The following is a 56,767-nucleotide window of genomic DNA, read 5'->3' as shown; positions in this document are numbered from 1 at the left end:
AGGTCGAGCGGTACGCGGTGATCCTCGGAGTGCTGGCGGAGCCCGGCGACGAGCTTCAACGACAGCTGGTGCGCCCGCTCCGGGTCGACGCCGTTCGGACGGTACACGTAGAGCACGTCGGCGTCCGAACCGAACCCGAGCTCGCTCCCGCCGAAGCGTCCCATGGCGATGACGGAGAAGTCGAGCGCGTCGTCCTCGGGCGGCACGACCTCGCGCCGGACGGCGCGCAGGGTGGCCTGGATCGTCACCTCGGTGACGACCGTCAGCGCCTCCGCGAGCTCCTCGATCGTGAGGACGCCCGTCACCGCCGCCATCGCGATCCGCAGCAGTTCGCGGCGGCGGAGCGCCCGCACCGCGCGCATGGCGTCCTCGATGGTCTCGTGCCGGGTCTGGATCGCCCTGGCCTCCTGCTCCAGGGCGGCGCCGGTGCGGGGCCGGAGCTGGTCCGTGTCGTCGAGCCAGGCGACCGACTCGGGGATCCACTCCATGAGCTCCCCGATGTACCGGGAGCCCGACAGCACCCGGGTGAGGCTCTCGGCGGCGCCCGCCGAGTCGCGCAGGATGCGGAGGAACCAGGGCGTGTCGCCGAGCCGTTCGCTGATGCGGCGGAACGAGATGAGTCCGTAGTCCGGGTCGACGCCGTCGCCGAACCAGCGCAGCATCACCGGCATGAGGTGCCGCTGGATGGTGGCCTTGCGGCTGATGCCGGAGGTCAGCGCGCCGATGTGCCGGAGCGCACCGACCGGGTCGCGGAACCCGATGGCGGCGAGGCGGTCGTGCGCCTGTGCGGGCGAGAGCGACCGCTCCGCCTCGGGGAGGGCTGCGACGGCCGAGAGCAGGGGCCGGTAGAACAGACGCACGTGGATCTCACGCACCTCGCGCTTGATCCGTTCCCAGAGCACCCACACGCCGTCGGCCGTGTCGGCGAGCCCGCTCGCGCGGGCGAGGATCCGCTGGTCCTCCGTCGCCGCGGGCATGAGGTGCGTGCGCTTGAGCCCTCGGAGCTGGAGCCGGTGCTCGAGCACGCGCAGCATCCGGTAGTCGCCTTCGAAGGCCGCGGCGTCCGAGCGCCCGATGTAGCCCTCGGCGACGAGCGCGTCGAGGGCTGCCAGCGTGCCGCGCTGCCGGATGCGGTCGTCGCTCAGCCCGTGCACGAGCTGCAGCAGCTGCACCGTGAACTCGACGTCGCGGATGCCGCCGGCACCGAGCTTCAGCTGGTAGGGGCGCTCCTCGACCGGGATGTGCTCGGTGACGCGTTCCCGCATCCGCTGCACACTGTCGACGAAGTTCTCACGCGCCGCGCTCGTCCACACCTTCGGCTGCAGCGCCTCGACGTAGGCCTCGCCGAGCCCGAGATCGCCGGCGACCGGACGGGCCTTCAGCAGCGCCTGGAACTCCCAGCTCTTCGCCCACCGCTCGTAGTACGACAGGTGGGAATCGAGGGTCCGCACGAGCGCACCCTGCTTGCCCTCCGGGCGGAGGTTCGCGTCGACCTCCCAGAGCGCCGGTTCGATGTCGGCGGCGGAGATCGCCTGCATGGTGTGGCTGGCCAGGCGCGTCGCGATGTCGATCACCCGGCTCTCGCCGAGCTCCTCGCGCACGGCGTCGTCGGCCCCGCACACGAAGATCACGTCCACGTCGCTGACGTAGTTCAGCTCGCGCGCACCGGTCTTGCCCATGCCCACGATCGCGAGCCGCGTCGCCGCGACATGCTCGCGCGGGAACAGCGCCCGGCCGCTGCTGATGCGCGTGCGGGCGATCGCGAGGGCCGCCTCCAGGGCCGCGGCGGCAGCATCCGCGAGCGTCGCCGCGACGTCGGCGAGGGCGCCGACCGGGTCGCCGCTCAGCAGGTCGTACACCGCGATCCGCGCCACCCAGCGCCGGTAGCCGACGCGCAGCGCGGTGACCGCCGCCTCGCCGCCGTCCTCGGCGAACCCGTCAGCGGCGCCGACCGCGGCGAGCAGTCCGTCGCGCAGGTCGTCCGCGGTGGGGAGCGACCCGCCGGCAGTGGCGAGGTCGGCGAGCTCCTCCGGATGCCGGAAGTAGAAGTCGCCGAACCCCTCCGCCGATGCGCCGAGCAGCGCCCACGCCGCCGTGCGCGCGCGGTCGTCGGCGAGCACGCCACGCACCGCCTCCGGCGCGCGTCGGGCGACACGCGCGAGGGCGAGGACGGCGCCGTCCGGGTCGGCCGCGCCGCCGGCGCCGACGAGCCAGGAGGCCCGGTCCAGGCCGACGTGCCCCTCGATCTCGTCGAGCAGCGTCTCGGCCTGGGTGGTGTCGCCGAAACCGAGACGGGCGAGGTCCGTCCGCGACGTGAAGCGGTCGGATGCCATCGGGCTCAGAGCATCTCGAGGTTGCTCTGCAGCTCGAACGGCGTCACCTGGGCGCGGTAGCCGGCCCACTCCTTGCGCTTGTTGAGCAGCACGTAGTTGAAGACCTGCTCGCCGAGCGTCTCGGCGACCAGCTCCGACTCCTCCATGGCCTGCAGGGCCTGGTCGAGGCTCGCCGGCAGCGGCGCGTAGCCGAGCGCACGACGCTCCTGGTCGGTGAGCTGCCAGACGTTGTCCTCGGCCTCGGGCGGGAGTTCGTAGCCCTCCTCGATGCCCTTGAGGCCCGCGGCCAGCATGAGCGCGTAGGCGAGGTACGGGTTCGCGGCCGAGTCGAGGGCGCGGTACTCGACGCGCGACGACTGCCCCTTGTTCGGCTTGTACAGCGGCACGCGGACGAGCGCGGACCGGTTGTTGTGGCCCCAGGTGATGAAGCTCGGCGCCTCGTCGCCGCCCCACAGGCGCTTGTACGAGTTGACGAACTGGTTGGTGACCGCCGAGATCTCGTTCGCGTGGCGGAGGAGCCCGGCGATGAACTGCCGGCCGGTCTTGGAGAGCTGGTACTGGGCGCCCTCTTCGTAGAACGCGTTGACGTCGCCCTCGAACAGCGACATGTGCGTGTGCATGCCGGAGCCGGGGTGGTCGCCGAGGGGCTTCGGCATGAACGTGGCGTACACGCCCTGCTCGATCGCGACCTCCTTGACGACCGTGCGGAACGTCATGATGTTGTCGGCCGTGGTGAGCGCGTCGGCGTACCGCAGGTCGATCTCGTTCTGACCGGGGCCGCCCTCGTGGTGGCTGTACTCGACCGAGATGCCGAGGTCCTCCAGCATCCGCACGGAGCGACGACGGAAGTCGTGCGCCGTGCCGCCGGGGACGTTGTCGAAGTAGCCGGCGGAGTCGACCGGCTCGGGGCCGTTCGGGCCGTACGACGAGGACTTCAGCAGGTAGAACTCGATCTCGGGGTGCGTGTAGAAGGTGAACCCGGCGTCGGCCGCCTTCGCCAGCGTGCGCTTGAGCACGTGGCGCGGGTCGGCGACCGCGGGCTGTCCGTCGGGCGTCGTGATGTCGCAGAACATCCGCGCGGTCGGGTCGATCTCGCCGCGCCAGGGCAGCACCTGGAACGTCGTGGGGTCCGGGACCGCGAGCAGGTCGGACTCGTACGAGCGGGTGAGTCCCTCGATCGCGGAGCCGTCGAAGCCGAGCCCCTCGTTGAACGCGCCCTCGACCTCCGCCGGTGCGATCGCGACCGACTTGAGCGTGCCGATGACGTCGGTGAACCAGAGGCGCACGAACTTGATGCCGCGCTCCTCGATCGTGCGCAGAACGAAGTCCCGCTGCTTGTCCATGGTGTCCCCTCTACGGACCGGTCGTCCGGCCTCGTCCCAATGCTAGGCGTCCGCGCGGCGGACGCTCAGTCGTCCTCGCGCGCGTCTTCCTCGGCCCACTGCCGGGAGCGCTCGCGGATGATGTCGGGCGCCTTCGCCGCCTCCTCCGGAGAGTCGAACGGACCCGCGCGGTCGACCGCGGGCGACTCGAAGCCACGCTCGACCTGTCCGGTCTTGAGGTTGTACCAGTACTTCTCGCTGTCGTCGCTCACGGTTCGCTCCTCGTCGATGCCTGGCTCGATCCTACTGATGCACGGGACCGCTGTCGGTAGGGTGGATGCATGGCATCGCAGAGCGCACGGGCGGTCGGGATCGACATCGGCGGCACCGGGATCAAGGGCGGCATCGTCGACCTGGAGAAGGGTGAACTCATCAGCGACCGGATCAAGGTCGCCACCCCCGCCGGAGCGCAGCCCGAGGACGTGCTCGGCGCGGTCCGGGAGGTGCTGCAGCGGCTCGAGGTCACTGACTCCGACTACCCGCTCGGCGTCGCGTTCCCTGCCATCGTGAAGAACGGCCGCACCCTGTCCGCCGCGAACGTGTCGGACAAGTGGATCGACTTCCCCGCCGAGGACTTCTTCGAGGAGGGCCTGGGCCGTGACATCCACTTCGCCAACGACGCCGACGTCGCCGGCGTCGCCGAGCTGCGGTTCGGTGCGGCCAAGGACGTGCGTGGGCTCACGATCCTCACGACCCTCGGCACCGGCATCGGCTCGGCGATGATCTACGAGGGCACCCTCATTCCGAACTCCGAGCTCGGCCACCTGCAGCGCGCGAAGCACGGCAAGGATGCGGAGGCGTACGCCGCCTACTCCGCGATGGAGCGCGACGACCTCAGCTGGTCGAAGTGGGCCGACCGGCTGCAGTGGTACTACAGCCACGTCGAGTTCCTCTTCTCCCCCGACCTGTTCATCGTCGGCGGCGGCGTGTCGAAGCACGCGGACAAGTTCCTCCACCTGCTCGACCTGAAGACCCCGATCGTGCCCGCGGTGCACCGCAACAACGCCGGCATCATCGGTGCCGCCGCGCTCTCGCTGGGCGCCGCACCCGAGCACCTCTCGGCCACGACCGCCAAGGCCTGAGCCTCCGGAGGCGGCGGACGCCGCATCCGTCGGTCCGTGCTCGCGCCGTGCCCGCGCTGCGTTCCCCGCGTCGAGAACAGGTGTTTCGGCGACATCAGGGGCATTGCGGCGCAGTTCCTCCTGCGTTCGCCGAATCACCTGTTCCGGGTGTGGCGCGGCGTTCCACGCGTCGCGGTCAATCCCCGGATTCGCACACCCACTCCGCTAACGTTCCGACAACTGTTGTCGACGACGGAGTTGATATGGCAGAGGAACATCCGTGGAACGCCGCTCGTCTCATCCCCACATCAGGGATCCGAGGCGCTGAGGAACAGGAACGGCGGGCGACCTCGGCACTCCTGGCGGTGATGGCGTCGGTACGCGAGTACGGGCGAGCCCTCACGACCCGACTGGGAGCGCCGGCAGGGACGCTCGAGACGTTCATCGAGGTGCCCTTCGAACTCGGAGACAAGAAGGTCTTCCCGGATGGACTCATCCGGGCGAAACGGGGCAGCAGGATCTGGACGGCGCTCGTCGAGGTGAAGACCGGGACGAACGAGCTGCAGCGCGAACAGCTGGAGAACTACCTCGATGTCGCCCGCGAGCACCGCTTCGATGTCCTCCTCACCATCTCCAACGAGATCCCGCCTGCGCCCGGTGTGCATCCGACGGTGGTCGACAAGCGGAAGACGAAGACCGTGCAGATGCACCACCTGTCCTGGACGGAGGTGCTGGCCGCGGCGGTCATGCAGAAGGAGTTCCGGGGCGTGGCGGATCCTGACCAGGCATGGATCCTCGGCGAACTCATCCGCTACCTCGAGCACCCGAACTCGGGTGCGGTCGAGTTCGCAGACATGGGACCGAGCTGGGTGCCGGTTCGGGATGCCGTGACCAGCGGCACGCTCCGCAAGAACGACAAGGATGCAGCGCAGGTCGCCACGCGATTCGACGCGCTCCTGAGGTTCGCGACGCTCAAGCTCGGACAGCGCCTCGGTGCCGATGTGACCCAGGTCCTCTCGAAGGCCGAACTCGCCACGCCGGCGCTCCGGATCACCGCTGTCACCGACATGCTCGTGAACGAGGGGAAGCTGGCGGGCGCGATCCGCATCCCGCATGCCGTGTCGCCGATGACCGTGACCGTCGATGTGCGCGCCGGGCAGATCGCGTGTTCGTTCTCCACGAACGCACCGGCGGAGGGCCGTCCGACCACGAGGGTGAACTGGCTCCTTCGACAGCTGAAGGACGCACCCGACACGCTCCGCCTGGAAGCCTACGCAGCGCGGCAACGCGGAGCCGGTACCGCCGAGCTCCTCGGCACCGCTCGTGAGAACCCCGCGATCCTCATCGCCGATCCCACCAAGGAGATCAAGTCCTTCACGGTGACGTACCTCGGCAAGATGGGTGTTGCCCGCCAGTCCGGCCGGTCGAGCTTCATAGATTCCGTGATGGACGCGATCTTCACCAGCTACGACCTGATCGGACAGCGTCTGAAGGACTGGTCGGCCGCTCCGCCGCGACTCCGCAAGCCGGACGAGGTCGTCGTCGACGAGCGGATTCCGCAGGATCTCCCGTCTGCGGCGATGTCCTCCCAGGACGACGAGCTCCCCGGCGCGACGTCCCCCGGTGATTGAGGTCGCGCATCCCGTGCGCCGGATCAGGTGATTCGGCGGGATCAGGACGTTTCGCGCCCGCATCCACCTGTCTTCGCCGAATCACCTGTTCCGGGCGTTGGTGGTGGCACCGGCGGCGTTTGCCGCGCGCATCGACGGCGGATGCTGCAGGGACGCGGGGGCGAATGGGCCGGCCTGTACGCCGGGTTCTGTCCGGGAGCCGAAGCTCCGTGGACGGTCATCTCTCTCGGCGACACGTTGCCGTGCCGCTCCAGCGGTCTACCCGGGGACTCGGCGGGCCGCGTCGGCATCCCCTGTCTGACCTTGCTCCGGGCGAGGTTTACCGTGCGGGTCGTGTCACCACGACCCCGGTGGTCTCTTACACCACCCTTTCACCCTTACCCCGGTCGGAACCGGGGCGGTCTGCTCTCTGTGGCACTGTCTCGCGGATCACTCCGGGTGGGTGTTACCCACCGCCCTGCCCTGTGGAGCCCGGACGTTCCTCGGCACGGATGCTGACGCATCCGCGACGCGACCGTCCAGCCGACCCATTCGCGTTCCGAGTCTAGTCCGCCGGTCCCCCGCCGATGACGTCCACGTCGAGGGGGAAGTCGACCGGGAACGACCCGAACAGCAGGCGACCGGCCTCCGCGGCCGCGTCCTGGATCGCGGCGACGACGGCGTCCGCGTGCTCCGCCGGCGCGTGCACCATGACCTCGTCGTGGAGGAAGAACACGAGGTGCGGCCGGGTCGCGAAGACCGGACCGGACCGGTCCGCACGGGCACCGGTGGTCTCGCCCAGCGCGTGCAGCCGCGCGCGGATGCCGGCGAGCCAGCACAGCGCCCACTCCGCCGCCGTCCCCTGCACCACGAAGTTGCGGGTGAACCGCCCGCGGTCACCGGCCGCCCGCCGGGCGAGGTCGCGGACCGCCGGGGACGCCCCCTCGGCGCCGGCGTCCGAGGAGAGCGCGAGCCAGGCGGCGTCGGGCGGCGGGGAGGTGCGCCCGAGCCACGTGCGCACCGTCCCGCCGCGCTCGCCCTCCGCCGCCGCGCCGTCGACGACGCCCATCGCGGCCGGGTAGGCCCGCCGGAGCCTCGGCACGAGCCGCCCGCTGTCGCCCTTCGTGCCGCCGTACATCGCACCGAGCACCGCGTACTTCGCCTCCTCGCGCGTCGCGACCGTGCCGGAGGCGACGATCCCGGCGTAGAGGTCGCGCCCGCGGGCCGCCGCCGCGAGGGCGAGGTCGCGCGACATCCCGGCGAGCACGCGCGGTTCGAGCTGCGCCGCATCCGCGTCGACGATCACCCAGCCGGGGTCGGGCCGCACGGCGGGCCGCAGCAGCTTCGGGATCTGCAGCGCCCCGCCGCCGCTGGACGCCCAGCGCCCCGTGACCACGCCGCCGGGCAGGTACACGGGCCGGAACCGCCCGTCGTGCACCCATTCGTCGAGCCACGCCCAGCCGTTCGCCGTGAGCAGGCGCGACAGCCGTTTGTAGGCCAGGAGCGGCTCGATGACAGGATGCTCGTGCTCCCGCAACTCCCACTTGCCCGTCGACGCCACCGGGATGCCCGCCCGTCGGAGCGCCCGCAGCAGTTTCGGCGGCGAGTCGAGACTCACGGTCCGGTCGCCGAGCGCGTCGCGCACGCGTTCGGCGAGCTCCGCCATCCGTGCCGGGGCGCCGCCGCCGGACATGCGCGGTCCGAGGTGCTCGGCGAGGATGCGGCCGTGCACCGCCGCGTCCCACGGCAGCCCCGCCGCGTGCATCTCCTCCGAGACGAGCGCACCGGCGGATTCGCCCTGCAGGAGCATGCGCAGCCGTGCCCGGTCGGGCGCGGCGTCGAGCACGGCGAGCTGGCGGCGCAGCTCCGCGACGGCCTCGTCGGCGGACGGGACGTGACCGGTCTGCAGCGTGAACAGGCCCTCGTCCTGCGTGGGCGCGGCCTCCCCGTCCCACGCGTCGAGCGGGCCGAGGGCGCCTGCGCCGGCGGGGTCGAGCGCGGCGCGGAGGATGCGGCGGCACAGCCGGAGGTCCCACGCCCGCGCGACCCGGGCGCCGGCGGTCAGCATCCGGCCGTAGGTCTGCGCCGCGTCCGCCCACACCCACCTGGCGCGTGCCCGCGACGCGACGAGCACGGACAGCTCGGATGCGGTCAGCGTGCTGCGAGCGGTCTCGACGCCCGCTGCATCGAGGTCGACGACGACGAACCGGTCGCCGGCGGGCGCGAGCACGGCCCAGTCCGGGCCGCCGGGCTCGCCCTCACCGGACACGGCCGTGTCGCGTCAGAGCCCGGACTCGTTCGTGCGGACCAGGATGGAGCCGCACTCGGGGCAGGTGGCGACCGCGTCGTCCGGGAGCTGACGGAGCGTGTTCAGGTCGGTGCCGGAGAGCATCATGTGGCAACCGGTGCACGTGCGGGCGCGCAGCAATGCGGCACCGGAGCCCCGCAGCGCGGCGCGCTCGTACTCGGCGAGGAGCTCCGCGGGAAGGGAGGCCGCCACGGCGGCCCGGTCGCGCTGCAACTCCTCGATCCGCGCCGCCGCGTCGGCGACGATCGCCTTCGCCTCGGCGGAGAGCCGCGCCCCCTCCTCGTTCGTCTCGGTGACCAGCGCACGCTGCTCGGTGACGGCGGTCTCGGCGACCTCGAGGCGCTCCATGAGCTCGAGCTGCCCGTCCTCCAGGTCGCGCTGGCGACGACGCAGCGACTCGAGCTCGTGCTCGAGGCCCGCCGCATCCTTCGGGCTCGACACGGTCTGCAGCAGCGCGGCGTCGCGGTCCTGCCGCGCACGGACCACCTTGACGTCGGCCTCGATGCGGCCGAGCTCCGCCTGCAGCTCGTCCACGACGTTCTGCCGGTCGGCCAGCTCGCGGCTCAGCACCTGGCGCTGCTCCAGCAGCTCCTTGACCCGCGCGGCCTGCGGCGGGTTGGCGCGGACGTGCTCGGCCTGACGCAGACGGGTGTCGAGGTCTGCGAGATCGAGCAGGCGGAGCTGGTCGGCGGGTGCGGCGTTCACCCCTCCAAACTACGCCAGCACGGCCGCGCCGACTGTTACCTCCTGTGTCGCGCGCGTGGCCCGGCGCCCGCACGGTCCCTATCGTCCTTGGAGACCGCCACCGCCGTTCGAGAGGAACCGGATGTCCGCCGTGCTCACCGACGACGCCGTACAGGCCCCGACCCAGCCCGCCGGCGCGCCGCTGCGCCTGCGCGGACTCGGCCGCGCCTTCGGCGACCACGTGGTGCTGCGCGGCATCGACCTCGACGTGGCACCGGGCGAACTCATCGCGGTGCTCGGGGCCTCGGGCTCGGGCAAGTCCACCCTGCTGCGCATCGTCGGCGGACTGGATGCGGCGACCACCGGCGAGGTGGCGATCGACGGCGCGCCCGTCACCGGCATCGACCCCCGCGTCGCGATCGGCTTCCAGGAGCCCCGGCTGCTGCCCTGGCGTTCGGTCGCGGACAACATCGCGCTCGGGCTTCCCTCGGGGCTCTCGAAGGCGGAACGTTCCGCGCGCATCGCCGAGCTCCTCCGCCTCATCGGTCTCACCGACTTCGCCTCGCACCGCCCGCGGCAGATCTCCGGCGGCATGGCCCAGCGCACCTCGCTCGCCCGGGCGCTCGCCCGCCGCCCCGACGTGCTGCTCCTCGACGAGCCGTTCGGCGCGCTCGACGCGCTCACCCGGCTCCGGATGCAGGACCTGCTCCTGTCCGTCCTCGACGAGGCGCCCACGACCACGCTGCTCGTGACGCACGACGTCGACGAGGCCCTGCAGCTCGCCGACCGCATCATCGTGCTGGGCACCGACGGCGACGCACCCGGCGCCGGGATCCAGCAGCTCCTCACGGTCCCGGGAGACCGGCCCCGCGACCGCGGGTCCGCCGAGCTCGCGCGAATGCGCGCCGACCTCCTGGTCGCGCTCGGCATCGACCGCCACGCGCACTGACCGTCACCTGCACACCTGCACCACACCCTCGCACCGCAACCGAAAGGCACACCCATGTCCCTCCGCCGCCGCACCTTCGGCCTCGCCGCCGGGACCGTCGTCGCCGCGCTCGCCCTCTCCGGCTGCGTCGCCGGCGAGAATGCCGCCGCGCCCGAGGCGTCCGCCGACGCGAAGACCACCACCATCCGCCTCGACTGGGCGACCTACAATCCGCTGAGCCTCATCATCAAGGACCAGGGCTGGCTCGAGGACGCCGGGTACGACGTGGAGTGGACGCAGTCGCTCGGCTCCTCCAAGGCGAACGAGGCCCTCCGCGCCGGCGCGATCGACTTCGGTTCCACCGCCGGGTCCGCGGCGCTCCTCGCCCGCGCGAACGGCGCCCCGCAGCAGATCGTCGACGTCGTCGCGCAGCCCGAGTGGGCGGCGCTCGTCGTGCCCGCGGGCAGCGACATCACCTCCGTCGAGGACCTCCGCGGCAAGACGGTCGCCGCCGCGCTCGGCACCGACCCGTACTTCTTCCTCGTGCAGGCGCTCGAGGAGCAGGGGCTCTCGGTCGACGACGTGACGGTGGAGAACCTCATCCACGCCGACGGCTGGGCGGCGCTGCAGAGCGGTTCGGTGCAGGCCTGGGCGGGTCTCGACCCGATCATGGCGTCCGCCGAGACCCAGGGCGGCGAACTCCTCTACCGCGACCTCGACCTGAACTCGTACAGCGTGCTGAACGCGTCCGAGCAGATCATCGACGAGCACCCCGAGATCGTGCAGGTCGTCGTCGACGCGTACGAGCAGGCCCGCACCTGGGCCCTCGAGCACCCCGATGAGACGGCGGAGATCCTCGCCGAGGCCGCCGCCATCGACCTCTCCGTCGCGCAGATCGTGGTCGCGGAGCGTTCCGGGCTCGACGTCGACCCGGTCCCCGGCAAGACCCTGTCCGACGTGCTGAAGCCCATCGGCGCCATCCAGGTGCAGATCGGCGACGCTGCGAGCCAGCAGTCCATCGACGACGCCCTCAAGACGCTGTTCGCCCCGCAGTTCGCCGAGCAGGCGATCGGCTGACCGGACCCTCCGAACGGAACACCACGATGAGCACGACCGGTACCGCACCCGTCCGTGACGAGCACGCGGGCGCCGCGCCCGCAGCATCCTCCCCGCTCTCGCGCCGCGGGGTGCGGATCGCGCTCGGCGCGGCACTGCCGGTCGTGCTCGTCGCGGTCTGGTTCCTCATCACGATCCCGGGCGTGGCGATCGTCCCGCCGTACAAGTTCCCGAGCCCGGCCGCGGTCTGGGACGCCGGGGTCTTCCTCGCCGAGCGCGGGGAGCTGTGGCAGTTCACCGCGATCTCGCTCCAGCGCGTGCTCATCGGGTTCGTCATCGGAGGCGTCCTGGGCATCGCGCTGGGCGGGCTCGTGGGACTCTCCCGATTCTGGGACCTCGGCCTCTCCCCCACGCTCGGTGTCATCCGTGCCGTCCCGAGCCTCGCCTGGGTGCCGCTGCTCATCGTCTGGTTCAACATCGGCGAGCAGTCGAAGATCATCCTCATCGCCATCGGCGCGTTCTTCCCGGTCTTCACGACCGTCTCGCTCGCGCTCCGCCACGTGGACGCGCACCTGGTCGAGCTCGGGCGGTCCTTCGGCTTCAGCGGCATCCGGCTGTTCTTCACGGTGCAGCTGCCCGCGGTCCTGCCCGCACTGTTCTCCGGCCTCCGCCTCGCCCTGGTGCAGGCCTGGCTGTTCCTCGTCGCCGCCGAGCTCATCGGCGCGTCGATGGGGCTCGGATTCCTCCTCACCCGCGGCCAGTCGACCGGGCGCGTGGATCAGATCGTGCTCGCCATCATCCTGCTCGCCGTGATCGGCAAGCTCACCGACTCCGTGCTCGCCCTGGTGCAGCGCTGGGCGGTGCGTCGCTGGGGCTGACGTGCAAAACTCAGGACATCCGTCACGGTCGGCCGCGCGAGCCGCGTGATCAGGCGGCCGCGACGCGGATGTCCTGAGTTCTGAACGTGCGGCCGCCCGGTCGCGCCCGAGTGCGAGCACCCGGTGGCGCGACCGGAGCACGGCGCCCCGCGGGGCGCGGCCGCGGCGTCAGCCGGCGCGGTGGGCGCGGTCGCCCACCGCGAACCCGATCGCGGTGACGAGCAACCACAGCGCCCCCGGTGCCGCCGCGATGTACTGCAGCGGCGAGAGCGCGACGAACAGGGTGAGGCCGCCGAGCAGGAGACCCGTCACCGAGATCCAGCGGGGCACGGCCCGGCCACGGCCCGCGGCACCCACCGCCAGCGCCGCGATGCCGCCGCCGAGCCAGAGCCACGGGATCGTCGCGATCCAGTGGGAGTAGAACCCGATGTCGGAGGGCAGGTTGATCGCGGTGTCGGCGGTCCCGAAGAGGAACTCGGTGTCGAGGCCGGTGCCGAGCATCTGCGCGACCGTGACGAGCAGCATCCCGGCGAAGGCCACGGTCGGCACGAGGGATGCTGCCGGCAGCGCCTCCCGGAGGCGGCGCTGCAGTCCGGCGCCGAACAGCAGCACCAGCACGGCGGTCGCGACGGTCACCACGTGGAAGGCGATCATGACGTGGCGTTCGGCCATCAGCCCGTCGTTGATCACGTCGGGGGTGATGACACTGCCGGGGACGTACTCCGGCGAGAGCGTCATCGACAGGTAGACGCTGGCGATCGAGCCGACACCGGCCAGGATGCCGCTCAGGGCCCAGAGGCGCGGGCGCTGCGTCCGGGTGTGTGCCGGACTCGTCGTCGGGGATGCGGTGGTCATGGGTTCTCCTCGTGAAGGTGGAAGCGCCGGCCCCTCGCCGGCATCCCCAAACCTGTCCGTCCCGGCGTCCTGCCGGGCAGGGGCGAGCGTCCTCGACCCGGCGACGCATGCCAGCATGGGCGGCATGCATGTGCGCGCGCTGTTCCGCCATCCCGTGAAGGGGCTCACCCCCGAACCGCTCGAGCGGCTGACGGTGCAGGACGACGGCCGTGTGGCGGGCGACCGGGTGCTCGCGTTCCGGTTCGCCTCGGCAGCGGAGCCTGAGCGGCGCGAGGACGGCGCGTACTGGCCGAAGCGCCGCGGTCTCGCCCTCATGGACGTGCCCTCGCTCGCCCGGCTCCGGCTGCGGTTCGATCCGCACACGCTCCGTCTGCGCATCGAGGAGGACCGGACGCTGCTCGTCGAGGACGACCTGTCCGACGAGGGCAGGCGACGGATCGAGGATGCGGTCACCGGGTGGATGCTGGCCGGCCCCGACGCGAAGCACCTCGCGGCTGACGGCGCACTCCCCTTGCGGCTCGTGGGCGACGGGCGCACCTCGCGGTTCCAGGACCGGCCCCGCGGCTACGTCTCGCTGCACGGCGCCGCGTCCGTCGCAGCGGTGGACGCCGCGGCCCCCGCCCCGGTCGACGACCGCCGGTTCCGCTCGAACATCGTCGTCGACGGCACGGCGCCGTGGGAGGAGCTCGACTGGACCGGGCGGGTGCGGGTGGGCGCGATCGAGTTCGAGGTCGTGAAGCGCATCGGCCGGTGCGCGGCGATCATGGCCAACCCGGACACCGGCGTGCGCGACGCCCGCCTCATGCGGCTGCTCACGACCGCGTTCTCGCAGACCGAGCCGACCCTGGGCATCCTGCTCCTGCCGGTCGCCGGCGGCGGTGAGATCCGGGTGGGCGACCCGGTCACGGTCACGGCCGGGGAGCCGGTCGAGCTCCCCGTAGACTGATCCGTACGGGCCTTTAGCTCAGCTGGTAGAGCGCCACGTTTACACCGTGGATGTCGTCGGTTCGATCCCGGCAGGGCCCACCGTCTCCCCCGCGCGTACACTGGCGCCGTGTCCACCGGCACGCCCCGCCGCGCCGCCGCGGTCGTCACCGCGCTGCTCGCGGCGTGCCTGTGCACCGGCTGCGACGAAAGCCCGCCGGCCACGCTCCCGCACGGCCTCGACGCGACCCTCGTGCAGCTGCGTTCCGACGTCGCCGACCGCCGCGCGCAGGTGCGCATCCGCAACGACGGCGACCGGACCGTCACGGTCGGCGAGGTCACCGTGACCGACCCGCGGTTCGAGCCGGCCGCGACCCGCGTCGTCGAACGCACGACCGAGCTGCCGCCCGGCGCGGCCGTCGACATCCGCGTGGCACTGGGCGAAGCCCTCTGCGACGCCCCGGCGACCGGCGCCGCGACCGTGACGCTCGCCCTGCGCACCGAGGGCGGGAGCGAGACCGCGACCGCACCCGTCCCGGAGCTCTTCCCGTTCCTCGAGGCGCTGCACACGGCGGAGTGCCTGCGCGCCCGGGTCGACGCGGTCGCCGACATCGGCATCCAGGGGTTCGAGCCCTCGCCGGCCGGCGAGGCCGCGACGCTCCGCATCCGCGCCGCGGAACGGGATGCCGACGCCGCCGAACTCGTGATCATCGGGGTCCGCGACACGAACCTGCTCACCGTGGACGACGCCCTCCCACCGTCGGTGGTCGAGGGCGAGCAGACGCTCGCCGTGCCGCTCGTCCCGGCCCGGTGCGACCCGCACGCGGTGCAGGAGGACAAGCGCGGCACCGTCTTCCGGGTGGACGTCGAACTCGACGGGACCCCCGGGTCGTTCGACCTCGCCGCATCCCCGGACACCCGCGCCAGGATGCTGAACTGGGTCGCCGACTGGTGCGGATACGGCCCCGGCGCATGAGCGATGTCACGGGTGCGTCCGGTGGTCGCCACAGTCGCTAGGCTGTCCCACGGTGCATTGTGCGTGGCAAACAATGCCTGCACCGATTCGATGGCTGTTTGCTGGCATGACCTGCCAGATGACGAAAGGGCACATGTGACCGTCCACGATCAGGATCCGTATTCGCAAGGGCCCCTCGACAGCGACCCGGACGAGACGTCCGAATGGCAGGAGTCGCTGCAGCAGCTGGTGGATGCGAAGGGCCACGGACGTGGCCGCGAGATCATGCTCAGCCTGCTGAAGACCTCGCGGGAACTGCACCTCGGCGTGCCGATGGTGCCGACCACCGACTACATCAACACGATCGCCCCGGAGAACGAGCCCGAGTTCCCGGGTGACGAGGAGATCGAGCGCCGCTACCGCGCGTGGATCCGCTGGAACGCGGCCATGACGGTGCACCGCGCGCAGCGCCCCGGCATCGGCGTGGGCGGCCACATCTCCACCTACGCCTCGTCGGCCGCCCTGTACGAGGTCGGCTTCAACCACTTCTTCAAGGCCGCGGACCACCCCGCCGGCGGCGACCAGGTCTTCTTCCAGGGCCACGCCTCCCCCGGCATGTACGCCCGATCCTTCCTCGAGGGCCGCCTCACCGAGGCGCAGCTCGACGGCTTCCGCCAGGAGAAGTCCGCCGCGCCGAACGGCCTGCCCTCCTACCCGCACCCGCGCCTCATGCCGGAGTACTGGCAGTTCCCGACGGTGTCGATGGGTCTCGGTCCGATCAACGCGATCTACCAGGCCATGGCGAACAAGTACCTCACGAACCGCGGCATCAAGGACGCGTCCGGATCGCACGTCTGGGCCTTCCTCGGCGACGGCGAGATGGACGAGGTCGAGAGCCGCGGGCAGCTCCAGGTCGCCGCGAACGAGGGCCTGGACAACCTCACCTTCGTCGTGAACTGCAACCTGCAGCGCCTCGACGGCCCGGTCCGCGGCAACGGCAAGATCATCCAGGAGCTCGAGAGCTTCTTCCGCGGTGCCGGCTGGAACGTCATCAAGGTCATCTGGGGCCGTGAGTGGGACGACCTGCTCGCCCGCGACACCGACGGCGCGCTGCTCAACCTCATGAACGTCACCCCCGACGGCGACTTCCAGACCTACAAGGCCGAGAACGGCGCCTACGTGCGCGAGCACTTCTTCGGCCGCGACGAGCGCGCCGCCGCCCTGGTCAAGGACTACAGCGACGAGCAGATCTGGAACCTCAAGCGCGGCGGTCACGACTACCGCAAGGTCTACGCGGCGTTCAAGGCGGCCGTGGAGCACAAGGGCCAGCCGACCGTCATCCTCGCCCACACCATCAAGGGCTACGGGCTCGGCCCGCACTTCGAGGGCCGCAACGCGACCCACCAGATGAAGAAGATGACGCTCGAGGACCTCAAGCACTTCCGCGACGCGATGCACATCCCGATCTCGGACAAGCAGCTCGAGGAGAACCCCTACCTGCCGCCGTACTACAACCCCGGCCCGCAGGACGAGACGGTGCAGTACCTCATGGAGCGTCGCCGCGAGCTCGGCGGGTTCCTGCCCGAGCGCCGGACGCACCACGTGGGTCTCGAGCTGCCGGACGACAAGGCCTACGCGCTGCCGAAGAAGGGTTCGGGCACGCAGGAGGTGGCCACCACCATGGCGTTCGTCCGCCTGCTGAAGGACCTGCTGCGCTCCAAGGACTTCGGACACCGGATCGTGCCGGTCATCCCCGACGAAGCCCGCACGTTCGGCATGGACGCGTACTTCCCGACGGCCAAGATCTACAACCCGAACGGGCAGAACTACACCTCGGTCGACCGCGAGCTGCTGCTGGCGTACAAGGAGAGCCCGCAGGGCCAGCTCGTGCACGTGGGCATCAACGAGGCCGGCGCCCTCGCGGCGTTCACCGCCCTCGGCACGTCCTACGCGACCCACGGCCAGCCGCTCATCCCGGTCTACATCTTCTACTCGATGTTCGGCTTCCAGCGCACCGGCGACGCCCAGTGGGCCGCGGGCGACCAGATGGCGCGCGGCTTCGTGATCGGCGCCACCGCCGGTCGCACCACGCTGACCGGTGAGGGCCTGCAGCACGCCGACGGCCACTCGCTGCTCCTCGCGTCGACCAACCCGGCGACGGTGGCCTACGACCCGGCCTACGGCTACGAGATCGCGCACATCGTGCGCGCGGGCCTCGAGCGCATGTACGGCGGGTCGCACCCCGACCCCGACGTCATGTACTACATCACGGTGTACAACGAGCCGATCGTGCAGCCCGCCGAGCCCGAGGGCGTCGACGTGGACGGCATCCTCCGCGGCATCCACCGCATCGCGACCGGCAGCGGCGAGGGTCCGCGCACCCAGCTGCTGGCGTCCGGCGTCGGTGTGCCGTGGGCGCTCGAGGCGCAGCAGCTGCTGCGCGACGACTGGGGTGTCAGCGCCGACGTGTGGTCGGTCACCTCGTGGTCGGAGCTGCGCCGCGACGGGCTGGATGCGGACGAGCACAACTTCCTGCACACCGAGCAGGAGCCGCGCACGGCCTACATCACCGAGAAGCTGCAGGGCGCCGAGGGTCCGGTCGTCGCGGTCAGCGACTTCATGCACGCGGTGCAGGACCAGATCCGGCCGTGGGTGCCGAACCGGTTCCTCACGCTCGGTGCGGACGGCTTCGGCTTCTCCGACACCCGTGCCGCCGCCCGCCGGTTCTTCAAGATCGACGGCCCCTCCATCGCGGTGCGCGCCCTCCAGGGTCTGGCTGACGAGGGCAAGGTCGACCGGTCGGTGATCGCGCAGGCGATCGAGAAGTACCGCCTGCACGATGTGAACGCCGGCACGACGGGCAACGCGGGCGGAGAGAGCTGACCCGGTGACGACGACGCCGACGCCCGCGGAGAAGGCGGAGACGCTCGCCTGGCTCAGGCGGATCTCCGGCGACCTCGCCACGGCGACGATCAAACGACTCGAGGACACGCTGCCCTGGTATGCGGGAATGCCGCCAGGGCGGCGGTCCTCGGTCGGATTGGTCGCGCAGGCCGGCATCACCGCCTTCATCCAGTGGTACGAGGACCCGTCCTCGACCCCCTGGATCGCGGCGGACATCTTCGCCGCGGCACCGCGCGAGCTGCTCCGCAGCGTCAGCCTGCAGCAGACGCTGCAGCTGATCCGCGTGACCGTCGAGGTCACGGAGGAGCGCGTCGCGGGCCGCGGCGAGGACCTGCGCGAGGCGATCCTGCTCTACTCCCGCGAGGTCGCGTTCTCGTCCGCCGACGTCTACGCTCGCGCGGCCGAGGCGCGCGGACTCTGGGATGCGCGCCTCGAGGCGCTCGTGGTGGACTCGATCCTCACCGGCGAAGCCGACGAGGAGCTCCCGAGCCGCATCGCCGCGCTGGGCTGGCACGGTCACGGCGAGGTCGCGGTGCTCGTCGGCACGACACCGCCGCAGTTCGACGTCGACCATCTGCGCCGCATGGCGCGCAAGCTCGGGGTCGACGTGCTGGTCGGCGTGCAGGGGTCACGACTGGTGCTCGTCATCGGGCGCACCGATCAGGGCGCCGGCGGCGAGGAGAAGACGGAACTGCCCTTCCCCGAGATCGCACGACGCCTCGAGCCGGGCTTCGGCACCGGCCACCTCGTGCTCGGTCCCACCGTCCCGGCGCTCGTGGATGCGGGCCAGAGCGCCCGCGCGGCGCTCGCGGGCTTCGCGGTGGCGCGCGCCTGGCGCAACGCCCCGCGTCCGGTCGAGGCGGACGACCTGCTGCCCGAGCGCGCACTCGCGGGCGACGCCGCCGCACGGCACACGCTCGTCGAACGGATCTACCGACCGCTCCGCGCCCACAGCGCCGACCTCGTGACGACGCTGTGGAGCTACCTGGACAACGGGCGCTCGCTCGAGGCGACCGCCCGGGAGCTGTTCGTGCACCCCAACACGGTGCGCTACCGGCTGAAGCGCGTCTCCGACGTCATCGGGTGGGACGCCACCGGTCCCCGCGAGGCGCTCATCCTGCAGACCGCCCTCATCCTCGGCGCGATCGGCACCGACGCCACCCGCAAGCGCCCCGCAGCGACACGCCGCCCCCGCTGAGTTTGTGCCGAGGTCACAAAGCATCCGCGTGATTCTGTGCCGTCGTCGCCAGACCATGCCGCCGATCGTTGGCAGGATGGAACGGTGATCATCGGCGCATTCCCCGGTCAGGGCTCGCAGACCCCCGGGTTCCTCTCCCCCTGGCTCGACCTCCCCGGCGCACGCGATCTGCTCGCCGCCTACGGCGAGGCGGCCCAGGTCGACCTCATCGCCGCCGGCACTGAGTGGGACGCCGACGCCATCCGTGACACGAAGGTGGCGCAGCCGCTCATCGTCGCGGCGAGTCTGGTGTCGTGGTGGGCGCTCGCGCAGCGCACCGACCGCGCCTTCGACGGCGTCGCCGGCCACTCGGTGGGCGAGATCGCCGCACTCGTCGCCGCCGATGTGCTCACCGCCGAGGACGGGATGCGGCTCGTGGGCGTCCGCGGTCGGGCGATGGCCGACGCCGCGGCCCTCGAGGAGACCGGCATGGCCGCGGTCGTCGGCGGCGTAGAGGCGGACGTCCTCGCGCGACTCGCCGAGCTCGACCTCACCCCCGCGAACCACAACGGCGGCGGGCAGATCGTCGCCGCCGGCGCGACCGGCGCCCTCGCCGAGCTCGCCGCATCCGGCCCCCGCGGTGCCCGGGTGATCCCGCTGCAGGTGGCCGGCGCCTTCCACACCTCGTACATGGCGCCCGCCGTGCAGACCCTCGCGGATGCGGCGGCGGCGCTCGCACCCGCGGACCCGACCGTGCGGCTCTGGACGAACGCGGACGGCACCGTCGTCGACTCCGGCGCCCGTGCCCTCGAACTGCTCGTCGGCCAGGTCGCCTCACCCGTCCGCTGGGACCTCTGCATGGCCTCGTTCGCGGACGGCGGCGTCGCCGGCATCGTCGAGTTCGCGCCGGCCGGCACCCTCGTGGGCCTGGCCAAGCGGGCGCTGCGCGGCGTACCGTCGGTCGCGGTGCAGACGCCCGACGACCTGGATGCGGCCGCCGCGCTGCTGAGCGAGGAGAACGCATGAGCACCCCAACCCTGAAGCAGACCTCCGGCCCGGCGTTCACCCGCATCTACTCGTACGGCGCGGCGCGCGGCGAGAACGCCGTCACGAACGACGAGCTGGTCGCGCCGATCAACTCGAGTGACGAGTGGATCCGGCAGCGGACCGGCATCGTCACGCGGAAGCGCGCCGTGCCGACCACGTCTGCCACCGACCTCGCCACCGAGGCCGCGCGCGAGGCCATCGAGCGCTCCGGGATCCCCGCCGACCAGATCGACCTGGTCATCGCGGCGACCATCAGCAACGTGCGCCAGACCCCGTCCATGTCGGCGGTCGTCGCCGACCGCGTCGGCGCGAACCCCGCCGCCGCCTACGACTCGAACGCCGCATGCGCCGGGTTCGCCTACGGCATCGCACAGGCCGACGCACTCATCCGCACCGGTGCCGCCCACTACGCGGTCGTCGTCGGCGCGGAGAAGCTCTCCGACGTGGTCGACCCGACCGACCGGAGCATCTCGTTCCTCCTCGGCGACGGGGCGGGCGCCGTCGTGATCGGCCCGAGCGAGACCCCCGGCATCGGCCCCACGGTCTGGGGCTCGGACGGCTCGAAGGCCGACACCGTCGGCATGAACGCCACCCTCACCGAGTTCCGCGACGGCGCGGCACCCTGGCCGACCCTGCGGCAGGACGGCCCCTCGGTGTTCCGCTGGGCGGTGTGGGAGATGGCGAAGGTCGCCCGCAAGGCCATCGAGGCCGCGGGCATCGAGCCGTCCGACCTCGCCGCGTTCATCCCCCACCAGGCGAACATGCGCATCATCGACGAGTTCGCGAAGCAGCTGAAGCTCCCCGAGACCGTGGCGATCGCCCGCGACATCGAGACCACGGGCAACACGTCCGCGGCGTCGATCCCGCTGGCGGCGCACCGGCTCCTCGAGGAGCACCCCGAACTCAGCGGCGGCCTCGCCCTGCAGATCGGGTTCGGCGCCGGCCTCGTGTTCGGCGCGCAGGTGGTCGTGCTCCCCTGAGCGCGGCGACCTCCGCCCTAGACTGATTCGCGGTGTCCCGCCGCTCCCCTACCCAACCTGAAGGAGAAACCCATGGCCCTTTCGACTGACGAGGTGCTCGCCGGACTCGCCGAGCTCATCACCGACGAGACCGGCATCTCGGCCGACGAGGTCGCGCTGGAGAAGTCGTTCACCGACGACCTCGACATCGACTCGATCTCCATGATGACGATCGTCGTCAACGCCGAGGAGAAGTTCGGCGTCACCATCCCCGACGACGAGGTCAAGAACCTCAAGACCGTCGGCGACGCCGTCAGCTTCATCACCTCGAACCAGGCGTGACCTGACGCGGTGGGGGCGTCCGCCCCCACCGCTCGACCACATTCAGAGAGGGACCATGACCACCTCCCGCATCGTCGTGACCGGTATCGGCGCGTCCACCCCGCTCGGCGGGACCGCCCCCGAGAGCTGGTCCGCCCTGCTGAACGGCGTCTCCGGCGCCCACACGCTCGAGCACGACTGGGTCGAGGAGTACCAGCTCCCCGTGACCTTCGCCGCCGAGGCGATGGTGCGCCCCGACACGGTGCTCGATCGTCCCGTCGCCAAGCGCCTCGACCCGGCCTCGCAGTTCGCGATGGTCGCGGCGATGGAGGCGTGGGCGGACGCCGGTTCCCCCGAGGTCGACCCGGTTCGTCTCGGCGTCGACTTCGCCACCGGCATCGGCGGTGTCTGGACCCTCCTGGATGCGTGGGACACCCTGCGCGAGAAGGGCCCTCGCCGGGTCATGCCCATGACGGTGCCGATGCTCATGCCGAACGCGGCGGCCGGCAACCTGTCCCTCCACTTCGGTGCGCGCGCCTACGCCCGTACCGTGGCCAGCGCGTGCGCGTCGAGCACGGAGTCGATCGTCAACGCGATCGAGCACATCCGCGCCGGGTACGCCGACGTCGTCATCGCCGGCGGCACGGAGTCCGCGCTGCACCCGATCACCCTCGCCGCGTTCGCGTCGATGCAGGCGCTGTCCAAGCGCAACGACTCGCCGGAGACCGCGTCGCGCCCGTGCAGCGTCGACCGCGACGGCTTCGTCATGGGCGAGGGCGCCGCGGCGCTCGTGCTCGAGACCGAGGAGCACGCACGTGCCCGCGGTGCGAAGATCTACGCCGCCGTCGTCGGCGGCGGCGTGACCGCGGACTCGTACCACATCACCGCGAACGACCCCGAGGGCCGCGGTGCCGCGCACGCCGTGCGTCTCGCGCTGCAGATGGCCGACGCGTCGCCCGACGACGTCACGCACATCAACGCGCACGCCACCTCGACCCCGGTCGGCGACCCCAACGAATACCAGGCGCTGAAGGCCGTGTTCGGCGACCGCATCGACGAGATCCCGGTCTCCGCGACGAAGGCCTCGACCGGCCACCTCCTAGGCGGCACCGGCGCGCTGGAGGCGGTGTTCACGCTCAAGGCCATCCAGGAGCGGACCGCTCCCCCGACCATCAACCTCACCGAGCAGGACCCGGAGGTGCCGTTCCGCATCTCCGGCACCCCGACCCCGCTCGGCGACGGCCCTCAGCTCGCGATCAGCAACTCGTTCGGCTTCGGCGGCCACAACGCCGTCGTCGCGTTCGCGAGCGTCTGACCCGCGGACGTCGGAAGGCCCCCGGACCGTGAGGTCCGGGGGCCTTCCCTTTTCCGTACGGGCGGTCGACGTTGTCCCAGTCGCCGGGAATGGACATCCGGCATCCGGTACCCGCGCCGATGGCGCCCGGGTCTTCGGTCAGCCCACCTTGTGCAGCCAGACGACGGGGGCCTCGCCGGAGGCGTGGCGGAACGGCTCGAGTTCCTCGTCCCACGCCGCACCGAGCGCGACGTCCAGCTCCCGGCGGAGTTCGGCGAGGTCGGCGCCCGCGGTCTCGAACGCCGAGCGGATGCGGTCCTCACCGATGACGACGTTGCCCGCGCTGTCGGTCTGCGCGTGGTGTACGCCGAGGCCCGGCGTGTGCATCCACCGGCCGCCGTCGCTGCGCGGCGTCGGATCCTCGGTGACCTCGTAGCGCAGGTGCTCCCAGCCGTGCATGGCGCTCGCGAGCGCCGCGCCGGTGCCGGCGGGTGCCTCCCAGTAGAACTCTGCCCGTCGCGCACCCGGGAGGACCGGCTGGTCGTCCCAGTCGAAGTTCACCGCGCGTCCGAGGGCACGCCCGATCGCCCACTCGAGGTGGGGGCACAACGCCCGTGGCGCCGAGTGGATGAGCACCACTCCGCGCGCCATGTGTCCAGCCATCACCGCTCCGTTTCCTTCAGGTACGTCTTCCCCTACGACCTGTCGGCATGCGGTGCTGTGCAGTTGTTGCGCCCATTATCGCCCGGAGCGCCCGGAACGACAAGGGTGTCGTTCCGGGTGTCGCGGACCCGGGAAGGCCCGCGCACGTCCAGGCCCCTCACACGTCACTGTGCGGCCACGCCCAGCGGGGCGTGCACGACGGCACGTACCGTGGCGGGCTTGTGTGATCCCCGGGCGACAGAAAGGAACGAACATGCGCACGATGACGAAGCGGACCGCCCTGACCACCGCCACCGCCCTGGCACTCTCGCTCTCGGCGTTCGGCGGGACGGCCGCCATGGCGGCGACGCCCACCGTGACCGGGGCCCCGGTCGCATCCCACGCGGTCTCGGCCGCGGCGCCGGCCGACCTCGGCGCTGCACGGCAGGTGATCCTCGATGAGACCAACGCCGCCCATCAGGCGAACATCCTCCAGGCCGAGACCACCCACATCGGCATCGGGTACGCCCTCGGGGCCGACGGCCGGACGTACTTCACCCAGGACTTCGCCGCGTACCCCGCCGCCGTCCGTCCCGGCACCGAGCAGCCGGCAGCCGAGCAGCCCGCCCCTGAGCAGCCCACCCCCGAACAGCCGGCGTTCGACCGTGACCGGCTGCTGCAGGAGATCCGCGACCGGATCGCGTCGAGCCGACACCCGTTCGCGATGGAGATCGCGGCCGCGATCTGACGATCGGGCACGACACGGAGCCGGGGCGCACACGCGCTCCGGCTCCGTCACGTCCGGCCTTCAACCGTCGAACAACGCGGCGGTCCGGGCGCCCACCTCGGGATCGTGGATCCGCTGCCAGTTCCGACCGCCGCGCGCGAACGTCGCGCGCACGGCCGCGGGCGCGTCGTGGGCGGAGACGGGCTCGTCACGCCACGCGCACGGCCTGACGTGCACCAGGTCCACCCGTCGCGCGTCGGGGTCGTCGTCGCGCCGCACTGGGCCGTCCAACCGCCCGACCCACAGCATCCCGTCGGCATCCCGCGTCCAGACGTAGGAACCGTCCGGGGCGGCGGCGAACCGTGCGCGCCGCGCCTCGAGTCGGGCCGCCTCCGGGCCCGACGAGGCCCGCTCGCCCATGCCGCACACCCCGAGGCGGAGCGCCCGCTCGACCGTCGCGCCCTCGTCGATCCCGCTGTCCCGCGAGCGCATCGGCGCCCGGAAGACGTGCGGCTCGCTCACCCGGCGGCCTGGGCCGGGACCGGGACGATGCAGACGGGCGAGCGCGTCTGCCAGAGCACGTCCTGCGCGATGGACCCCGTGAACCCCCCGGCGAAGACGCCGTGATGGTGGGTGCCGATGACGATGAGCGCGCTGCCCTCCGCGCCGCGCACCAGCGCCTCCGCGGGCGTGGCACGGACGAGGTCGCTCCGGATGCGGACCCCCTCGAACCTACGGCGGAGGTCGCCCACCGCATCGTCGAGGAACGCCCGGTGGTCCTCGATCACCGGCCGCGGACCGGTCACGAGCGAGGCGGGCCCGTCGACGGCGAAGTCCGGGTCGTGCCAGGCGTGCACGACGCGGAGTGCGCATCCGGCCGCGCCGGCCTCCGCCGCCGCGACGACCAGCGCGTGCGTGGACGACTCGTCCGCCGCGAGCCCGACCGCCACGTCGCCCTCCGCGTCCGCCGCGCTCCACCCGGCGGGCACGACGCACACCGGCACGGTGGAGCGTGCGGCGACGCGCAACGGCAACCAGCCGCCGAGCGCTGCCGCGAGCGGCCGGTCGGGGTCGATGCCGATGACCAGCAGATCGGCGTCGCGCGCGACGGCGGTCAGGACCTGCGCGGTGCCGCCCCTGACCTGTCCGACGTCGACCGCGACGTCCGGCACGGCGCCGCGGAGTCGTTCCTCGGCGTCACGCAGCACGTGCGCGGCGGTCTCGCCGTCGCGGGCGAGGCGCCCCAGCACGTGCACGACCTGTACGCGCGACGGGCGGCGGGCGCATCGCGACGCAGCCCAGTCCAGCGCCGCCCGCGACGCGCGGCCTCCGTCCACCCCGACGACGATGCGCTCCATGACCACCCCTTCGTCCTCGTCGACAGTCGAAGGGTAGCGCGACACGGCGCGTGCGTCTGCGCGGGCGTCACCTCCCGCATCCGCTCGCCTGTCGCGACGGGCGCCGAAACGGCGCACCATGCGACAGGCGAGCGGGGCGTGCCTCAGAAGAGGAGCTGGACGCTCTTCTCCTCGGTGTAGGACTCGATGCCGGCGGGGCCCAGTTCACGACCGATGCCGCTGCCGCCACGGCCGCCCCACGGGGTGGTCATGTCGGGCATGCCGTAGCCGTTCACCCAGACGTTGCCCACGCGCAGGTCGCGGATCGCGGCGTGGGCACGGTGCAGGTTCTCGGTGAACACGATCGCGTTGAGCCCGAACGGGGTGTCGTTGGCCATGCCGATCGCCTCGGCGTCGTCCGAGAACGGGATGATGGTGGCCACCGGCCCGAAGATCTCCTCCCGGGCGATGCGGTGGTCCTGCCTGCCGATGAAGACCGTCGGCTCGACGAAGTAGCCGGGACCGTCGACGAGCGACCCACCGGTGAGCAGGGTCGCGCCCTGTTCCCGCCCGACGTCGAGGTAGCCGCCGATGCGGCGGTGCTGCTTGCGGTTGATCACCGGGCCCATCCCGACGGACGGGTCGAACGGGTCGCCGAGGGTGATGCCCTGGGCGTGCTCGACGAGGCCCTGCGCGACGGTGTCGACGAGCGATTCGTGCACGTACACGCGGGTCCCGGCCGCGCAGACCTGTCCCTGGTGGAGGAAGTTCGCGATCGCGATCCACGGCATCGCCGCCTCGACGTTCGCATCCGGGAACACGATCTGCGGGTTCTTGCCGCCGAGCTCGAGCGTGACCTTCCGGAACTGTCCGCCGGCGTGGTTCGGCATGAGTGCGCCGACCTCGGGACTGCCGGTGAACGTGAGCTTCGCGAGCCCGGGATGCGTCGCGAGCGCCGCGCCGGCGGTCTCACCGAGCCCCGGCACGACGTTGAACACGCCGTCCGGGACGCCCGCCTCGGCGAGGATCTCAGCCAGACGCAGGATCGACAGCGCGGCGTCCTCCGGCGGCTTGATCACGACCGAGTTGCCGGCCGCGAGGGCGGGCATGATCTTCCAGCCGGCGACGACGATCGGGTTGTTCCAGGGCGTGATGGCCCCGATGACGCCGAGCGGTTCGCGCAGGGTGAAGTTCAGGCGATTGCGCCCGCCGTAGTCGGCGAGCGGGGTCGAGACGCCGTAGAGCTTGTCGGCGTACCCGGCGTAGTACCGGGTGGTCGCCAGCAGCGACGGCAGGTCGCCGTAGACGCCGTTCGTGTAGAGCTTGCCCACCTCGAGCGTCTCGACCGCGGACAGGTAATTGCCCTCCTGCTCGATGAGGTCTGCGGCGCGGAAGAGGATGCGGCCGCGCTCGGCGCCGCCGAGCTCCTTCCAGCCGCTGTGGTCGAACGCGTGCTGGGCGGCGCGGACGGCGTCGTCCACGTCGCGGGGGCTCGCGTCCGCGATCTCGCAGATCGGTTCCTCGGTGACGGGATTCACCGAGACGTAGGTCGCGCCGCCCTCGGCGTCGCGCCAGCGTCCCCCGATCCAGAGCTTGCGGTTCGGCAGTCGTGTGGGTGCGGCCGCTCCATCGGCGGCCGCGGTGGCGGTGTAGTCAGACACGGTCAACTCCGTTGTTGTCGGTGACGGGTGACCACACTCTACCCACAACCCCGCATGTTAGGAAAGTGTTACTGCATATCGGACGCGTCTCGCGCGAACTGCGCAGCCAGCCGACCGGCGGATGCGGCGAGGATCTCCCGCATCCGGGGCGACTCCTGGCCGGCGAGCGTCACGAGCCCGAGGGCCGCGGGTGGACCGTCGACCGTCGGCAGCGCCGCGACGAGTCCGTGCGCACCCGGGATGAGCTGCCCGACGCTCTCGAAGATCCCGGACTCCCCGCGCTCGGCGGCGGTGATCGCGTCACCGAGCGCGCCGCGGTCGCGAGGGGTGCGGGCGCCGACGCGGTAGGTCAGGTGGTAGGTCGTGAACGGGGGTTCCTCGACCGCCACCGCGAGGATCTCGTCACCGTCGAGGACGGAGAAGTGCGCGGTCGCGCCCGCCTCGCGGGCGAGTTCGACGAGCACGTCGCGGGTGGACTGGCGGATGGCACCCAGGACGTGCTCGGTGAGCGCGAGGGAGCCGGCGGCCATGACGACGGTCCCGGCGTCGGTACGCCGCACCAGCCGGTGCGCGACGAGCGTGGAGATGAGCCGGTAGACGATCGTCCGGGACAGGCCGAGCTCGGCGGCCAATTGCGTCGGCGTGTGCCCGTGCGGCGAGCTGGCGATGAGCTTCAGCACGTCCAGCCCACGGCTGAAGGTCTGCGAGGTCTCGGATTCGGCCATGACGCGATCCTAGGGCGCCGGTCGGCTCTCGCGGTGGAACGACCGCCGGAAGTGGTTCTCGACATACGGACGTTCGCATCCTATAGTCGGACGCATTCGCGACAGAGAGGTCGAGGGACATGTACTACCGCACCGTGGGTCTGGTACCGCCGACACGGCACACGATCGCGTACGCCGACGACGGGAGCCCGCTGTTCGAGGAGATGATCGGTGAGGAGGGGTTCTCCGGTTCGGCGTCGCACCTGTACCACCTGGGGATCCCGGCCAACCTCGTCGACTCCCGCGAATGGGCGCTCGGCGACCTGCGCACGGTGCCGAACGCACCGCTGCGCCCGCGCCACTTCCGGCTGCCGTCCCTGTTCGCCGACGGTGCGACGGGCAACGACGCGGTGCGGCACCGCCGGCTCGTGCTCGCCAACGACGACGTACGGATCAGCTACGTCGTGGCCGACACCGCCTCGCCGCTCTACAGCAACGGCATCGGCGACGAGGTCGTCTACGTCGAGCAGGGCGAGGCGGACGTGGAGAGCGTCTTCGGCACCCTGCGGGTGCGCCAGGGCGACAACGTCGTGGTGCCCCGCGCCACCATCCACCGCTGGGTACCCGTCGACGACCCCGTGAAGCTCTACTGCGTGGAGGGCACCGGGCACATCGAGATCCCGCGCAAGTACCTCAGCCGCATCGGCCAGTTCCTCGAGGGGTCCCCCCTCACCGAACGGGACATGCGCGGGCCGGTCGGACCGCTCCTCGCGCCCGACGGGCTCGTCGACGCGGACACCGAGGTGTACGTCAAGCACGGCACGGGCGCCGAGGTGCTCGGCTCGGTCGTGGTCTACGACCACCATCCGTTCGACGTCGTCGGCTGGGACGGCTACCTCTACCCGTACGCGTTCAACTACCGCGACTTCTCCCCCGTCACCGGCAAGATCGTGCAGCCGCCGCCGACCTATCAGGTGCTCCAGGGACACAACTTCGTGGTCTGCAACTTCGTGCCGCGGATGCTGGAGTACGGCCCCGGCGCGATCACCGTGCCGTACTACCACTCGAACGTCGACGCCGACGAGGTCATGTTCTACTACGCCGGCGAGACCGCCGCCAGGAAGGGCACCGGCATCGCGAACGCCTCGGTGTCGCTGCATCCCGCCGCGTACACCCACGGTCCGACCCGTCAGGCGTACCTCGACTCGGTCGGCGCGACCGAGAGCCGCGAGATGGCGTTCATGGTCGACACCATGCACTCGCTGCGGATCGGCGAGGGGGCCCTCGCCACCGACGACGACGCCTACCCGTGGACCTGGGCGGGCCGGCGCGGCCCCGCCGACGGCTGACCCGCCGATCCCCGGCACCCCGACGCACCACCCCAGCTGATCAAAGGAGATCACGATGCGACGCACGACCCTGGCCGCGGCGGCTCTCGCCGCGGGAACCGCCCTCATCCTCGCCGGCTGTGCGGGCACCGCCGGCGACACCGGCGACGCCGAGCCGGCCGCCGCCGAGGAATACACCGTCCTGTGGATCAACCCCCTCAGCGGCGCCTCCGCCGCGTTCGGCGAGGCGTCCCGCGGGGCGGTGGAACTCGCGCTGGAGGACATCGCCGCGGACGGCGGGATCGACGGTGCCGAGCTGCGCGTGGTCTACGAGGACAACGAGCTGCTGCCGGAGGCCTCGATCACCGCCTACCAGCGCGGCATCGCCGACGACCCGGTCGCGGTCATGACCGCCGGCAGTTCGGTGGTGCTCGCGCTGCACCCCCTCGCCGAACAGGACGAGATCATGATCGCGAACGTCGGCGCCCAGTCGCCCGCGCTCATCGCCCCGGACGTGCCGTTCGTCTACAACTTCATCCCGACCTCGGCCGCCGAGGCGGAACGGCTCGCGGAGCGCCTCGTCGACGACGAGGGCGTGGAGAAGGTCGCGGTCCTCGCGACCGACAACGACTACGGCAAGGACACCGCGGCCGCGTTCGAGGCCGCGTTCGAGGCCGAGGGCGGCACCGTCGCGGCGCACGAGATCCACGATCTCGGGGCCACCGACATGCGCACCCAGCTCACCAAGATCAAGGCCGGCGACGCGGAGGCGCTCGTCGTCGTGTCGAACGTGGGCGAGGTCGGCTACGCCGTCGCCCAGGCGAAGGAACTGGGGCTGGACCTGCCGCTGTACGGGTTCACCTACGCGCTCTCCCCCGACAACTTCGAGATCGCCGGCGACGCGATGAACGGCCTGAAGGGCGTCGCCGTCTCCTTCCTCGCCGACAACGAGATCGCGGCGAGCTTCGCGGAGCGGTACGAGGAGGCGTACGGCACCTGGCCGAACGTCACCGCGGCCGTCTCGTACGACACCACGATGATCCTCGCCGACGCGCTCCGGGCGGTGGGCGCCGACCGCGCCGCGCTCATCGACTACGTCTCGAAGGTCTCGGACTACGAGGGCGTGCTCGGCACCACGAAGATGACGAAGGAACGGCAGTCCTCGTTCCCGCTCAACGAGTACGTGGTCGAGAACGGCGAGGTCACGGCCTGGTGACGGCCTCGGATCCGAGACGGGAGGAGGTCGGCGGATGCTGATCGACCTGCTGCTGACCGGCCTCATGGACGGCGCACGCATCGGGTTGGCCGCGCTGGGCTTCGCGCTCATCTTCTACACGACCAAGCAGCTGCACTTCGCATACGGCGCGCTCATCGCCGCCTCCGCGTACCTGTGCTTCGCGCTCGTCGTGCGGGTGGGCCTGCCGTTCGCCGTCGCCGCGCCCGTCGCCGTCGCCTTCGGGGCGGCGGCGGGCGCGGCGGTCCAGCGGTGGCTCTACCGCAGGCTGGACAACCACCTCGCCGTGCTGCTGTTCAGCTTCGGACTCGCGATCGTCCTGGAGAACGTGCTCCACATCCTCTTCGGCTCGAGCGACAAGGTCCTGCCGGCGGGACCGCTCACCGAGTCGGTCGTCGTGCTCGGCGCGTACTTCCGGGTGATCGACTTCGTGACGGTGGGGCTGTTCCTCCTCGCCTGGGCAGGCCTCTGGTTCATGCTCGAGCGCCGCCGGGTGGGCCTCGCGATCCGCGCGGTCATGCGCGATCCCGACATGGCCTCGCTCGCCGGCATCCGCACCCGCCGGATCACGGTGCTCGCCTTCGCGATCGGCTCCGCCATCGGCGCCTGCGCCGGCATCATCGCGGTCACCCGTACCGGCATCCGTCCCGGGTCCGGATTCGACCTCATGCTGTTCGCGTTCATCGTCACGCTCCTCGGCGCCGGGCGCCTCAACGCGGTCGCCGGCTGGAGCATCGGGCTCGGCGTGTTCATGGCGCTCGTGGCCTGGCCGTTCCCGACCGAGCTGCAGACCCTCTTCGCGTTCGCGGCGATGTTCCTCTACCTGTTCCTGCGGAGCATGGACTGGCCCCGCATCCGTGCCCGGGTGCGCCGCGGCGCCCCCCGGCGGGCGGAGGCGGACGCATGAACTACCTGCTGACCCTCGTGGCGATCTTCGCGATCGGCATCATCCTGGCGATGTCGCTGAACCTCGTCATGGGCTTCGCCGGACGCGTGTCGATGGCGCACGCCGGGTTCATGGGCGTCGGTGCGTACACGGCCGGGTGGCTCGCGGTGAACGCCGGCGTCGACATCGCGTGGGGCATCCTCGTCGCCGCAGCCACGGCCGCGCTCATCGGCTGGCTGTTCGGACTCGCGACCATCCGCATCGCGGGCGACGAGTTCATCCTCGCCTCGTTCGCACTGCAGATGGTGATCGTGGAGGCCATCCGACGGTGGACCGACGTCACCCGCGGCACCTACGGCATGTCGGGGATCCCGAAGCCGGAACTGTTCGGCGTCGCCTTCCGCTCCCCGCCCCTGTTCGCCCTGTACGCCGTGGTGGTGATGCTCGTGTGCGCGGTCATCCTCATGCGGTTGGCGGGGTCGACCTACGGGCTCGTCCTGCGCGGGGTGCGCGAGAGCGAACGCAGCATGGAGGCGCTCGGCACCGACAGCGCGCGGGTGAAGGTGCTCGCCCTCACGATCGCCGCCGCGTTCGCCGGCGTCGCCGGCACGTTGCAGGCGTCGCTCGTGAGCTTCATCCACCCGGACAACTTCTCGATCATGCTGTCGATCGTCATCGTCGCCTACCTCCTGGTCGGCGGGCTCGGGAACATGTGGGGCGCGGCGCTCGGCGCGGTGCTGCTCATCTCGGTCCCGGAACTCATCGCGACGACCGGGCTCATCCCGAGCAACCTCCTCGGGCCGATGGAGCAGATCGTCTACGGCGTGATCCTCATGGCCTTCGTGTGGTTCCGGCCGACGGGCATCATCGCCGAGCGGCCCGTCGTGCACCTCGACCGGATGCTGCGACGCGGCGTCCTGCAGGCGCCCGCCGCCGCATCCGAGACGGTCCTCGCGGCCGGGAACGGAGCACGACCATGACCCCGATCCTCGAGGTGACGCACGCCTCGGTCACGTTCGGCGGACTGCGAGCGCTGCAGGACGTCTCGCTGGAGGTGCCCGAGGGGACGATCACCGCCCTCATCGGACCCAACGGCGCCGGCAAGAGCACGCTCCTCGGCGCGATCTCGGGGTTCACCCGCTTGAGCGCCGGCACCGTCCGGTTCCGCGACGGCGACATCACCGGCATGCGTCCCTCGAAGGCGGTGTCCCTCGGCCTCGCGCGGACCTTCCAGGACCTGGAGGTGATGCAGCGGCTCACGGTCGCCGAGAACGTGCTGCTCGCCCTCCCCGGGCAGCTGTCCACGCGGGCGTCCCGCGTGCTGTTCACCCCGCGCGCCGCCCGCCGTGACCACCGGGCCGCGATGCAGCGCGTCGTGGATCTCCTCGCCGAGGTGGGGTTGCTGCACCGGGCCGACGTGCTCGCGTCGGCGCTCAGCTACGGCGAGCAGAAGCTCCTCGTGGTGGCGCGGCTGCTCGCCACCGGCGCCGACCTGCTCATGCTCGACGAACCCGGGGCAGGGCTCCCCGACGCCGACCTGCACAAGGTGGGCGACGTGCTGCGCCGGGCGGTCGCCGCGGGCAAGACCGTGCTGCTGGTCGACCACAACATGGACCTCATCATGACGTACGCCGACCGGGTGACCGTGCTCCACCACGGGCAGGTCATCGCGACCGGTTCCCCCGCCGAGATCCAGGCCGACCCGCAGGTGATCGACGTGTACTTCTCCCGCAGCCGGGACGAAGCGGATGCGGCGCCCGCCGCGGACGAGGAGGTCCCCCATGAGGCTTGAGCTGCGCGACGTCCACGCCGGGTACGGACGACGCGAGGTGCTGTTCGGCATCTCGATGACGGTGGAGCCGGGGTCGGTCACCGTGATGCTCGGCGCGAACGGTGCCGGCAAGTCCACGACGCTGAAGACCGTCATCGGCGCCGTGCGGCCCACGGCGGGGAGTGTGACCTACGACGGGCGCAGCACCGTGCGGGCCGAGATCGCCGACAACGTGCAGCGCGGCATGGCCGCGGTCCCCGAGGCGGGCGGCGTCTTCCGCGACCTCACCGTGCGGGAGAACCTCGACCTCGGCGCGTTCACCGCGCGCGGCGCGGCACTCCGGCAGGAACGGCTCGACCGCGTGTTCGAGATCTTCCCGAAGCTGCGCGACCGTCTCGGCCAGCGGGCCGGCACGCTGAGCGGCGGCGAGCGGCAGATGCTCGCGATCGGGAGGGCGCTCATGAGCGGCCCCTCATTCCTCATGCTCGACGAGCCGTTCCTCGGACTCGCGCCGGTCGTGGTGGACGACGTCGTGGATGCGCTGGTGCGCATCAACCGCGAGGCGGGGGTCACCCTGCTCGTGGTCGAGCAGAGCGTCCGGATCCTCGACATCGCGAGCCACGCGTACGTGCTGCGCCTCGGCCGCATCCACATCGACGAACCCGACCCCCGATCGCTCATCGACGGCAGCGGCCGCCTCGAGGCGTCATTCATCGGCTGAGCACGCCCCACCCTCCGAAGGAGAGACCCATCCATGACCTCGCACGAACTCCTCGCGATCCCGATCCCGAGCGGCGGACGCCTCGACGTGTACTCGGGTGTCGCCCGGCTCGCGGGCAAGCTCTGGGCGAGCTGCCACCGGCCGGCGGATGCGGACGACCGGCGCACCGCGGTGCTCATCGTGCATCCCACCTCGAACTTCCTCGGGCACTACGCGCTCGAGCACCTCGCCCGCCGCGGGGTGACCGCGGTCGGCATGAACACCCGGTACATCGGCAACGACAGCGCGCTCATCATGGAGAACTGCGTGCTCGACGTCGGTGCGGGCGTCCGCTATCTCCGTGACCAGGGCTTCGAGAAGATCGTGCTGATGGGCAACTCCGGGGGTGGTGGCCTCGTGTCGCTCTACCAGAGCCAAGCGGAGTCCCCCACGATCACCGCCACGCCCGCGGGCGACCCGCCCGACCTCACCACCGCCGACCTGCCGCCGGCGGACGGCGTGATCTGCGCCATGGCGCACACCGGACGCGCGCTCGTGTACACCGAGTGGCTCGATCCCGCCGTCCGGGACGAGCGGAACCCGTTCGACCGCGAACCGGACCTCGACGCCTTCGATCCGCGGAACGGTCCGCCCTACAGCGACGAGTTCATCGCCCGCTACCGGCAGGCGCAGCTCGACCGGAACCGGCGCATCACCGCCTGGGTCCGCGAACAACTCGCCGAGCTCGATCGGCGCGGCGGCCCCGTGCAGGACCTGCCCTTCACCGTGCACGGCACCTGCGCCGACCTGCGCTTCCTCGACCCGACGATCGAGCCGTCCGACCGCGAACCGGGGACCCTGTGGGGCGACCCGTGGGGTGCGAACTTCCTCCCCGCATCCCTCGGGCACAACACCAGCCTGCGCTCGTGGCTGAGCCAGTGGAGCCACGACGACAGCAACGCGGACGGGCCGCTGCACCTCGGGCGGGTCTCGGTGCCGGTGCTCGTCGCGTACGGGAGCGCCGACAACGCCGCCTTCCCCGCCCACGCCCACGCCCTGTACGAGGGGGCGGCGAACACCGACCGCGCGCTGTACGAGATCCGCGGGGCGAACCACTACTTCAAAGGGCAGCCGGAGCTCCTGGAGAAGTTCGCCGACCGAGTGGTGGAGTGGCTCGACAGCCGGGGATTGCGGTAAGGACTGGGGTATGGATGTGAACGCACAGGCGCAGACCGACTCCCGAGGGCCGCTCAGCGGCGTCCGCGTGATCGAGATGGGGCAGCTGATCGCCGGTCCCTTCGCAGGGCAGCTGCTCGGCGACCTCGGCGCGGACGTCGTCAAGATCGAGGACCCGGGGCGCGGCGACCCGATGCGCTCCTGGGGTCGCGAACTCCCGCAGGGCGAGTCGCTGTGGTGGGCGGTCATCGGCCGGAACAAGCGCTCGGTGACGGTCGACCTGCGCACCGAGGCCGGGCAGGAACTCGTGCGCGAGCTGCTCGCCGAGGCCGACATCCTCATCGAGAACTTCCGCCCCGGCACCCTCGAGCGGTGGGGACTCGGATACGACCGGCTGAGCGAGCGGAACCCAGGCCTCATCATGGTGCGCGTCTCCGGCTACGGCCAGGACGGCCCGTACGCGCAGCGCCCCGGGTACGCGGCGATCGGCGAGGCGATGGGCGGACTGCGGTACGTCGTCGGCGACCCCAGCACACCGCCCTCTCGCACCGGCATCTCCCTCGGCGACAGCCTCTGCGCCATGTTCGCGACGATCGGTGCGCTCGCCGCCCTGCACGAGCGCGAACGGCACGGCCGCGGACAGGTGGTCGACGCGGCGATCTACGAGTCGGTGCTCGGCGTCATGGAGTCGCTCGTGACCGAGTGGACCTACAGCGGGTACCAGCGGGAGCGGACCGGCTCGATCCTGCCGAAGATCGCGCCGAGCAACGTCTACCCCACCCGAGAGGAGGAGTGGATCCTCATCGCCGCGAACCAGGACACCGTGTTCCGCCGGCTCGCAGCAGCCATGGGCGAGCCGGAGCTCGCCGCCGACGAGCGGTACGCCACCCACGTCGCCCGCGGCGAGCACCAGACCGAGCTCGACGCCCGGATCGCGGCGTTCACCGCGACGCGGACCGTCGCCGAGCTCGAAGACCTGCTCAACGAGCACGGAGTGCCGAACGGTCGCATCTACCGGCCGCGCGACATGGTCGACGACCCGCAGTTCCAGGCGCGACAGGCGCTCACCACCGTCGCGCATCAGGTGCTCGGCGACGTCGTCATGCAGAACGTCTTCCCCCGTCTGAGCCGCACCGGCGGCGGTGTCCGGTGGCCCGGGCCGCCGCTCGGCGCGCACACCGACGAGGTGCTGCGCGAGCAGGGGCTCGACGCCGAGCGGATCGCCGCCCTGCACGAGCGCGGGGTGGTCTGAGTGCCGGGGCTCCCCGCATCCGTCCGTCTCGTGGAGGTCGGACTGCGTGACGGCCTGCAGGCGGTCACCGACCCGCTGCCGACCTCGGCGAAGGTCGAGATCGTCCACGGCCTCATCGAGGCGGGCGTCACCGAGATCGAGGCGGTGAGCTTCGCCCATCCGGGTGTGCTCCCCCAGCTCGCCGACGCCGAGGCGGTCATGGCCGCGGTGCCGCGCCCCGACGGTGTGCGCTACCGCGGACTCGTCCCGAACCTCCGGGGCGCCGAACGGGCGGTCGCCTGCGGACTCGACGAGTGGGCGATCGTGATCGCCGCCGACGAGGAGATGAGCGTCCGCAACCAGCGGCGCACGGTCGCGCAGATGCTGGACGAGCTGGCCGCGGTCGCCCGTCTCGCCGACGAGCACGGCGTGCGGTTCGTGGTGGCGGTGGCCACCGCGTTCTTCGCCCCGGCGCGGGGGCCGGTCCCCCGTGCCGAGATGTTCCGGGTCGTGGACGCGGCCGCCGAGGCGGGAGCGGACGCGCTGTACCTCGCCTGCACGACGGGGCAGGAGCATCCGGTCGAGGTCGCAGACGGCATCCACGCCGTCACCGACCGCCACCGCGGGCTCGAGGTGGGGGTGCACCTGCACAACCGCAACGGGTTCGCGGCCGCGAACGCCATGGCGGCGATCGAGGCGGGCGCGCAGTGGCTCGAGGGCAGCTTCTGCGGGCTCGGGGGCGACCTCTGGTTCCCCGGCGACCCGACCGTGCTCGGCAACGCGCCGATGGAGGACCTCATCCACCTCTGCGACGCGATCGGGGTCGACACCGGCATCTCCCTGCCCGACTACCTCGGTGTCGTCCGCCGGATCGAGGAACTCACCGGCATCCCCAGCACATCGTTCGTGACCCGCGGCGGCAGCCGCACCGACCTCGCCGAGGCCTCCTGGCCCGCCGGCGCCGGGAGCGTGAGACAGGCATGAGGATCGGGATCATCGTCGGTTCGGTGCGCGACGGACGGGTGGGCGAGGGCGTCGCCCGCTGGGTGTTCGAGCAGGCGACCGGACGCGACGTCGAGTACGAGCTCATCGACCTGAAGGCGTTCGACCTGCCGGTCTACGACTCCGCGACGATCCCGGCCGCGGTGCACGGCGAGTACGAGGACCCGCGCGTGACGGCGTGGGCTCGGGCGATCGCCGCGTGCGACGGGTTCGTCTTCGTCACGCCCGAATACAACCACGGCGTCCCCGGCGCGTTGAAGAACGCCTTCGACAGCATCTTCAACGAGTGGTGGAGCAAGGCCGTCGCCTTCGTCTCCTACGGCGCGGCGCTGGGCTTCCGCGTGGTCGAGCACTGGCGCACCATCGTGGCGAACACGAACATGTTCGACGTGAAGGCGCAGGTCGCGATCAGCACCATCCTGCACATGCAGGACGGCGCGCTGGTCCCGTCCGAGCGGCATCCGGCGGAATTGCGGATGCTGTTCGACTCGCTCGAAGCCGCATCCGCAGCCATGGCGACGCTGCGCTGAGCGACGTCCGGTATCGGGCCGGTGACGGCCTCCGCCCGATGTCGGAGGTCGGTGCGAACATTGGAACATGCATTCGATGGAGATGTTCCCCAGCAGTGACGGCGATCTCGCCGAGCTGGCGGAGATCGTCGCCGTCGCCGAGCATGTGCGGGCCGACGAAGCCGCCGTGCAGGTGCGCAGGGTACGGATGCTGGCACGAGCCGCCGACCTCGCCGCCAAGCAGGCCGCGCGCTCGTCGGCGAAAGTCCGGGAGCGGGAGATGGCGCTGCGGTCGATCGCGGCGGAACTCGCCGGGGTGCTGCAGCTGACCGACCGGTCCGTGCAACGCCAGATCGACGACGCCCGCGAACTGGTCCACGACTACCCCGCCACCCTCGACGCGTGGGAGGCGGGGCGGATCACGCGGGCGCACGTGCGGGTCATCACCGACCTCGGGATGATGCTGCCCCAGGACATCCGGCACGAATACGAACTCGCCGCGCTGGAACTGTGCGACGGCAAGACCCCGAACCGGGTCAAGGAAGACCTCGCCATCCTCGCCGAACGGCTGCATCCGCGTTCGCTCGGGGAACGCCACCGCGACGCGAAGGAACAGCGGATGGTGTGCGTGCGGACGCTGCGCGACGGGATGAGCGAACTCGTCGCGGTCCTGCCGACGCTGCTGGCGGCGGGGATCTACGACAGGCTCACCCAGCAAGGCCACGCAATCGCCGAACACCGCGAACAGGCGGCCGCCGAACTGCGTCGGCGGGAGACGGCGGAGCCCGCGGCTGCGGCCGCCGAACTGCGTCGGCGGGAGACGGCGGAGCCCGCGGCTGCGGCGGCCGGGTTGCTCGATGGAGCGACGGGTGTCGCCGGCGCGGGCGGGGCCGCCGGGTCAGGCGGTGACGCGGGCACAAGCGGCGCGAGCACCGGCCCGCTGGCCCAGGTCTCGACCGAGACCCTCACGATCGCCGCATCCGACCCTCGCACGATGGACCAGCTCCGCGCCGACCTGTTCTGCGACATGCTGCTGACCACCACCCCGGACGCCGACCCCACCCGCGACGACGACGGGCCGGGCGTCCTCGGCGCGTTCCGGGCGAAGATCCAGGTCGTGGTCTCCGCACTCACGCTCCTGGGCACCGACGACGGACCCGCCAGCCTCATCGGCCGCGCCCCCGTCGACCCCGACACCGCCCGAACCCTCACCGAGACCACGAGCTCCCCGCTCGAACGGCTGCTCACCGACCCGGTCACCGGCATCGTCCATCACGTCGACACCTACCAACGACCACCCCGCATGGACCGCTACCTCCGAGGCAGAGACCAACGCTGCCGCGGCTTCGGCTGCACCATGCCCGCCATCACCAGCGAAGTCGACCACACCCACGACTGGGCACTCGGCGGCAAAACCGAAACCGGCAACCTGGCACACCTGTGCCAACGCCACCACTCCATGAAACAGTTCACGCCATGGAAGGTCCGACAACTCGGCGACGGCATCCTCGAATGGACCTCCCCCACCGGCCGCACCTACATCGACGAACCACCCGTCCCGGCCGTCCACTTCACCCCCGACGCCTACGGCATCGAAGACGACACCCCACCGTTCTGACCGCGCGGGACCAGTGCGCCCGGCGCCGGGCACCCAGCGCACCCGGCACCGCGCCAACGCACCGCGCCGACAACGGCACGCGTGCGCTCTGCCGCTCCGCCGACACCGGCACACGGCACCCACCCGCATCGCCGCGGGTCTCCCCTCTCGCCAGCGGCCGTGCCCGTCCCCTACGCTGTGCGCACCACCGTCCTCGTCCGGAGCCGCCCGAAGATGCGCACACACCCCGAGATCCGCCCGTTCTCCGACAACCCCGATTTCGACTTCGACATCCGCGTCGCGCTCGGCGGCGCGGTCGCCGGCGCCGGCGACCCCGGAGAGATCCTCGCCGCGACCGAACCCGTCGGGAAGAACGACCACCACGCGTGGTTCGCCGCCTGGCAGGGACTCGCCGACCGCACCGAGGCCACTGCCACCACGAGTGCGGACGGTGGCCACCACGTCAGTGCGGCAGGCGCGTTCCTGCGCGCATCGTCGTAATACGCGTTCGCCGTCAACGCCGCCAGCGCGCTCGACGACGCAGACCTGCTGACGGCGACGTTCGGCCGGCAGCAGGAGACGTGGCGCGGGTTCGTCGCCCATACCACCCTCAGGGTCGAGCAGGTCGCCATCCCCTACGAGGACGACCCGCTGCCGGGCTACGTGTTCCGAGCCCCGACGCGCCGCGACGGCGGCAACCCGCTGCTCGTCGCCGTGAACGGCAGCGACGGGTCCCTCGCCGCCCTGTGGGCTGCCTGCGGCGCCGACGCCGTCGCGCGCGGTTACGACGTCCTCCTCTTCGACGGTCCCGGGCAGCAGAGCCAGCTCTTCGAGCGGCACGTGCCGTTCCGCCCCGACTGGGAGCACGTGCTCACGCCGGTGTTCGACTTCGCCGCAGCGCTCGACGGGGTAGACCGCAACCGGATCGCCGTCTACGGCATCAGCCAGGGCGGGTACTGGGTGACGCGCGCGATCGCCTTCGAGCACCGGTTCGCCGCCGCGATCACCGACCCCGGCGTCGTCGACGTGTCGACCTCGTGGACGGCGCACATCCCGCACAGCCTGCAGAAGCTGCTCGACGAGGACCAGACCGAGAAGTTCGACAAGGAGATGGCCTGGGGCATGAAGCTCTCCCCCGGCGCCGCCCGCACCTGGGCGTTCCGCGCCCGACCGTTCGGCACGAGCGGCTACGCCGAGACCCTCGAGAAGGTGCGGCAGTACGACGCCACCGCCGTCGCCGGGCAGATCAGGACGCCACTGCTCGTCCTGTCCCCGGAGAACGAACAGTTCTGGCCCGGGCAGGCCGAGAAGCTCGCCGAACGCACGGCCGACGTCTCCACCCTCGTGCGCTTCACCGCCGCCGAGGGCGCCGACGGACACTGCCAGCCGCTCGCCCGCGCCGTCACCGCGCAGCGCATGTTCGACTGGCTCGACGACCGGCTCGCCTGACACGGCGCGCCGGTGGATTCGGTAGGGCGGGTGGGACTTGAACCCACGATCGTCGGGTTATGAGCCCGCTGCCTTGACCAGCTTGGCCACCGCCCCCTGGTGCACCGAGCCTACCGCTCCGGGTCGCCGTCCACCGAGTCGGCCGTGCCGGACGTCCCGTCAGGGGTATCGTCGCCGCCGGCCGCGGCACCACCACGGGTGATCTTCAGCTCCTGGCTCTCGCTCAGCACCTGCGGGTGGTAGAGCGCGAGCGTGATCACACCCCACACGGCCACGGCGCCTGCCACGACGAACACGACGTACCCCCACACCGGCACCGCGACGCCCTCACCGAGGACGAAGAGACCGATGAGCACCGCGACGATCGGGTCGACGACCGTGAGCCCCGCGATCGCGAGATCGGGCGGGCCGGACGAGTACGCCGTCTGCACGAAGTATGCCCCGAGCGCGGTCCCGCCGATGAGGGCTGCCAGGCACACGAGCGTGAGCCAGTCGATGTCACCGCTCTGGAACCGCTTGATGACGGTTTTCGCGAGTGTGGCGACGAAGCCGTAGATGATGCCGGCGGCGAGCACGTAGAACAGCGCACGGATCTGCCGGCGCTTGCGCACCACGAGCCACAGGCCGACCAGGAGTGCGGCGACCACCACCATCACGACGAGGACGGTGATCACCTGCACCGCCCGGATCGGGCTCTCGGTTCCGAAGAGGGCCGCCACCGTGACGAACAGCAGGATGCCCCCGACGCAGGCGACGATCGCGCGGATGGAACGCCCGGTGGGGCTGTGACCGCTCACCCGCGCGTTCAGGAGCGTCGTGATGACGAGCGAGATCGCACCGAGCGGTTGCACCACGATGAGCGGTGCCACGCTCAGCGCACCGAGCTGGCACACGATCGCGAGCCCGAGCATGATCGTGCCGATCACCCATGACGGGCGCGTGAGCAGGCGGCCCAGCTGCGTGAGCGACAGTCCGCCGGAGCCGTCCGTCCCGCTCAGGTGCTCGACCTTGGTGACGCCACGGTGCTGGTACTGCGCACCGAACGACATGAAGACGGCACCGGCGAGGGCCAATGGGATGCCGAGGAGCAGACCGGGGTTGTCGAACACGCCGGTCAGCTGGTCGCCGACATCCTGGATCGACGTCGTCACTGCCCACATCACCACTCGACCATAACGGTCGTCGGCGCGGATAGGCTCGAGACGTGGCCGTACTCCCGATTCGCATCATGGGCGATCCCGTCCTGCACGCTCCCGCATCCGAGGTGACGGAGATCACCGACGAGATCCGCACGCTCGTGGCCGACATGTTCGAGACCATGGACGCCGCGCCCGGCGTCGGCCTCGCCGCCCCCCAGGTGGGCGTCGCGCTTCGGATCTACACGTACACGTACGAGGACGACGAGGGCGCACCGTGGCGCGGCGTCATCCTCAACCCGGTCCTGTGGATGACCCCGCCCGAGCCCGGCGAGCCCGACCCCGACCTCGAGTCCGAGGGCTGCCTGTCGTTCCCCGGCGAACGGTTCCCGCTGCGGCGCTCCGACCGCGTGCTCGTCACCGGCATCGATCTGGACGGCGGGCCGGTGCGCATCGAGGTCGACGGCTGGCGCGCCCGCATCATGCAGCACGAGTTCGATCATCTCGATGGGATCCTCTACGTCGACCGACTCGGCGACAACGACTGGAAGACGGCCCAGAAGATCGCCAAGAAGCGCGGCTGGAACCGTCCCGGTCAGTCCTGGATGCCGGGGGTCGACGACCTGGAGGGCTGAGTTCAGCTCGTCGCCGGGTCCTCGGGCGGGCCGTCCGCGTCGGCGCCGGCTGCCGGTGCCGCGGACCCGAACGGTCCGTCGACCGCGCCCGTCGCGCCGGATGCCGGCGTCGTGGTCGTCGTGCCCGCGCGGCGCGCGGCGGCCTCCTCCATGCGGTCGGCGACGGCGTGCCCGACGGCACGCCCCTGGATGATCTCGCCGAGGTCGAGCCCGGTGGCGGTACGGACCGCGTCGAACGTGGCCCGCATCCCCATCGCTTGCTCGGACGCGAGGTGCCCGCTCGCGCCTTCGCCGCCGAACACGGTGACGGAGCCGACCTTGTCGTACCCCTTCGCGAACTCGCTCATCATCGGGACGAGCGCCTCGAGCGCCCGCTGCGCGAGCAGCGCCTCCTGGTTGCGCGAAAGCGCCTCCGCCTCGGCCTGGATGGCCTGGGCGCGCGCCTCACCGGCGAGCCGGACCGCGTCGGCCTCGGCCTCCGCGCGCAGCCGGGTGGCGGCCGCCTCCTGTTCGGCGATCTCCGCCTGTGCCTGCGCCGCCTTCACACGGGCGTAGGCCTCGGCGTCGGCCGCGCGCTGCCGCTCGTACAGCTGGGCGTCCGCGACCCGCTTCACGTCCGCATCCAGCCGGGCCTGGGTGTTGTCGGCCTCCTGCATGAGCACCGCCTGCTGCCGCTCGGCCCGGGCGAGCGCCTCGGCCTGCTCGGCCTCGGCGTTCGCACGACCGACCTCCGCCTTCGCAGCGGCCGTGTTCTTGTCGAGCGCGGTCTGCTCGATGAGGTTCGCCTCATCGGTGGAGATCTGCCGGCGACGGATCTCGCGGACGGCGTCGATCTTCGCGACCTCCGCCTCGCGCTTGACCCGCTCGACCTCGGTCGCACCCAGCGCGGCGATGTACCCGTTCTGGTCGGTGATGCCCTGGATCTGGAACGAATCGAGGATGAGGCCCTGGCTGGAGAGGTCGCCCTTGATGCCCTCCGCGATCTGGTCGCTGAGCCGCTGGCGGTCCCGCATGAGCTCCTCGACCGTCAGCGTCGCGACGACGCCGCGGAGCGCACCCTCGAGCTGTTCGGTCGTGAACTGCTCGATGGCCTTGTCCTGCGAGGCGAACCGCTCGGCAGCGCGCCGGACCGATTCCGGGTCGGAGCCGATCTTGACGAGCGCGACACCGCTCACGTTCACGGTGACGCCGTTGGACGACTGCGCGGTCGGCTCCATCTTGATCTGCCGGGCGCGGAGCGAGATCATCTCGCCGCGCTGCGTGAGCGGGTTCACGATCGCCCCGCCGCCGGTGATGACGGTGATCCGTGAGGAGGACTGTCCGTCGGTGCTCTTCTGCCGCTTGCCGACGATCACGAGGGCTTCGTCGGCCTTCGCGACCCGGTACCAGGCGCGCACCAGGATCAGCACGATGATGAGGACGACGACGAGCACGACCGCGACGATCACGGCCAGCAGTCCGAGCGCTCCGAGCGCGGCGATCTCCATTGTTCCTCCAGCGGGTCCGGGGTGCGGTCCCCCGAGCCTAGTGACCGGGGTCGCGGCGCACGAGGTTATCCACGAAACCCAGGTCGTCGGGGCCGAGGCGGACGCTGCCCGGCCGATCAGTCCTCCACCGGCTGCTCCCCCGCGTCGACGGCCTGCTCGAACTGCGTCCGGTAGAGCCGCCAGTACGCGCCTTCGGCGGCGATGAGCTGCTCGTGCGTGCCCTGTTCCACGATGCGACCCTGCTCCATCACGAGGATGAGATCGGCGTCGCGGATCGTGGAGAGCCGGTGCGCGATCACGAACGAGGTGCGCCCCTTCCGCAGCGCCGCCATGGCGTGCTGCAGCAGCAGCTCGGTGCGGGTGTCGACCGACGAGGTCGCCTCGTCGAGGATGAGCACCGACGGCTGCGCCACGAACGCCCGGGCGATCGTGATGAGCTGCTTCTCCCCCGCCGACACGTTCGACGCGTCCTCGTCGAGGACGGTGTCGTACCCGTCCGGGAGGGAGTGGACGAACTTGTCGACGCGGGTCGCGGTGGCGGCGGCGACGATCTCGTCGTCGGTCGCGCGCTCGCGGCCGTACCGGATGTTGTCGCGGATCGTGCCCGCGAACAACCACGGGTCCTGCAGCACCATGCCGGTCCGCGCACGCACGTCCCGGCGCCGCAGCCGGGCGATGTCCTGTCCGTCGATGAGGATGCGACCGGCGTCGAGCTCGTAGAAGCGCATGATGAGGTTCACGAGCGTGGTCTTGCCGGCTCCGGTCGGGCCGACGATCGCGACCGTCTGCCCCGGCTCCACCCGGAACGACAGGTCCTGGATGAGCGGGTGCTCCGGCGCGTACGAGAACGACACGTGGTCGAACTCGATGACGCCGCGGCCCTCCACCGGCTCGGGCGCGTCGGCCGCATCCGGTTCCTGCTCCTCGGCGTCGAGGAGTTGGAACACCCGTTCCGCCGACGCCGTGCCGGACTGGATGACGGCGGCCATGCCACCGAGCTGCGAGAGCGGCTGCGTGAACTGCTGCGAGTACTGGATGAACGCCTGCACGTCGCCGAGCCGCAGCTGGCCGCTCGCCACCATGAGCCCGCCCAGGACCGCGATGCCGACGTAGGTGAGGTTCCCGATGAACATCATCCCCGGCATGATGATCCCGGCGAGGAACTGCGCCTTGAACGCCGCCTGATAGAGCACCTCGTTCTCGACCTCGAACTTCGCCCGGGAGTCCTCCTCCCGGCCGAACACCTTGACCAGCGCGTGCCCGGAGAACGACTCCTCCACCCGCGCGTTCAAACGGCCGACCTTGCGCCACTGGATGCCGAACGCCTTCTGCGACCGCGGCCCGATGATCCCGAAGATGACCGCCATGAGCGGCAGGGACACGAGGGCGACGATCGCGAGCTGCCACGAGATCGAGAACATCATCACGAGCACGCCGACCACGGTCAGCACCGACGTCACCACCCCGGACAGCGACTGCTGCATTGTCTGGGTGATGTTGTCGATGTCGTTCGTGACCCGCGAGATGAGCTCGCCGCGCTGCACCCGGTCGAAGTACGACAGCGGCAGGCGGTTCACCTTCGTCTCCACCGACTCGCGCAGCCGCCACATGGTGCGCACCATGATGACGTTGATGACGTAGCCCTGGATCCAGTTGAGGAACGCCGAGGCGATGTAGATGGCCAGCACCGCCATCGTCACGACCCGCAGCGCCTCGAAGTCGACGCCGGCACCGACGGTGAACCCGTCCATCGCACCGACGATGTTCGCGAGGTCGGTCTGTCCCGCGCTCCGCAGCGCCTCGACGACGGCGGCCTGTGACGTGCCCGCCGGGAACTGTGCGCCGAGGGCGCTGGAGGCCGCGCCCTCGAAGATGATGTTCGTCGCCTCGGCGAGCACCTTGGGCGCGATCACCGCGAGGACGACGCCGATCGCCCCGAGCACCGAGACGAACACGAACGCGGCGGCGTGCGGCCGCAGGAGTCCGATCATCCGACCGAAGCTGCGGCCGAAGTCGGTCGCCTTGCCCGGTGCGACGCTGTCCCAGTCGCCGGAGTTCTGCCGTGCCTGTTCGGCCAGCGCCGCCTCGCGCTCCTCCTCGGCGCTGGCCGCCTGGTCGCGGCTCATGCGTCCACCCCCAGCTGCGACTCGACGATCTCGCGATACGTCGCGCTCGAGGTCAGCAGCTCCGCGTGGGTGCCGGCGGCCGTCAGCCGGCCGTCCTCCAGCACCAGGATGCGGTCGGCATCCGTGATGGTCGACACGCGCTGCGCGACGACGATCTTCGTGACGTCGGGGAGCTCGCGCCACAGCGCCGTCCGGAGCCGCGCGTCGGTGGCGAGGTCGAGCGCGGAGAACGAGTCGTCGAACAGGAGCACGTCCGGCCGGTGCACGATCGCGCGCGCGATCGCCAGGCGTTGCCGCTGCCCGCCGGACACGTTCGTGCCGCCCTGCGCGATCGGCGCGGCGAGTCCGCCCTCCATCTCGGCGACGAAGTCAGCACCCTGGGCGATCTCCAGCGCGTGCCAGAGCTCCTCGTCGGTCGCCTCCTCGCGCCCGAACCGGAGGTTCGAGGCGACCGTGCCGGAGAACAGGAACGCCCGCTGGGGCACCAGCCCGATGCCGCGCCAGAGCGCCTGCAGGTCCGCCTCGCGCACGTCGACCCCGCCCACGCGCACGGAGCCGGCGGTCACGTCGAACAGCCGCGGGATGAGGTTGACGAGCGTGCTCTTGCCGGCACCGGTCGAGCCCACGATCGCGACCGTCTCCCCGGGCTCCGCCGTGAAGGTGATGCCGCGCAGCACCGGCTCGTCGGCGCCGGGGTACGAGAACTCCGCGTCGACGAGTTCGACCCGGCCGGGCGCCGGGAACGCCGAGACCGGCTGCGCGGGCGGCGTGAGGGTGGACTCGCTCGCGAGCACCTCGGCGATCCGCTCCGCCGAGACCGCGGCGCGCGGGATCATCACGGTCATGAAGCTCGCCATGAGCACGCCCATGAGGATCTGGGCGACGTACTGCATGAAGGCGAACAGGGTGCCGATCTCCACCGCGCCGGCATCCACCTGCACCGCGCCGAACCAGATGACTCCGACCACCGTCACGTTCAGCACGAGCATCGCGACGGGGAAGAGCAGCACGAAGAGGGAGCCGACCTTGCGGCCGACCACCATGATGTCGGTGTTCGCGACCGCGAAGCGCTCCTCCTCGATCGGTTCGCGTACGAACGCGCGCACCACCCGCACACCGGTGAGCTGCTCGCGCATGATGCGGTTCACCGCGTCGAGCTTCTGCTGGAACGCGCGGAACAGCGGCACCATCCGGCTGATGATCAGGAGCGCGAACAGCAGCAGGAGCGGCACCGACACGCCGATCAGCCAGCTGAGCCCGACATCCTGCTGCAGCGCCATGATCACGCCGCCGATCGCGAGCAGCGGCGCGGTGACCAGCATCGTGGCACCCGTCATCGCGAGCATCTGCACCTGCTGCACGTCGTTCGTGTTACGCGTGATGAGCGACCCCGGTCCGAAGGCGGACACCTCGCGCTCGGAGAACGCGCTGACCTTCTCGTACACGTCCCGGCGGATGTCGCGGCCCGCCGCCATCGCGGCGCGCGCGGCGAAGTAGGTGGCGATGATCGACGCGATGATCTGCCCGAGCGAGATCACCAGCATCACCACGCCGGTCGACCAGATGTACGCGGTGTCGCCGCGCGCGACCCCCTGGTCGATGATGTCGGCGTTCAACCGCGGCAGGTACAGCGACGCCACCGCCGCGACGAGCTGGAACGCCAGGACGGCCACCAACCACCACCGGTACGGGGCGAGGAAACGGAAGAGCAGTCTGGCGAGCACGAGCGACTCCAACGGTGCGGGGGATCCGACGTCGCGTGACGGGCACGACGTCGTGGCCTGAGCACAGTAGCGCACGGCACCGACGGGCGGAACAGCATCCGCGTGTCATCGGCGGTCGCGACGTCATCTTCGACCGGATGCTGTCGCGCCGGTGGTCCGGACTGGCATCATGCCAGCGTGGACGACACGACCGAACGCGACTGCGTGATCGCCGGCGGCGGGCCGGCCGGCATGGTCCTCGGGTATCTCCTGGCCCGCGCCGGCCTGCGGGTGACGGTGCTGGAGAAGCACGCGGACTTCCTGCGGGACTTCCGCGGCGACACGATCCACCCGTCGACGCTGACGCTGCTCGGCGAGCTGGGCCTGCGTGAGCGGTTCCTCTCCCTGCCGGTGTCGCGGATCGCCTCGCTCGACGTCGTCATCGACGGAGAACGGCTGACCCTCGTCGACTTCGGCACGCTGCCGCCGCCGGACGACCTGCTCGTGATGGCGCCGCAGTGGGACTTCCTCGGCTTCCTCGCCGGCGAGGGCGCCGCGTTCGACGGGTTCGACCTGCGGATGCGGACCGCCGCGACCGGGCTGATCGAGCAGGACGGTCGGGTCGTGGGCGTCCGGACGACGGGGCCGGACGGCGAGGGCGAGGTGCGGGCGCGGCTCACCGTCGCGGCGGACGGGCGTCACTCGACCCTGCGCGACGCGATGGGGGCGCCGCCGGTCGAGGAGGGCGTGCCGATCGACCTGCTCTGGTTCCGGCTGCCGAAGGGCGAGATCCGCACCCCGCCGACGCTCGCGTACGTGTCGGTGGCGGGGATGGTCCTCACGATCGACCGCGGCGACTACTACCAGGCCGGGCTCATCATCCCGAAGGGCGGCTTCGACGCGCTCCGCGCCGAGGGCCTGGACGCCTTCCGGGCGCGGGTCGCGCGGGCGGCGCCGCACCTGTCCGGACCGGTGGAGCGCATCCGCGACTGGGATCAGGTGAGCCTCCTCTCCGTGCAGGTGAACCGGCTCGCGACCTGGCACCGGCCGGGCGTCATCGCGATCGGCGACGCCGCGCATGCGATGTCGCCGATGTTCGGGGTCGGGGTGAACTACGCCATCCAGGACGCGGTCGCGCTCGCGAACGCGATCACCCCGTACCTGCGGCGCGGCGCCGCGCCCGACGAGGTGCTGGCGGCCGTGCAGCGCCGGCGGGAGGTACCGGTGCGGAAGATGCAGCGGATGCAGGTGCTCGGGCACCGCATGATCGCGCGCCGTCCCCGGTCGCGGGTCGCGCCGCGCTGGGCGCACGCGCTGCTCCGTCGCGCCGCCCCACGGGTGCGCCGGTTCATGGCCCGGTTCATCGGGGTCGGGTTCCTGCCCGAGCACCCGACGCAGGTGTCGTGAACCACTTCGACGGACCGGCGTCGTGGAGCGTCCTCGTCGCCGACGCCGACACGGGCGAGCGCCTCGTCGCGCACGGACCCGACCGGTCCCTCCGCACCGCGAGTGTCGGCAAACTCCTCCTGCTCGTCGCGACTGCGCACCGCATGGAGGCGGGGATGCTCGACCCGGCAGAGCGGCTGCACCGCGACCCCGCGCTGGCGGTCGCCGACTCCGGCGTCTGGCGGCACCTGACGGTGGATTCGCTGCCGGTGGAGGACGTCGCCCGGCTCGTGGGACTCGCCAGCGACAACTGGGCGACGAACGTGCTCCTGCACCGGGTCGGCGGCCCGGATGCGGTCGCCACGACCGCCGAACGGTTCGGGATCGACGGGCTCGCCCTGTACGACCGGGTCCGCGACCAGCGCACGGCGGCGCACCCCGAGACGTTGAGTTCCGGATCGGCCAGGGCGTGCGTCGACCTGTTCGCCCGGCTGCACGACGGATCCCTCGGCACGCCTGCGGTCGCCGGCCGGGTCGCCGCCTGGTTGCGCGGCGGCCTGGACCTCAGCATGGTCGCGGCGGCGTTCGGGCTCGACCCGCTCGCGCACGGCGACGCGCCCGATCGCGGCCTGACGCTGCTCGGCAAGACCGGGACCGACGCCGGCGTCCGCGCCGATGCCGGGATCGTGACCGGTCCCGCGCGGAGCGTCGTCTACGCGTGCATCGCGAACTGGTCCCCCACCCGCGCGGACGATCCGGTGCGCGACGACGTCCTCGCGACGATGCGGGCGCTCGGTGACCGCATCCGGGCGCTCGTCACCGGGTGAGCGGGTCGGGCGCATCCAGGTCGAGCATCCACACCCGGGTGCGGAGGACGACGCCGCGGAACGGGAAGTCCCGCTCCCGGAGTGCCGTGAAGCCGACGCTCCGGCACAGCGCGTTCGACGCCGCGTTCTCGATCGACGGGTAGGCGAAGAGCATTCGCCGCTCGGGCGCGCGCTCGGCCCGCAGCGTCGCGACCAGCGCCCGAACGGCGGCGCGGGCGACCCCACGGCCATGCCAGGCGGGGACCACATGCCAGCCGGTCTCGTAGGCCGGTTCGCCGTCGTGCTCGACCGGCCAGTACCCGACGCCGCCGAGGGGAGCACGGTCCGCCACGATCGCGAACATCCGCGTGCCGCCGGGCTCGGTCGCGGCGAGGTACCGCTCGTGCCGCCGAGGAATGTGCGCGGCGGGTTCGGGCCCGCCCATGAACCGCGTCATCCCGGGCGTGTTCGCCGCCGTCAGCAGCGGGAGGTGCTCCGGTGCCCAGGGCGCGAGTACGACGTCGACCATGCGTCGGACGCTACGCCGGGGCATGGACACCGTGAACGGGTGCACGGCACCCCGCCCGGGAAAAGGAAAGACCCGGGGTGGAAGCCCGGGTCTCAGGTGAGGGCCGGAGTAGATGGCTCCGACACACTCGCTCCCCGGCTTGGACTCGAACCAAGAACCTATCGGTTAACAGCCGATTGCTCTGCCAATTGAGCTACCGAGGATCATGTCCCCCCTTGCGGGGCAACCCCTCAATGGTAGCAAACGTCGGAGGGTGCTCATGACCATCACGCCACCGCCGTGTCGCCGAGGAACCCCCGGGCGGCCTCCGCCCCGTGTCCGTAGGCGTGCATGTGCCCGGCCTTCATCACGAGCACGTCGGCGTCGAACGTGTCGGCGACCTCGGCGTCGTTCGTGACCAGCATGAGCGACGTGCCCTGCGCGCGTCGACGGCCCAGCGCATCGCCGACGACGCGACGCGCGTCCACGTCCAGGTTCGCGAGGATCTCGTCCCCCACGATGAGCCGCGGGTCGAGCATGAGCGCCCGCGCGATCGCGACCCGCTGCCGCATCCCGGCGCTCAGCTCGTACGGGAACTTCGCCGCGAGGCCGAGTGGCAGGGCGAGCTCGTCCAGCAATGCTGCGACGCGCATCGACACGGCGCGCCCGTTCGGTCGCCGCACGCGGCCGGTGAACGGCTCGCCGATGATCTCGCCGATCGTCATGCGCGGCGGCAGGGTCGCCCCGTCCGCCTGCCCCACGTACCCGGCGTAGACGCCGAGGCCCCGCAGGCGTCGGCCGCGCCGGCGGAGCGAGGTGCCCTCGACGACCGCCTCGCCGCCGTCCACCGCGACGCCCGCCGGGGCACGACCGGCCAGCACCGCTGCGAGCGTCGACTTCCCGGACCCGGTCGCACCGCCGACCATGAGCGCGGCGCGCCGGGGCAGCGTGAAGGTGATGCCGTCGACGAGGCGGCGGCCCGCCGCATCCGCGATGGACAGGTCGTCGCAGAGGATGCTGACGGCGGCGGGATCGGAGCTCATCCCCTCATCCTGCCCGCACCGGCGTCCCCGGCGCCACGTCGACGATCAGGCGTCGCCGACGAGGGCCTGCCGCTGCAGGTCGATCTCGCGCAGGCGCATCCGCACCGAACGCCCCTCCTCCGAGTCCGGAGGCACCCGCTGGATCGCGCCGAGCAGCTCCCGCTTCGCGCGGTCGAGGCCCCGCAGGCGGATCTTGTGCGCGAGCTCCTTCGTCGTCATGACGGCGACGTCATCGTTCGCGGCCGGGAACGCGGCGGTCAGCAGCTCGGCCGCGAGCGACCGGTACGGCTCGCGCACGGCCTCCACCGCGGCCACCGGCCAGCCGGCGACGGTGTGGTCCGGGACCGCCGCGATGACCCGGCGGATGGCCTCCAGTGCCGGGTGGCGGAAGGTCTCGTCGAGCGCCGCCCGCAGCTCGCCCTGGTCGATGCGGTGGCCGTACTGCAGGAACCCCTGCACCGCGTCGCGCTCGAGCATGACCTCGGGTGTGCGCGGCAGCGACGCCATGGTCACGGCGACCATCGACGGCGCCTCGTCCTCCGGACCCGCCGGGGGCTCCCCCGGATGCTGCGGCCGGCCACGGTCCGGAGCGCGCTCCCAACCGCGCTGCTCCCGGCCGGACCGCTGCTCGCGCCGACCGTCGCGGCCGGAACCGCCGTCGCGGCCGCTCCCCGCATCCGATCGCCGCATGGCCCGCGACACCTCCCGACGGACCTCGGAGAGGTCCTCCCCGAGGCGTCGGGCGAGCACGTGCTCGTAGCGGTGTCGCAGCGCGTCGTCGCGGATGTCGGCGAGGAGCGGCGCGGTGGACTGCAGCCCCCGCAGTCGCCCTTCGACGGTGCCGAGGTCGAGCCCGGACAGCCGCTGGTCGATGATGAACTCGAACATCGGCGACTTCGACTCGATCATGCCGACGACCGCCTGGTCGCCGCGCTGCAGGCGCAGGTCGCACGGGTCGAGCCCCTCGGGGCCGACCGCGACGAAACTCGTCGCGTTGAGGTTCCGGGCCTCCGCGAACGCGCGCACCGCGGCCTTCTGCCCGGCGGCGTCGGGGTCGAACGTGAACACGATCTCGGCCGCCGCGTTCTCCCCGAGGATGCGGCGGAGCACCGAGATGTGCTCGGCGCCGAACGACGTGCCACAGGTGGCGACCGCGGTGGTCACCCCGGCGAGGTGGCACGCCATGACGTCGGTGTAGCCCTCCACCACGACCACCCGCGGCCGCTCGCCGCGGGCGATGTCGCGCTTGGCGAGGTCGAGGCCGTAGAGCACCTGCGCCTTCTTGTAGATCGGCGTCTCGGGGGTGTTGAGGTACTTCGGGCCGCCGTCGTCGTCGAAGAGCCGCCGCGCGCCGAACCCGATGACCTGCCCGGTGACGTCGCGGATCGGCCACACCACGCGGCCGCGGAAGCGGTCGTAGACGCCGCGCTGGCCCTGCGAGAGCAGGCCCGCGGTGGTGAGCTCCTCGCGGGTGAAGCCCTTGGCGGTGAGCGCGTCGAGGAGGCCCGACCAGCCCTTCGGCGCATAGCCCACGCCGAAGTGCGCGGCGGCGCCGGCGTCGAAGCCGCGCTCCCCCAGGAACCGCCGCGCGGGCTCCGCGTCGGGCGCCATGAGCTGGGACCGGTAGAACTCGGCGGCGGCCGCGTTGGCCTCGTACAGCCGTGCCCTGCCGGAGGTCTCGCGGGCGACGCCGCCCTCCTCCATGTGGAGCGTGATGCCGACGCGCGCCGCGAGCCGCTCGACCGACTCGGCGAACGACAGGTGGTCCATGCGCTGCAGGAACGTGTACACGTCGCCCGACTCGCCGCAGCCGAAGCAGTGGTAGAAGCCCACCTGCGGGCGCACGTGGAAGCTGGGGCTGCGCTCGTCGTGGAACGGGCACAGGCCCTTCAACGACCCGACGCCGGCGGGTTTCAGCGCGACGCGCTCGCCGATGATGTCGGCGATGTTGGTGCGGGCCTTCACCTCGTCGACGTCCGCCTGGGCGATGCGGCCGGCCATCACAGCCCCTCGAGCGGCTCGGGCAGCGCGTACGAGGCGGGGTGGATGCGGCGGCCGCCGGGCACCCAGATGTTCAGCGTCGCGAGGTCGACCTCGCCGACGAGCCGGTTGTGCCAGTCGATCGCGAACCGGTCGGTGAGGCTCGCGACCTGGTCGACGACGACGCGGCGGCGGGCCGCATCCGTCGCCGCGCGGGCGAAGTCCTCGGCGTGCAGCGGGTCGAGGTGCTCGGGCGACTCCCACAGCGCGGTGGCGAGGTGCTTCAGCAGCCGCCGCTGCTCCTTGTAGAGCTCCTTGCGCCCCTCGATGGACACCACGAACGCGCCGATGATGCCCTTCAGCACCGCCATCTCGGCCTCGACGACCCGCGGGACGACCACGTGGGCACCATAGCGGGTCAGCACCGGCCCGGGATACGCTTCGCGCGTCGCTGCGGTCGCGGCGCGGGCGAACCGGCCGATGAGGTCGGAGGTGAGGTTCTTCAGTCGGGCGAGCGCGGCCCGGCTGCCGTCGAACGTCTCGATCCATTCCGGCAGGCGCATGAGCCGGTACAGGGCGTCCTCGAGCTCCTCCCGGGTGAAGTCGTAGCCCACCCAGGTCTGGATCGCGCTGAGGATCGCGGAGTGCTCGCGCGCATCGCTCAGGCGGCGCGGGTCGAGGTAGCCGTTGACGACGGCGTCCTCGAAGTCGTGCACCGAATAGGCGATGTCGTCGGAGAGGTCCATGACCTCCGCCTCGATGCACCGCACCCGCCCGGGGGCGCCCTGCCGCATCCAGTGGAAGACCTCGGCGTCCTCCGCGTACACGCCGTACTTCAGCCGCCCGCCCGGGTCGGGAACGGGGTGCTCCGCCGTCCACGGGTACTTGCAGGTCGCGTCGAGGCTCGCGCGGGTGAGGTTCAGGCCGAAGCTCGCACCCTCGGCGTCCAGCACCTTCGGCTCGAGCCGGGTGAGGATGCGGAGGGTCTGCGCGTTGCCCTCGAAGCCACCGATGTCCTCGGCCCAGTCGTTCAGTGCCCGCTCGCCGTTGTGCCCGAACGGCGGGTGGCCGAGGTCGTGGCTGAGGCAGGCGGTGTCGACGACGTCCGGTGACAGGTGCAGCGCGGTCGCGAGCTCGCGCCCCACCTGGGCGACCTCCAGCGAGTGCGTGAGGCGGTTGCGGGCGAAGTCGGCCGGGCTCGCCGGGCTCAGCACCTGCGTCTTCGCGGCGAGGCGCCGCAGCGCCGCCGAGTGCAGCACCCGCGCGCGGTCGCGGGCGAAGTCGTCGCGCTGGGAGCGGTGCTCCTCCGGGTGGAAGCGTTCGGCCGACGCCTCGTCGTACCCGTCCGCGCGGATCGCGCCGGGTGCGTCAGCCGCCACTGGTGTCGAGCTCCGCATCGGCCAGGACGCACGTGGCGTCGACGCTCATGTCGCGGCTGTCGAGCCAGCCCTCCGGCAGCGCCGGGCGCTTGGGGGTGCCGGCGCGCCCGCGCTGCCCCTCGGCCGCGGCGCCGGGGTACGGCGCGTCGAGCTCGAGGGTGGCGATGAGCTCGTCGATCTCGGCGAGGCTCGACACGGTCGCCAGGCGCGCCCGCGTGTCGCCGCCGACCGGGTACCCCTTGAAGTACCAGGCGACGTGCTTGCGGATGTCGCGGCAGCCGCGACCCTCGTCCTCGAAGAACTCGACGAGCAGCTCCGCGTGCCGGCGGAACGCCTGCGCGACGAACCCGAGGGTCGCATCGACCGGGGTTCCCGCATCCGGGTCGCCGAGCGCCCGTGCCAGGTCGCCGAACAGCCACGGCCGGCCGAGGCAGCCCCGGCCGACCACGACGCCGTCGCAGCCGGTCTCCGCCATCATCCGCACCGCGTCCTCGGCCGACCAGATGTCGCCGTTGCCGAGCACGGGGATGTCGGTGACGGCCTGCTTGAGCGCGGCGATCGCGCTCCAGTCGGCCTGGCCCGAATAGAACTGGGAGGCGGTGCGCCCGTGCAGCGCCACGGCGGCGGCACCTGCATCCTGCGCCCGGAGCCCCGCCTCGATGAAGGTGAGGTGGTCGTCGTCGATGCCCTTGCGCATCTTCACGGTCACCGGGATGTCGCCCGCGCCGCGCACCGCCGCACGGACGATTTCCTCGAACAGGTCGGTCTTCCACGGCAGCGCCGCGCCGCCGCCCTTGCGGGTGACCTTGGGGACGGGGCAGCCGAAGTTGAGGTCGATGTGGTCGGCGCGGTCCTCGTCGGCGAGGAGCTGTGCGGCACGGCCGATCGTGTCCGGGTCGACGCCGTAGAGCTGGATCGAGCGCGGCGTCTCGGACTCGTGGTGACGGATGAGCCGCATCGTGGTGGCGTTGCGCTCGACGAGGGCGCGGGAGGTGATCATCTCGCTGACGTAGAGTCCCGCGCCGTACTCGCGGCACAGCCGCCGGAACGCGGTGTTGGTGATGCCGGCCATGGGCGCGAGCACGACCGGCACGTCGACGGTGATCGGGCCGATCCGCAGCGCGCGGTCGGAGGCGAGGGTGGCGGTCACCCGTCCATTCTCCCAGACCGCGGCTGTGCACGCGCCCGTGACGTTAGCCTGGCCCCATGAACGCGAACACCGCCGACGACCTGTTCTCGATCCCCTTCCGCACCGCCGACGGCGAGGAGACCACGCTCGCCGCGCACGCCGGCAAGGTCGTCATGGTCGTGAACGTGGCGTCCAAGTGCGGGCTGACCCCGCAGTACGAGCAGCTGGAGGGGCTGCAGCGCACCTACGGCGACCGCGGGTTCACCGTGCTCGGGTTCCCGTGCAACCAGTTCATGGGTCAGGAGCCCGGTTCGATGGAGCAGATCCTCGAGTATTGCGCGACCACCTGGGGCGTGAGCTTCCCGGTGCTCGACAAGGTGAAGGTCAACGGCCCCGGGGCGGCCCCGCTGTACAAGGCGCTGAAGAAGGCCGAGAACGCGGAGGGCGTGAAGGGTGCGGTGAAGTGGAACTTCGAGAAGTTCGTCATCACGCCGGAAGGCCGGGTGCACCGGTTCCGTCCGCAGACGAAGCCCGATGACCCGGCCGTCGTGTCGGTGATCGAGGCGGCGCTCCCGGCCTGATCAGGCCGGTTCGGCGACCGCCTCGGGCTCGTCGGCCTCGTGCCGCTCGGCCCACAGCTGGCGGACGATCTGCGCGAACGCGGCCGCGGGCTGGGCGCCGCTGACGCCGTACTTGCCGTCGATGACGAAGAACGGCACGCCGGAGATGCCGTAGGCGGTGGCCTGCGCCTGGTCCGCGCGCACCTGGTCGAGGTAGCGGCCGGACTCGAGTGCGGAACGCGCCTGCGCGGCATCCAGG

Annotated in this window: 52 protein-coding genes, 3 tRNA genes and 1 other RNA gene (2 of these 56 only partly in view); 32 read left to right on the top strand and 24 right to left on the bottom strand. The window is 71.6% G+C overall.

Annotation, left to right across the window (positions count from 1 at the left end):
* The 3 genes from ACWAUO_RS05450 to ACWAUO_RS05440 all read right to left on the bottom strand — a co-directional run.
* On the bottom strand, window positions 1-2,333 hold the 5' portion of the coding sequence (locus ACWAUO_RS05450; RefSeq protein ID WP_460773734.1) for a bifunctional [glutamine synthetase] adenylyltransferase/[glutamine synthetase]-adenylyl-L-tyrosine phosphorylase. 661 nt of this gene lie to the left of the window's left edge; 2,333 of the gene's 2,994 nt are visible here — the first part of the coding sequence; it begins with the start codon at window positions 2,331-2,333; its stop codon lies off the left edge, out of view.
* A gap of 5 nt (window positions 2,334-2,338) precedes the next feature.
* Window positions 2,339-3,676: a glutamine synthetase family protein gene (locus ACWAUO_RS05445; protein ID WP_460773733.1), complete on the bottom strand. Its 1,338-nt coding sequence runs from the start codon at window positions 3,674-3,676 to the stop codon at window positions 2,339-2,341.
* 65 nt (window positions 3,677-3,741) lie between these two features.
* Window positions 3,742-3,927 carry an SPOR domain-containing protein gene (locus ACWAUO_RS05440; protein WP_460773732.1) on the bottom strand — a complete coding sequence of 62 codons (186 nt, stop codon included), beginning with the start codon at window positions 3,925-3,927 and terminating at the stop codon, window positions 3,742-3,744.
* Window positions 3,928-3,996: 69 nt separating this feature from the next.
* On the opposite strand from ACWAUO_RS05440, the gene ppgK reads away from it, so the two are divergent.
* Both ppgK and ACWAUO_RS05430 read left to right on the top strand, forming a co-directional pair.
* Entirely contained in the window at window positions 3,997-4,797 is an 801-nt protein-coding gene (gene ppgK, locus ACWAUO_RS05435; RefSeq protein WP_460773730.1) for a polyphosphate--glucose phosphotransferase, read from the top strand.
* A gap of 47 nt (window positions 4,798-4,844) precedes the next feature.
* Complete coding sequence (locus tag ACWAUO_RS05430) at window positions 4,845-6,407, top strand: hypothetical protein (RefSeq protein ID WP_460773729.1); 1,563 nt, start codon at window positions 4,845-4,847, stop codon at window positions 6,405-6,407.
* Window positions 6,408-6,568: 161 nt separating this feature from the next.
* Here the strand turns inward: ACWAUO_RS05430 and rnpB are convergent.
* From rnpB to ACWAUO_RS05415, 3 genes are all read right to left on the bottom strand, one after another.
* Window positions 6,569-6,937: RNase P RNA component class A (gene rnpB / locus ACWAUO_RS05425), an RNA gene on the bottom strand.
* Window positions 6,938-6,951: 14 nt separating this feature from the next.
* Window positions 6,952-8,655, bottom strand: coding sequence for a bifunctional 3'-5' exonuclease/DNA polymerase (locus ACWAUO_RS05420; protein WP_460773727.1), 1,704 nt, complete (start codon window positions 8,653-8,655; stop codon window positions 6,952-6,954).
* Window positions 8,656-8,667: 12 nt separating this feature from the next.
* Window positions 8,668-9,399, bottom strand: a complete 732-nt coding sequence (locus ACWAUO_RS05415; protein ID WP_460773726.1) for a zinc ribbon domain-containing protein — start codon at window positions 9,397-9,399, stop codon at window positions 8,668-8,670.
* A 121-nt stretch (window positions 9,400-9,520) separates the two neighbouring features.
* On the opposite strand from ACWAUO_RS05415, the gene ACWAUO_RS05410 reads away from it, so the two are divergent.
* The 3 genes from ACWAUO_RS05410 to ACWAUO_RS05400 are packed head-to-tail and all read left to right on the top strand — an operon-like array spanning window position 9,521 to window position 12,240.
* Complete coding sequence (locus ACWAUO_RS05410; RefSeq protein WP_460773724.1) at window positions 9,521-10,327, top strand: ABC transporter ATP-binding protein; 807 nt, start codon at window positions 9,521-9,523, stop codon at window positions 10,325-10,327.
* A 54-nt stretch (window positions 10,328-10,381) separates the two neighbouring features.
* Complete coding sequence (locus ACWAUO_RS05405; RefSeq protein WP_460773723.1) at window positions 10,382-11,383, top strand: aliphatic sulfonate ABC transporter substrate-binding protein; 1,002 nt, start codon at window positions 10,382-10,384, stop codon at window positions 11,381-11,383.
* Between the two features lie 26 nt (window positions 11,384-11,409).
* On the top strand, window positions 11,410-12,240 hold the full coding sequence (locus ACWAUO_RS05400) for an ABC transporter permease (protein ID WP_460773721.1): 831 nt from the start codon (window positions 11,410-11,412) through the stop codon (window positions 12,238-12,240).
* A 168-nt stretch (window positions 12,241-12,408) separates the two neighbouring features.
* Here the strand turns inward: ACWAUO_RS05400 and ACWAUO_RS05395 are convergent, their stop codons facing one another.
* Window positions 12,409-13,095, bottom strand: coding sequence for a hypothetical protein (locus tag ACWAUO_RS05395; RefSeq protein ID WP_460773720.1), 687 nt, complete (start codon window positions 13,093-13,095; stop codon window positions 12,409-12,411).
* Between the two features lie 115 nt (window positions 13,096-13,210).
* Between ACWAUO_RS05395 and ACWAUO_RS05390 the strand changes: the two genes are divergently transcribed.
* The 9 genes from ACWAUO_RS05390 (at window position 13,211) to ACWAUO_RS05350 (ending at window position 22,697) form a co-directional block, all read left to right on the top strand.
* A complete protein-coding gene (locus ACWAUO_RS05390; protein WP_460773719.1) occupies window positions 13,211-14,041 on the top strand; it encodes an MOSC domain-containing protein in 831 nt (276 codons plus the stop codon).
* A gap of 7 nt (window positions 14,042-14,048) precedes the next feature.
* Window positions 14,049-14,121 (top strand) — tRNA-Val (locus tag ACWAUO_RS05385).
* Window positions 14,122-14,149: 28 nt separating this feature from the next.
* On the top strand, window positions 14,150-14,995 hold the full coding sequence (locus tag ACWAUO_RS05380) for a hypothetical protein (RefSeq protein ID WP_460773717.1): 846 nt from the start codon (window positions 14,150-14,152) through the stop codon (window positions 14,993-14,995).
* Window positions 14,996-15,130: 135 nt separating this feature from the next.
* Window positions 15,131-17,857, top strand: a complete 2,727-nt coding sequence (aceE, locus tag ACWAUO_RS05375) for a pyruvate dehydrogenase (acetyl-transferring), homodimeric type (RefSeq protein ID WP_460773714.1) — start codon at window positions 15,131-15,133, stop codon at window positions 17,855-17,857.
* A 4-nt stretch (window positions 17,858-17,861) separates the two neighbouring features.
* Complete coding sequence (locus tag ACWAUO_RS05370; RefSeq protein ID WP_460773713.1) at window positions 17,862-19,076, top strand: PucR family transcriptional regulator; 1,215 nt, start codon at window positions 17,862-17,864, stop codon at window positions 19,074-19,076.
* Between the two features lie 84 nt (window positions 19,077-19,160).
* On the top strand, window positions 19,161-20,081 hold the full coding sequence (locus ACWAUO_RS05365) for an ACP S-malonyltransferase (RefSeq protein WP_460773712.1): 921 nt from the start codon (window positions 19,161-19,163) through the stop codon (window positions 20,079-20,081).
* On the top strand, window positions 20,078-21,082 hold the full coding sequence (locus ACWAUO_RS05360) for a beta-ketoacyl-ACP synthase III (protein ID WP_460773710.1): 1,005 nt from the start codon (window positions 20,078-20,080) through the stop codon (window positions 21,080-21,082). The genes ACWAUO_RS05365 and ACWAUO_RS05360 overlap by 4 nt, the downstream gene beginning before the upstream one ends.
* 72 nt (window positions 21,083-21,154) lie before the next feature.
* A complete protein-coding gene (locus tag ACWAUO_RS05355) occupies window positions 21,155-21,403 on the top strand; it encodes an acyl carrier protein (protein ID WP_460773709.1) in 249 nt (82 codons plus the stop codon).
* 55 nt (window positions 21,404-21,458) lie between these two features.
* Window positions 21,459-22,697 carry a beta-ketoacyl-[acyl-carrier-protein] synthase family protein gene (locus tag ACWAUO_RS05350; RefSeq protein ID WP_460773708.1) on the top strand — a complete coding sequence of 413 codons (1,239 nt, stop codon included), beginning with the start codon at window positions 21,459-21,461 and terminating at the stop codon, window positions 22,695-22,697.
* A gap of 138 nt (window positions 22,698-22,835) precedes the next feature.
* On the opposite strand, the gene ACWAUO_RS05345 is transcribed toward ACWAUO_RS05350, so the two are convergent.
* On the bottom strand, window positions 22,836-23,339 hold the full coding sequence (locus tag ACWAUO_RS05345; RefSeq protein ID WP_460773706.1) for a DUF3145 domain-containing protein: 504 nt from the start codon (window positions 23,337-23,339) through the stop codon (window positions 22,836-22,838).
* A gap of 253 nt (window positions 23,340-23,592) precedes the next feature.
* Between ACWAUO_RS05345 and ACWAUO_RS05340 the strand changes: the two genes are divergently transcribed.
* Window positions 23,593-24,066 carry a CAP domain-containing protein gene (locus ACWAUO_RS05340; RefSeq protein WP_460773705.1) on the top strand — a complete coding sequence of 158 codons (474 nt, stop codon included), beginning with the start codon at window positions 23,593-23,595 and terminating at the stop codon, window positions 24,064-24,066.
* 60 nt (window positions 24,067-24,126) lie between these two features.
* Here ACWAUO_RS05340 and ACWAUO_RS05335 read toward each other — a convergent pair whose 3' ends face one another.
* From ACWAUO_RS05335 to ACWAUO_RS05320, 4 genes are all read right to left on the bottom strand, one after another.
* Entirely contained in the window at window positions 24,127-24,567 is a 441-nt protein-coding gene (locus tag ACWAUO_RS05335) for a GAF domain-containing protein (RefSeq protein ID WP_460773702.1), read from the bottom strand.
* Window positions 24,564-25,403, bottom strand: coding sequence for a universal stress protein (locus ACWAUO_RS05330; protein ID WP_460773701.1), 840 nt, complete (start codon window positions 25,401-25,403; stop codon window positions 24,564-24,566). Before ACWAUO_RS05330 ends, ACWAUO_RS05335 begins: the two co-directional genes overlap by 4 nt.
* A gap of 143 nt (window positions 25,404-25,546) precedes the next feature.
* Window positions 25,547-27,043 (bottom strand): aldehyde dehydrogenase family protein, encoded by a 1,497-nt coding sequence (locus ACWAUO_RS05325; RefSeq protein WP_460773699.1) that lies wholly within the window; start codon window positions 27,041-27,043, stop codon window positions 25,547-25,549.
* Between the two features lie 68 nt (window positions 27,044-27,111).
* Window positions 27,112-27,768, bottom strand: coding sequence for a helix-turn-helix domain-containing protein (locus ACWAUO_RS05320; protein ID WP_460773698.1), 657 nt, complete (start codon window positions 27,766-27,768; stop codon window positions 27,112-27,114).
* A 119-nt stretch (window positions 27,769-27,887) separates the two neighbouring features.
* Here ACWAUO_RS05320 and ACWAUO_RS05315 point away from each other — a divergent pair, with 119 nt between their 5' ends.
* The 13 genes from ACWAUO_RS05315 to ACWAUO_RS05255 all read left to right on the top strand — a co-directional run bounded on the left by ACWAUO_RS05315 (window position 27,888) and on the right by ACWAUO_RS05255 (window position 40,630).
* On the top strand, window positions 27,888-29,096 hold the full coding sequence (locus tag ACWAUO_RS05315; protein ID WP_460773696.1) for a homogentisate 1,2-dioxygenase: 1,209 nt from the start codon (window positions 27,888-27,890) through the stop codon (window positions 29,094-29,096).
* A 55-nt stretch (window positions 29,097-29,151) separates the two neighbouring features.
* Entirely contained in the window at window positions 29,152-30,291 is a 1,140-nt protein-coding gene (locus tag ACWAUO_RS05310; RefSeq protein WP_460773695.1) for an ABC transporter substrate-binding protein, read from the top strand.
* 34 nt (window positions 30,292-30,325) lie between these two features.
* A complete protein-coding gene (locus ACWAUO_RS05305) occupies window positions 30,326-31,216 on the top strand; it encodes a branched-chain amino acid ABC transporter permease (protein WP_460773693.1) in 891 nt (296 codons plus the stop codon).
* A complete protein-coding gene (locus ACWAUO_RS05300; RefSeq protein WP_460773692.1) occupies window positions 31,213-32,175 on the top strand; it encodes a branched-chain amino acid ABC transporter permease in 963 nt (320 codons plus the stop codon). The genes ACWAUO_RS05305 and ACWAUO_RS05300 overlap by 4 nt, the downstream gene beginning before the upstream one ends.
* Entirely contained in the window at window positions 32,172-32,987 is an 816-nt protein-coding gene (locus ACWAUO_RS05295) for an ABC transporter ATP-binding protein (RefSeq protein WP_460773690.1), read from the top strand. The genes ACWAUO_RS05300 and ACWAUO_RS05295 overlap by 4 nt, the downstream gene beginning before the upstream one ends.
* Window positions 32,977-33,687: an ABC transporter ATP-binding protein gene (locus tag ACWAUO_RS05290; protein ID WP_460773688.1), complete on the top strand. Its 711-nt coding sequence runs from the start codon at window positions 32,977-32,979 to the stop codon at window positions 33,685-33,687. Before ACWAUO_RS05295 ends, ACWAUO_RS05290 begins: the two co-directional genes overlap by 11 nt.
* Before the next feature lie 33 nt (window positions 33,688-33,720).
* The gene (locus ACWAUO_RS05285; protein ID WP_460773687.1) at window positions 33,721-34,863 is read left to right on the top strand and encodes an alpha/beta hydrolase; all 1,143 of its coding nucleotides are present in this window, start codon (window positions 33,721-33,723) and stop codon (window positions 34,861-34,863) included.
* A gap of 10 nt (window positions 34,864-34,873) precedes the next feature.
* Window positions 34,874-36,094: a CaiB/BaiF CoA transferase family protein gene (locus ACWAUO_RS05280; RefSeq protein WP_460773685.1), complete on the top strand. Its 1,221-nt coding sequence runs from the start codon at window positions 34,874-34,876 to the stop codon at window positions 36,092-36,094.
* On the top strand, window positions 36,095-37,057 hold the full coding sequence (locus tag ACWAUO_RS05275; RefSeq protein WP_460773684.1) for a beta/alpha barrel domain-containing protein: 963 nt from the start codon (window positions 36,095-36,097) through the stop codon (window positions 37,055-37,057).
* Window positions 37,054-37,605, top strand: coding sequence for an NADPH-dependent FMN reductase (locus ACWAUO_RS05270; protein WP_460773683.1), 552 nt, complete (start codon window positions 37,054-37,056; stop codon window positions 37,603-37,605). Before ACWAUO_RS05275 ends, ACWAUO_RS05270 begins: the two co-directional genes overlap by 4 nt.
* A 76-nt stretch (window positions 37,606-37,681) precedes the next feature.
* Window positions 37,682-39,202, top strand: coding sequence for an HNH endonuclease (locus ACWAUO_RS05265; RefSeq protein ID WP_460773681.1), 1,521 nt, complete (start codon window positions 37,682-37,684; stop codon window positions 39,200-39,202).
* Between the two features lie 213 nt (window positions 39,203-39,415).
* Complete coding sequence (locus ACWAUO_RS05260) at window positions 39,416-39,682, top strand: hypothetical protein (protein ID WP_460773680.1); 267 nt, start codon at window positions 39,416-39,418, stop codon at window positions 39,680-39,682.
* 162 nt (window positions 39,683-39,844) lie between these two features.
* The gene (locus ACWAUO_RS05255; RefSeq protein ID WP_460773678.1) at window positions 39,845-40,630 is read left to right on the top strand and encodes an alpha/beta hydrolase family protein; all 786 of its coding nucleotides are present in this window, start codon (window positions 39,845-39,847) and stop codon (window positions 40,628-40,630) included.
* A gap of 22 nt (window positions 40,631-40,652) precedes the next feature.
* On the opposite strand, the gene ACWAUO_RS05250 is transcribed toward ACWAUO_RS05255, so the two are convergent.
* Window positions 40,653-40,726, bottom strand: a tRNA-Ile gene (locus tag ACWAUO_RS05250).
* Window positions 40,727-40,740: 14 nt separating this feature from the next.
* Window positions 40,741-41,790, bottom strand: coding sequence for a DMT family transporter (locus ACWAUO_RS05245; RefSeq protein ID WP_460774358.1), 1,050 nt, complete (start codon window positions 41,788-41,790; stop codon window positions 40,741-40,743).
* Window positions 41,791-41,834: 44 nt separating this feature from the next.
* Here ACWAUO_RS05245 and def point away from each other — a divergent pair, with 44 nt between their 5' ends.
* Window positions 41,835-42,401 carry a peptide deformylase gene (gene def / locus ACWAUO_RS05240; RefSeq protein WP_460773677.1) on the top strand — a complete coding sequence of 189 codons (567 nt, stop codon included), beginning with the start codon at window positions 41,835-41,837 and terminating at the stop codon, window positions 42,399-42,401.
* Window positions 42,402-42,403: 2 nt separating this feature from the next.
* On the opposite strand, the gene ACWAUO_RS05235 is transcribed toward def, so the two are convergent.
* The 3 genes from ACWAUO_RS05235 to ACWAUO_RS05225 form a co-directional block, all read right to left on the bottom strand.
* Window positions 42,404-43,888 (bottom strand): SPFH domain-containing protein, encoded by a 1,485-nt coding sequence (locus tag ACWAUO_RS05235; protein ID WP_460773675.1) that lies wholly within the window; start codon window positions 43,886-43,888, stop codon window positions 42,404-42,406.
* A gap of 116 nt (window positions 43,889-44,004) precedes the next feature.
* Window positions 44,005-46,014 carry an ABC transporter ATP-binding protein gene (locus ACWAUO_RS05230; RefSeq protein ID WP_460773674.1) on the bottom strand — a complete coding sequence of 670 codons (2,010 nt, stop codon included), beginning with the start codon at window positions 46,012-46,014 and terminating at the stop codon, window positions 44,005-44,007.
* The gene (locus ACWAUO_RS05225) at window positions 46,011-47,738 is read right to left on the bottom strand and encodes an ABC transporter ATP-binding protein (protein WP_460773672.1); all 1,728 of its coding nucleotides are present in this window, start codon (window positions 47,736-47,738) and stop codon (window positions 46,011-46,013) included. Before ACWAUO_RS05225 ends, ACWAUO_RS05230 begins: the two co-directional genes overlap by 4 nt.
* A gap of 177 nt (window positions 47,739-47,915) precedes the next feature.
* Between ACWAUO_RS05225 and ACWAUO_RS05220 the strand changes: the two genes are divergently transcribed.
* Complete coding sequence (locus ACWAUO_RS05220) at window positions 47,916-49,124, top strand: FAD-dependent oxidoreductase (RefSeq protein WP_460773671.1); 1,209 nt, start codon at window positions 47,916-47,918, stop codon at window positions 49,122-49,124.
* Window positions 49,121-49,930, top strand: a complete 810-nt coding sequence (locus ACWAUO_RS05215) for a serine hydrolase (protein ID WP_460773669.1) — start codon at window positions 49,121-49,123, stop codon at window positions 49,928-49,930. Before ACWAUO_RS05220 ends, ACWAUO_RS05215 begins: the two co-directional genes overlap by 4 nt.
* On the opposite strand, the gene ACWAUO_RS05210 is transcribed toward ACWAUO_RS05215, so the two are convergent.
* The 6 genes from ACWAUO_RS05210 to dusB form a co-directional block, all read right to left on the bottom strand.
* Window positions 49,920-50,438 carry a GNAT family N-acetyltransferase gene (locus tag ACWAUO_RS05210; RefSeq protein ID WP_460773667.1) on the bottom strand — a complete coding sequence of 173 codons (519 nt, stop codon included), beginning with the start codon at window positions 50,436-50,438 and terminating at the stop codon, window positions 49,920-49,922. The genes ACWAUO_RS05215 and ACWAUO_RS05210 overlap by 11 nt on opposite strands.
* Window positions 50,439-50,568: 130 nt before the next feature.
* Window positions 50,569-50,641 (bottom strand) — tRNA-Asn (locus ACWAUO_RS05205).
* A 63-nt stretch (window positions 50,642-50,704) separates the two neighbouring features.
* Window positions 50,705-51,460: an ATP-binding cassette domain-containing protein gene (locus ACWAUO_RS05200; protein ID WP_460773666.1), complete on the bottom strand. Its 756-nt coding sequence runs from the start codon at window positions 51,458-51,460 to the stop codon at window positions 50,705-50,707.
* Window positions 51,461-51,505: 45 nt separating this feature from the next.
* A complete protein-coding gene (gene dnaG / locus ACWAUO_RS05195; protein ID WP_460773664.1) occupies window positions 51,506-53,461 on the bottom strand; it encodes a DNA primase in 1,956 nt (651 codons plus the stop codon).
* Entirely contained in the window at window positions 53,461-54,819 is a 1,359-nt protein-coding gene (locus tag ACWAUO_RS05190) for a deoxyguanosinetriphosphate triphosphohydrolase (RefSeq protein ID WP_460773663.1), read from the bottom strand. The genes dnaG and ACWAUO_RS05190 overlap by 1 nt, the downstream gene beginning before the upstream one ends.
* Window positions 54,809-55,969, bottom strand: coding sequence for a tRNA dihydrouridine synthase DusB (dusB, locus tag ACWAUO_RS05185; RefSeq protein ID WP_460773661.1), 1,161 nt, complete (start codon window positions 55,967-55,969; stop codon window positions 54,809-54,811). Before dusB ends, ACWAUO_RS05190 begins: the two co-directional genes overlap by 11 nt.
* Before the next feature lie 56 nt (window positions 55,970-56,025).
* On the opposite strand from dusB, the gene ACWAUO_RS05180 reads away from it, so the two are divergent.
* Window positions 56,026-56,529, top strand: coding sequence for a glutathione peroxidase (locus ACWAUO_RS05180; RefSeq protein WP_460773660.1), 504 nt, complete (start codon window positions 56,026-56,028; stop codon window positions 56,527-56,529).
* On the opposite strand, the gene ACWAUO_RS05175 is transcribed toward ACWAUO_RS05180, so the two are convergent.
* On the bottom strand, window positions 56,530-56,767 hold the end of the coding sequence (locus ACWAUO_RS05175; RefSeq protein WP_460773658.1) for a DsbA family oxidoreductase. It continues 458 nt past the right edge of the window; 238 of the gene's 696 nt are visible here — the last part of the coding sequence; its start codon lies off the right edge, out of view — the gene reads right to left on this strand; it ends in the stop codon at window positions 56,530-56,532.

Source organism: Microbacterium sp. GXF7504 (genome assembly GCF_054798235.1).
The sequence above is the reverse complement of the archived record's forward strand: the minus strand, read 5'-3'. Positions and strand labels throughout refer to the sequence as shown.

Excerpts from the sequence above, each read along its gene's own strand:
- ACWAUO_RS05270 (WP_460773683.1), top strand. The coding sequence starts at position 37,054 with ATGAGGATCGGGATCATCGTCGGTTCGGTGCGCGACGGACGGGTGGGC.
- ACWAUO_RS05265 (WP_460773681.1), top strand. The coding sequence starts at position 37,682 with ATGGAGATGTTCCCCAGCAGTGACGGCGATCTCGCCGAGCTGGCGGAG.
- ACWAUO_RS05400 (WP_460773721.1), top strand. The coding sequence starts at position 11,410 with ATGAGCACGACCGGTACCGCACCCGTCCGTGACGAGCACGCGGGCGCC.
- ACWAUO_RS05210 (WP_460773667.1), bottom strand. The coding sequence starts at position 50,438 with ATGGTCGACGTCGTACTCGCGCCCTGGGCACCGGAGCACCTCCCGCTG.
- ACWAUO_RS05345 (WP_460773706.1), bottom strand. The coding sequence starts at position 23,339 with ATGGCTGGACACATGGCGCGCGGAGTGGTGCTCATCCACTCGGCGCCA.
- ACWAUO_RS05200 (WP_460773666.1), bottom strand. The coding sequence starts at position 51,460 with ATGAGCTCCGATCCCGCCGCCGTCAGCATCCTCTGCGACGACCTGTCC.
- ACWAUO_RS05230 (WP_460773674.1), bottom strand. The coding sequence starts at position 46,014 with ATGAGCCGCGACCAGGCGGCCAGCGCCGAGGAGGAGCGCGAGGCGGCG.
- ACWAUO_RS05395 (WP_460773720.1), bottom strand. The coding sequence starts at position 13,095 with ATGACCACCGCATCCCCGACGACGAGTCCGGCACACACCCGGACGCAG.
- ACWAUO_RS05405 (WP_460773723.1), top strand. The coding sequence starts at position 10,382 with ATGTCCCTCCGCCGCCGCACCTTCGGCCTCGCCGCCGGGACCGTCGTC.
- ACWAUO_RS05180 (WP_460773660.1), top strand. The coding sequence starts at position 56,026 with ATGAACGCGAACACCGCCGACGACCTGTTCTCGATCCCCTTCCGCACC.
- ACWAUO_RS05260 (WP_460773680.1), top strand. The coding sequence starts at position 39,416 with ATGCGCACACACCCCGAGATCCGCCCGTTCTCCGACAACCCCGATTTC.
- ACWAUO_RS05315 (WP_460773696.1), top strand. The coding sequence starts at position 27,888 with ATGTACTACCGCACCGTGGGTCTGGTACCGCCGACACGGCACACGATC.
- ACWAUO_RS05280 (WP_460773685.1), top strand. The coding sequence starts at position 34,874 with ATGGATGTGAACGCACAGGCGCAGACCGACTCCCGAGGGCCGCTCAGC.
- ACWAUO_RS05390 (WP_460773719.1), top strand. The coding sequence starts at position 13,211 with ATGGGCGGCATGCATGTGCGCGCGCTGTTCCGCCATCCCGTGAAGGGG.
- ACWAUO_RS05410 (WP_460773724.1), top strand. The coding sequence starts at position 9,521 with ATGTCCGCCGTGCTCACCGACGACGCCGTACAGGCCCCGACCCAGCCC.
- ACWAUO_RS05330 (WP_460773701.1), bottom strand. The coding sequence starts at position 25,403 with ATGGAGCGCATCGTCGTCGGGGTGGACGGAGGCCGCGCGTCGCGGGCG.
- ACWAUO_RS05285 (WP_460773687.1), top strand. The coding sequence starts at position 33,721 with ATGACCTCGCACGAACTCCTCGCGATCCCGATCCCGAGCGGCGGACGC.
- dnaG (WP_460773664.1), bottom strand. The coding sequence starts at position 53,461 with ATGGCCGGCCGCATCGCCCAGGCGGACGTCGACGAGGTGAAGGCCCGC.
- ACWAUO_RS05235 (WP_460773675.1), bottom strand. The coding sequence starts at position 43,888 with ATGGAGATCGCCGCGCTCGGAGCGCTCGGACTGCTGGCCGTGATCGTC.
- ACWAUO_RS05350 (WP_460773708.1), top strand. The coding sequence starts at position 21,459 with ATGACCACCTCCCGCATCGTCGTGACCGGTATCGGCGCGTCCACCCCG.
- ACWAUO_RS05245 (WP_460774358.1), bottom strand. The coding sequence starts at position 41,790 with ATGTGGGCAGTGACGACGTCGATCCAGGATGTCGGCGACCAGCTGACC.
- ACWAUO_RS05300 (WP_460773692.1), top strand. The coding sequence starts at position 31,213 with ATGAACTACCTGCTGACCCTCGTGGCGATCTTCGCGATCGGCATCATC.
- ACWAUO_RS05310 (WP_460773695.1), top strand. The coding sequence starts at position 29,152 with ATGCGACGCACGACCCTGGCCGCGGCGGCTCTCGCCGCGGGAACCGCC.
- ppgK (WP_460773730.1), top strand. The coding sequence starts at position 3,997 with ATGGCATCGCAGAGCGCACGGGCGGTCGGGATCGACATCGGCGGCACC.
- ACWAUO_RS05355 (WP_460773709.1), top strand. The coding sequence starts at position 21,155 with ATGGCCCTTTCGACTGACGAGGTGCTCGCCGGACTCGCCGAGCTCATC.
- ACWAUO_RS05320 (WP_460773698.1), bottom strand. The coding sequence starts at position 27,768 with ATGGCCGAATCCGAGACCTCGCAGACCTTCAGCCGTGGGCTGGACGTG.
- ACWAUO_RS05290 (WP_460773688.1), top strand. The coding sequence starts at position 32,977 with ATGAGGCTTGAGCTGCGCGACGTCCACGCCGGGTACGGACGACGCGAG.
- ACWAUO_RS05295 (WP_460773690.1), top strand. The coding sequence starts at position 32,172 with ATGACCCCGATCCTCGAGGTGACGCACGCCTCGGTCACGTTCGGCGGA.
- ACWAUO_RS05340 (WP_460773705.1), top strand. The coding sequence starts at position 23,593 with ATGCGCACGATGACGAAGCGGACCGCCCTGACCACCGCCACCGCCCTG.
- ACWAUO_RS05305 (WP_460773693.1), top strand. The coding sequence starts at position 30,326 with ATGCTGATCGACCTGCTGCTGACCGGCCTCATGGACGGCGCACGCATC.
- ACWAUO_RS05360 (WP_460773710.1), top strand. The coding sequence starts at position 20,078 with ATGAGCACCCCAACCCTGAAGCAGACCTCCGGCCCGGCGTTCACCCGC.
- ACWAUO_RS05445 (WP_460773733.1), bottom strand. The coding sequence starts at position 3,676 with ATGGACAAGCAGCGGGACTTCGTTCTGCGCACGATCGAGGAGCGCGGC.